At 47.4% G+C, this 57472-nt stretch carries 67 protein-coding genes and 1 pseudogene (1 of these 68 only partly in view); 63 read left to right on the top strand and 5 right to left on the bottom strand.

The window, feature by feature from the left end:
* The 5 genes in view from thyX to ACR65H_RS12255 are tightly spaced (at most 45 nt apart) and all read left to right on the top strand, a layout consistent with a single transcriptional unit that may run on beyond the window.
* A protein-coding gene (gene thyX, locus ACR65H_RS12275) for an FAD-dependent thymidylate synthase (RefSeq protein ID WP_440500579.1) crosses the window boundary here: on the top strand, positions 1 to 602 show its 3' portion. Its footprint begins 118 nt before the window's first position; only the last 602 of its 720 coding nucleotides appear in the window; its start codon lies beyond the left edge, outside the window; its stop codon occupies positions 600 to 602.
* Positions 599 to 1240, top strand: coding sequence for a 3D domain-containing protein (locus tag ACR65H_RS12270; protein WP_440500578.1), 642 nt, complete (start codon positions 599 to 601; stop codon positions 1238 to 1240). The genes thyX and ACR65H_RS12270 overlap by 4 nt, the downstream gene beginning before the upstream one ends.
* A gap of 22 nt (positions 1241 to 1262) precedes the next feature.
* On the top strand, positions 1263 to 1634 hold the full coding sequence (locus tag ACR65H_RS12265) for a hypothetical protein (RefSeq protein WP_440500577.1): 372 nt from the start codon (positions 1263 to 1265) through the stop codon (positions 1632 to 1634).
* Positions 1631 to 2188, top strand: a complete 558-nt coding sequence (locus tag ACR65H_RS12260; protein ID WP_440500576.1) for an AAA family ATPase — start codon at positions 1631 to 1633, stop codon at positions 2186 to 2188. The genes ACR65H_RS12265 and ACR65H_RS12260 overlap by 4 nt, the downstream gene beginning before the upstream one ends.
* Positions 2189 to 2233: 45 nt before the next feature.
* Complete coding sequence (locus ACR65H_RS12255) at positions 2234 to 3181, top strand: DNA cytosine methyltransferase (protein ID WP_440500703.1); 948 nt, start codon at positions 2234 to 2236, stop codon at positions 3179 to 3181.
* On the opposite strand, the gene ACR65H_RS12250 is transcribed toward ACR65H_RS12255, so the two are convergent.
* Positions 3178 to 3618 carry a hypothetical protein gene (locus ACR65H_RS12250; protein WP_440500575.1) on the bottom strand — a complete coding sequence of 147 codons (441 nt, stop codon included), beginning with the start codon at positions 3616 to 3618 and terminating at the stop codon, positions 3178 to 3180. The genes ACR65H_RS12255 and ACR65H_RS12250 overlap by 4 nt on opposite strands.
* Positions 3619 to 3716: 98 nt before the next feature.
* Here ACR65H_RS12250 and ACR65H_RS12245 point away from each other — a divergent pair, with 98 nt between their 5' ends.
* Positions 3717 to 4559 (top strand): N-6 DNA methylase, encoded by an 843-nt coding sequence (locus ACR65H_RS12245; RefSeq protein ID WP_440500574.1) that lies wholly within the window; start codon positions 3717 to 3719, stop codon positions 4557 to 4559.
* A 24-nt stretch (positions 4560 to 4583) separates the two neighbouring features.
* Here the strand turns inward: ACR65H_RS12245 and ACR65H_RS12240 are convergent, their stop codons facing one another.
* Positions 4584 to 4787 (bottom strand): hypothetical protein, encoded by a 204-nt coding sequence (locus ACR65H_RS12240; RefSeq protein ID WP_440500573.1) that lies wholly within the window; start codon positions 4785 to 4787, stop codon positions 4584 to 4586.
* Positions 4788 to 4916: 129 nt separating this feature from the next.
* On the opposite strand from ACR65H_RS12240, the gene ACR65H_RS12235 reads away from it, so the two are divergent.
* The 40 genes from ACR65H_RS12235 to ACR65H_RS12040 all read left to right on the top strand — a co-directional run bounded on the left by ACR65H_RS12235 (position 4917) and on the right by ACR65H_RS12040 (position 35670).
* The gene (locus ACR65H_RS12235; RefSeq protein WP_440500572.1) at positions 4917 to 5189 is read left to right on the top strand and encodes a hypothetical protein; all 273 of its coding nucleotides are present in this window, start codon (positions 4917 to 4919) and stop codon (positions 5187 to 5189) included.
* Positions 5179 to 5847: a sigma factor-like helix-turn-helix DNA-binding protein gene (locus ACR65H_RS12230; RefSeq protein ID WP_440500571.1), complete on the top strand. Its 669-nt coding sequence runs from the start codon at positions 5179 to 5181 to the stop codon at positions 5845 to 5847. The genes ACR65H_RS12235 and ACR65H_RS12230 overlap by 11 nt, the downstream gene beginning before the upstream one ends.
* 334 nt (positions 5848 to 6181) lie before the next feature.
* Positions 6182 to 6550, top strand: a complete 369-nt coding sequence (locus ACR65H_RS12225; protein WP_440500570.1) for a hypothetical protein — start codon at positions 6182 to 6184, stop codon at positions 6548 to 6550.
* 74 nt (positions 6551 to 6624) lie between these two features.
* A complete protein-coding gene (locus ACR65H_RS12220; RefSeq protein WP_440500569.1) occupies positions 6625 to 7470 on the top strand; it encodes a hypothetical protein in 846 nt (281 codons plus the stop codon).
* Between the two features lie 430 nt (positions 7471 to 7900).
* A complete protein-coding gene (locus tag ACR65H_RS12215; RefSeq protein ID WP_440500568.1) occupies positions 7901 to 8143 on the top strand; it encodes a hypothetical protein in 243 nt (80 codons plus the stop codon).
* 954 nt (positions 8144 to 9097) lie between these two features.
* Positions 9098 to 10675: a phage terminase large subunit gene (gene terL, locus ACR65H_RS12210; RefSeq protein ID WP_440500566.1), complete on the top strand. Its 1578-nt coding sequence runs from the start codon at positions 9098 to 9100 to the stop codon at positions 10673 to 10675.
* Positions 10676 to 10692: 17 nt separating this feature from the next.
* Complete coding sequence (locus ACR65H_RS12205; RefSeq protein ID WP_440500565.1) at positions 10693 to 11127, top strand: phBC6A51 family helix-turn-helix protein; 435 nt, start codon at positions 10693 to 10695, stop codon at positions 11125 to 11127.
* Positions 11124 to 12668, top strand: a complete 1545-nt coding sequence (locus ACR65H_RS12200) for a phage portal protein (protein ID WP_440500564.1) — start codon at positions 11124 to 11126, stop codon at positions 12666 to 12668. The genes ACR65H_RS12205 and ACR65H_RS12200 overlap by 4 nt, the downstream gene beginning before the upstream one ends.
* On the top strand, positions 12661 to 13521 hold the full coding sequence (locus ACR65H_RS12195) for a phage minor capsid protein (RefSeq protein WP_440500562.1): 861 nt from the start codon (positions 12661 to 12663) through the stop codon (positions 13519 to 13521). Before ACR65H_RS12200 ends, ACR65H_RS12195 begins: the two co-directional genes overlap by 8 nt.
* Positions 13522 to 13628: 107 nt before the next feature.
* Entirely contained in the window at positions 13629 to 14345 is a 717-nt protein-coding gene (locus ACR65H_RS12190; protein WP_440500561.1) for a phage scaffolding protein, read from the top strand.
* Between the two features lie 55 nt (positions 14346 to 14400).
* Complete coding sequence (locus ACR65H_RS12185) at positions 14401 to 15483, top strand: SU10 major capsid protein (RefSeq protein ID WP_440500560.1); 1083 nt, start codon at positions 14401 to 14403, stop codon at positions 15481 to 15483.
* A 1-nt stretch (position 15484) separates the two neighbouring features.
* Complete coding sequence (locus tag ACR65H_RS12180; RefSeq protein WP_440500559.1) at positions 15485 to 15712, top strand: hypothetical protein; 228 nt, start codon at positions 15485 to 15487, stop codon at positions 15710 to 15712.
* A gap of 18 nt (positions 15713 to 15730) precedes the next feature.
* Positions 15731 to 16099, top strand: a complete 369-nt coding sequence (locus ACR65H_RS12175) for a hypothetical protein (protein ID WP_440500557.1) — start codon at positions 15731 to 15733, stop codon at positions 16097 to 16099.
* Positions 16100 to 16102: 3 nt separating this feature from the next.
* Positions 16103 to 16420, top strand: coding sequence for a hypothetical protein (locus ACR65H_RS12170; protein WP_440500555.1), 318 nt, complete (start codon positions 16103 to 16105; stop codon positions 16418 to 16420).
* Between the two features lie 22 nt (positions 16421 to 16442).
* On the top strand, positions 16443 to 16862 hold the full coding sequence (locus tag ACR65H_RS12165) for a hypothetical protein (protein ID WP_440500554.1): 420 nt from the start codon (positions 16443 to 16445) through the stop codon (positions 16860 to 16862).
* A 3-nt stretch (positions 16863 to 16865) separates the two neighbouring features.
* Positions 16866 to 17417 carry a hypothetical protein gene (locus ACR65H_RS12160; RefSeq protein WP_440500552.1) on the top strand — a complete coding sequence of 184 codons (552 nt, stop codon included), beginning with the start codon at positions 16866 to 16868 and terminating at the stop codon, positions 17415 to 17417.
* Positions 17417 to 18487, top strand: a complete 1071-nt coding sequence (locus ACR65H_RS12155) for a phage tail sheath subtilisin-like domain-containing protein (protein ID WP_440500551.1) — start codon at positions 17417 to 17419, stop codon at positions 18485 to 18487. Before ACR65H_RS12160 ends, ACR65H_RS12155 begins: the two co-directional genes overlap by 1 nt.
* Before the next feature lie 32 nt (positions 18488 to 18519).
* Positions 18520 to 18939, top strand: coding sequence for a phage tail tube protein (locus ACR65H_RS12150; RefSeq protein ID WP_440500550.1), 420 nt, complete (start codon positions 18520 to 18522; stop codon positions 18937 to 18939).
* A 63-nt stretch (positions 18940 to 19002) separates the two neighbouring features.
* Entirely contained in the window at positions 19003 to 19401 is a 399-nt protein-coding gene (locus tag ACR65H_RS12145) for a phage tail assembly chaperone (RefSeq protein WP_440500549.1), read from the top strand.
* A gap of 191 nt (positions 19402 to 19592) precedes the next feature.
* Positions 19593 to 21935 (top strand): tape measure protein, encoded by a 2343-nt coding sequence (locus tag ACR65H_RS12140; protein WP_440500548.1) that lies wholly within the window; start codon positions 19593 to 19595, stop codon positions 21933 to 21935.
* Positions 21935 to 22612 carry a LysM peptidoglycan-binding domain-containing protein gene (locus ACR65H_RS12135; protein WP_440500546.1) on the top strand — a complete coding sequence of 226 codons (678 nt, stop codon included), beginning with the start codon at positions 21935 to 21937 and terminating at the stop codon, positions 22610 to 22612. The genes ACR65H_RS12140 and ACR65H_RS12135 overlap by 1 nt, the downstream gene beginning before the upstream one ends.
* Positions 22609 to 23679, top strand: a complete 1071-nt coding sequence (locus tag ACR65H_RS12130; protein ID WP_440500544.1) for an XkdQ/YqbQ family protein — start codon at positions 22609 to 22611, stop codon at positions 23677 to 23679. The genes ACR65H_RS12135 and ACR65H_RS12130 overlap by 4 nt, the downstream gene beginning before the upstream one ends.
* Complete coding sequence (locus tag ACR65H_RS12125) at positions 23676 to 24131, top strand: DUF2577 domain-containing protein (RefSeq protein WP_440500543.1); 456 nt, start codon at positions 23676 to 23678, stop codon at positions 24129 to 24131. Before ACR65H_RS12130 ends, ACR65H_RS12125 begins: the two co-directional genes overlap by 4 nt.
* Complete coding sequence (locus ACR65H_RS12120) at positions 24128 to 24550, top strand: DUF2634 domain-containing protein (protein ID WP_440500541.1); 423 nt, start codon at positions 24128 to 24130, stop codon at positions 24548 to 24550. The genes ACR65H_RS12125 and ACR65H_RS12120 overlap by 4 nt, the downstream gene beginning before the upstream one ends.
* The gene (locus ACR65H_RS12115; protein ID WP_440500540.1) at positions 24550 to 25602 is read left to right on the top strand and encodes a baseplate J/gp47 family protein; all 1053 of its coding nucleotides are present in this window, start codon (positions 24550 to 24552) and stop codon (positions 25600 to 25602) included. The genes ACR65H_RS12120 and ACR65H_RS12115 overlap by 1 nt, the downstream gene beginning before the upstream one ends.
* Positions 25599 to 26363, top strand: coding sequence for a putative phage tail protein (locus ACR65H_RS12110; RefSeq protein WP_440500539.1), 765 nt, complete (start codon positions 25599 to 25601; stop codon positions 26361 to 26363). The genes ACR65H_RS12115 and ACR65H_RS12110 overlap by 4 nt, the downstream gene beginning before the upstream one ends.
* A gap of 3 nt (positions 26364 to 26366) precedes the next feature.
* Complete coding sequence (locus ACR65H_RS12105) at positions 26367 to 26666, top strand: hypothetical protein (RefSeq protein WP_440500538.1); 300 nt, start codon at positions 26367 to 26369, stop codon at positions 26664 to 26666.
* 2 nt (positions 26667 to 26668) lie between these two features.
* Positions 26669 to 29245, top strand: a complete 2577-nt coding sequence (locus tag ACR65H_RS12100; RefSeq protein ID WP_440500537.1) for a sialidase family protein — start codon at positions 26669 to 26671, stop codon at positions 29243 to 29245.
* A 75-nt stretch (positions 29246 to 29320) separates the two neighbouring features.
* Complete coding sequence (locus ACR65H_RS12095) at positions 29321 to 29968, top strand: acyltransferase (RefSeq protein ID WP_440500536.1); 648 nt, start codon at positions 29321 to 29323, stop codon at positions 29966 to 29968.
* 137 nt (positions 29969 to 30105) lie between these two features.
* Positions 30106 to 30864, top strand: a complete 759-nt coding sequence (kdsB, locus tag ACR65H_RS12090; protein WP_440500535.1) for a 3-deoxy-manno-octulosonate cytidylyltransferase — start codon at positions 30106 to 30108, stop codon at positions 30862 to 30864.
* A gap of 27 nt (positions 30865 to 30891) precedes the next feature.
* Positions 30892 to 31128 carry a hypothetical protein gene (locus ACR65H_RS12085; RefSeq protein WP_440500534.1) on the top strand — a complete coding sequence of 79 codons (237 nt, stop codon included), beginning with the start codon at positions 30892 to 30894 and terminating at the stop codon, positions 31126 to 31128.
* Between the two features lie 147 nt (positions 31129 to 31275).
* Complete coding sequence (locus ACR65H_RS12080; protein WP_440500532.1) at positions 31276 to 31839, top strand: hypothetical protein; 564 nt, start codon at positions 31276 to 31278, stop codon at positions 31837 to 31839.
* A gap of 1 nt (position 31840) precedes the next feature.
* Positions 31841 to 33235, top strand: coding sequence for a hypothetical protein (locus tag ACR65H_RS12075; RefSeq protein ID WP_440500531.1), 1395 nt, complete (start codon positions 31841 to 31843; stop codon positions 33233 to 33235).
* Positions 33235 to 33456 (top strand): hypothetical protein, encoded by a 222-nt coding sequence (locus tag ACR65H_RS12070; protein WP_440500529.1) that lies wholly within the window; start codon positions 33235 to 33237, stop codon positions 33454 to 33456. The genes ACR65H_RS12075 and ACR65H_RS12070 overlap by 1 nt, the downstream gene beginning before the upstream one ends.
* Positions 33449 to 33595 carry an XkdX family protein gene (locus tag ACR65H_RS12065; RefSeq protein ID WP_440500527.1) on the top strand — a complete coding sequence of 49 codons (147 nt, stop codon included), beginning with the start codon at positions 33449 to 33451 and terminating at the stop codon, positions 33593 to 33595. Before ACR65H_RS12070 ends, ACR65H_RS12065 begins: the two co-directional genes overlap by 8 nt.
* Positions 33595 to 33891, top strand: coding sequence for a hypothetical protein (locus tag ACR65H_RS12060; protein WP_440500526.1), 297 nt, complete (start codon positions 33595 to 33597; stop codon positions 33889 to 33891). The genes ACR65H_RS12065 and ACR65H_RS12060 overlap by 1 nt, the downstream gene beginning before the upstream one ends.
* 1 nt (position 33892) lies before the next feature.
* The gene (locus tag ACR65H_RS12055) at positions 33893 to 34189 is read left to right on the top strand and encodes a hypothetical protein (protein ID WP_440500524.1); all 297 of its coding nucleotides are present in this window, start codon (positions 33893 to 33895) and stop codon (positions 34187 to 34189) included.
* Positions 34186 to 34401: a hypothetical protein gene (locus tag ACR65H_RS12050; protein WP_440500522.1), complete on the top strand. Its 216-nt coding sequence runs from the start codon at positions 34186 to 34188 to the stop codon at positions 34399 to 34401. Before ACR65H_RS12055 ends, ACR65H_RS12050 begins: the two co-directional genes overlap by 4 nt.
* 2 nt (positions 34402 to 34403) lie before the next feature.
* Positions 34404 to 35198 (top strand): peptidoglycan DD-metalloendopeptidase family protein, encoded by a 795-nt coding sequence (locus tag ACR65H_RS12045; RefSeq protein ID WP_440500521.1) that lies wholly within the window; start codon positions 34404 to 34406, stop codon positions 35196 to 35198.
* A gap of 112 nt (positions 35199 to 35310) precedes the next feature.
* A complete protein-coding gene (locus tag ACR65H_RS12040) occupies positions 35311 to 35670 on the top strand; it encodes a YhjD family protein (RefSeq protein ID WP_440500520.1) in 360 nt (119 codons plus the stop codon).
* On the opposite strand, the gene ACR65H_RS12035 is transcribed toward ACR65H_RS12040, so the two are convergent.
* On the bottom strand, positions 35662 to 36315 hold the full coding sequence (locus ACR65H_RS12035; protein WP_440500519.1) for a hypothetical protein: 654 nt from the start codon (positions 36313 to 36315) through the stop codon (positions 35662 to 35664). The genes ACR65H_RS12040 and ACR65H_RS12035 overlap by 9 nt on opposite strands.
* Positions 36316 to 36513: 198 nt before the next feature.
* On the opposite strand from ACR65H_RS12035, the gene ACR65H_RS12030 reads away from it, so the two are divergent.
* Positions 36514 to 37374 (top strand): ParM/StbA family protein, encoded by an 861-nt coding sequence (locus tag ACR65H_RS12030; protein WP_440500517.1) that lies wholly within the window; start codon positions 36514 to 36516, stop codon positions 37372 to 37374.
* Complete coding sequence (locus tag ACR65H_RS12025; RefSeq protein ID WP_440500516.1) at positions 37371 to 37628, top strand: hypothetical protein; 258 nt, start codon at positions 37371 to 37373, stop codon at positions 37626 to 37628. The genes ACR65H_RS12030 and ACR65H_RS12025 overlap by 4 nt, the downstream gene beginning before the upstream one ends.
* Here the strand turns inward: ACR65H_RS12025 and ACR65H_RS12020 are convergent.
* Positions 37625 to 38659: a tyrosine-type recombinase/integrase gene (locus ACR65H_RS12020; protein ID WP_440500515.1), complete on the bottom strand. Its 1035-nt coding sequence runs from the start codon at positions 38657 to 38659 to the stop codon at positions 37625 to 37627. The two genes, ACR65H_RS12025 and ACR65H_RS12020, sit on opposite strands and share 4 nt — an antisense overlap.
* An 89-nt stretch (positions 38660 to 38748) precedes the next feature.
* Here ACR65H_RS12020 and ACR65H_RS12015 point away from each other — a divergent pair.
* From ACR65H_RS12015 to ACR65H_RS12005, 3 genes and pseudogenes are all read left to right on the top strand, one after another.
* A pseudogene (locus ACR65H_RS12015) lies at positions 38749 to 38958 on the top strand (sporulation initiation factor Spo0A C-terminal domain-containing protein); the annotation flags it as partial.
* A gap of 109 nt (positions 38959 to 39067) precedes the next feature.
* Positions 39068 to 40657, top strand: a complete 1590-nt coding sequence (locus ACR65H_RS12010; RefSeq protein ID WP_440500514.1) for a flagellar assembly protein A — start codon at positions 39068 to 39070, stop codon at positions 40655 to 40657.
* A complete protein-coding gene (locus tag ACR65H_RS12005) occupies positions 40626 to 41354 on the top strand; it encodes a glycerophosphodiester phosphodiesterase (RefSeq protein ID WP_440500513.1) in 729 nt (242 codons plus the stop codon). The genes ACR65H_RS12010 and ACR65H_RS12005 overlap by 32 nt, the downstream gene beginning before the upstream one ends.
* A 51-nt stretch (positions 41355 to 41405) precedes the next feature.
* On the opposite strand, the gene ACR65H_RS12000 is transcribed toward ACR65H_RS12005, so the two are convergent.
* On the bottom strand, positions 41406 to 41636 hold the full coding sequence (locus ACR65H_RS12000) for a DUF2627 domain-containing protein (RefSeq protein ID WP_440500512.1): 231 nt from the start codon (positions 41634 to 41636) through the stop codon (positions 41406 to 41408).
* Positions 41637 to 41762: 126 nt separating this feature from the next.
* Between ACR65H_RS12000 and ACR65H_RS11995 the strand changes: the two genes are divergently transcribed.
* From ACR65H_RS11995 to ACR65H_RS11940, 12 genes are all read left to right on the top strand, one after another.
* A complete protein-coding gene (locus ACR65H_RS11995; protein ID WP_440500511.1) occupies positions 41763 to 43796 on the top strand; it encodes a sigma 54-interacting transcriptional regulator in 2034 nt (677 codons plus the stop codon).
* Positions 43797 to 43811: 15 nt separating this feature from the next.
* On the top strand, positions 43812 to 44720 hold the full coding sequence (gene yqiS, locus ACR65H_RS11990; RefSeq protein ID WP_440500510.1) for a phosphate butyryltransferase: 909 nt from the start codon (positions 43812 to 43814) through the stop codon (positions 44718 to 44720).
* Between the two features lie 30 nt (positions 44721 to 44750).
* Positions 44751 to 45848 (top strand): branched-chain amino acid dehydrogenase, encoded by a 1098-nt coding sequence (gene bcd / locus ACR65H_RS11985; RefSeq protein ID WP_440500509.1) that lies wholly within the window; start codon positions 44751 to 44753, stop codon positions 45846 to 45848.
* Between the two features lie 49 nt (positions 45849 to 45897).
* Entirely contained in the window at positions 45898 to 46986 is a 1089-nt protein-coding gene (gene buk / locus ACR65H_RS11980) for a butyrate kinase (RefSeq protein WP_440500508.1), read from the top strand.
* Between the two features lie 30 nt (positions 46987 to 47016).
* Positions 47017 to 48444 carry a dihydrolipoyl dehydrogenase gene (gene lpdA, locus ACR65H_RS11975; RefSeq protein WP_440500507.1) on the top strand — a complete coding sequence of 476 codons (1428 nt, stop codon included), beginning with the start codon at positions 47017 to 47019 and terminating at the stop codon, positions 48442 to 48444.
* 78 nt (positions 48445 to 48522) lie between these two features.
* Entirely contained in the window at positions 48523 to 49530 is a 1008-nt protein-coding gene (locus ACR65H_RS11970) for a thiamine pyrophosphate-dependent dehydrogenase E1 component subunit alpha (RefSeq protein ID WP_440500506.1), read from the top strand.
* Positions 49530 to 50513, top strand: a complete 984-nt coding sequence (locus tag ACR65H_RS11965; RefSeq protein ID WP_440500505.1) for an alpha-ketoacid dehydrogenase subunit beta — start codon at positions 49530 to 49532, stop codon at positions 50511 to 50513. The genes ACR65H_RS11970 and ACR65H_RS11965 overlap by 1 nt, the downstream gene beginning before the upstream one ends.
* A gap of 21 nt (positions 50514 to 50534) precedes the next feature.
* Entirely contained in the window at positions 50535 to 51845 is a 1311-nt protein-coding gene (locus ACR65H_RS11960) for a dihydrolipoamide acetyltransferase family protein (RefSeq protein WP_440500504.1), read from the top strand.
* A gap of 190 nt (positions 51846 to 52035) precedes the next feature.
* Complete coding sequence (locus ACR65H_RS11955; protein WP_440500503.1) at positions 52036 to 53709, top strand: methylmalonyl-CoA mutase family protein; 1674 nt, start codon at positions 52036 to 52038, stop codon at positions 53707 to 53709.
* The gene (scpA, locus tag ACR65H_RS11950) at positions 53706 to 55859 is read left to right on the top strand and encodes a methylmalonyl-CoA mutase (RefSeq protein WP_440500502.1); all 2154 of its coding nucleotides are present in this window, start codon (positions 53706 to 53708) and stop codon (positions 55857 to 55859) included. Before ACR65H_RS11955 ends, scpA begins: the two co-directional genes overlap by 4 nt.
* Positions 55860 to 55891: 32 nt before the next feature.
* Positions 55892 to 56941: a methylmalonyl Co-A mutase-associated GTPase MeaB gene (gene meaB, locus ACR65H_RS11945; RefSeq protein ID WP_440500701.1), complete on the top strand. Its 1050-nt coding sequence runs from the start codon at positions 55892 to 55894 to the stop codon at positions 56939 to 56941.
* A 115-nt stretch (positions 56942 to 57056) separates the two neighbouring features.
* Positions 57057 to 57467: a BrxA/BrxB family bacilliredoxin gene (locus ACR65H_RS11940; RefSeq protein WP_440500501.1), complete on the top strand. Its 411-nt coding sequence runs from the start codon at positions 57057 to 57059 to the stop codon at positions 57465 to 57467.
* The last annotated feature ends 5 nt before the right edge of the window (positions 57468 to 57472 follow it).

Raw genomic sequence — 57472 nt, 5'->3', positions numbered from 1 at the left:
GCGAACTCACGGACAGGGATCAGCGTTTAATCGCCTTCCTTGCGCGTGAGGGACATACGTCACCATTCCGACACGCAACGCTACAATTCGAATTATATGCGCCATTAATGATAGCGCGCCAACACTGGAAATATATTGTAGGTTCATCTATTGCGGAAGCTACTGGCGATAATATGGACGCGTGGAACGAAAGCTCGCGTAGATATGTTACGGAAGAACCGACGTTTTATATTCCGCAAATTGACGAATGGCGAAGTGCGCCGGAAAGTTCGAAGCAAGGTAGCGGTGAAGCGGTAGATCGCGTAACAGGTTACGAAATGTTGGAGGCGCTAATCGAACACGTTGACGAAAGTATTCGGCTGTACGAACGGGCTATGAGACGCGGAGTTTGCGCAGAACAAGCGCGTTTGTTCCTGCCAGCTTACGGAATGTACGTGCGCTACTACTGGACTGCATCGCTACAATCCGTCGCACACTTTATCGCGCAACGACTCGCAGATGACGCGCAGGTCGAAATCCAAGCGTACGCAAAAGCAACACTCGAATTAGCGCGCGAACATTTTCCGGTAAGTATCGACGCATTGATCGGAGACACGCAATGAAGTGCATTAAAGCGGCAATAGTCGCAGGACTGCTCGCATTCATGACGTTCTACTACGCGGCAGTTCGCCCGGAACCTGCGGAGACTGACGACGTAGAGCCGCCGGAGGAAGCGGCTGACGCGGAGCAGCCCAAACCGCCCGTCTACGACGACAGCGACGAAATAGCAACGTTAGACGAGCGTAGGCGGGCGTATGAAGCGCAACAGTTAGCGGAGAGGGGAGCGGTGCTAATTGCGGAGAAGAAGCGTAGAGCCGAACGGACAGCCAGCGCAAATAAGCCGAAGCAGCAGCCGGCATCACGCGGCAGTAGCTACGTAGGGCAGGCGCAAACATTTCAGGCGACGGCATATACGGCATATTGCGCCGGCTGTTCGGGCATTACGCGGACGGGTCACGACCTGCGCAAGTCGATATACGAGGATGGCCGGCGTGTAATTGCGACTGACCCGCGGGTGATACCGCTTGGCTCGATCGTGCGCGTTACCCTTGCGGATGGCACTACGTTTGAAGCGGTAGCCAGCGACACGGGCGGCGCAATAAAGGGCGCGATTATCGACATTGCGCATGAAACGAAGGCAGAGGCGTTGGGGTTCGGTAGGCAGACGGTGGAGGTACGGATGATACGAAGGGGCAAATAAAACACGAAAGTGGGGCGTTAAGATGGCGTTAAAACAAATGCCGAAGGTTGGCGACAATGTGCGGTTTTTGGGCGGAGATTTTCATGAAGATATGTCAATCGGTAATGTATACGTTATTAACGAAGTTGATTACGAAGGTGACGCGCTTTTCGAAGACGACGCAGGCGAGACATCGTATATCTGCGAGGAAACACTGCCTCTCTTCGAGTTAGTCCGCGATGTCGAGGAAGATTCACCTTCCGTAACCGACCTTATCGCGAATCTTGCGCGCAGGGTGAGCGAGCTAGAGGCGTGCCTAGTCGTTGAGCAGGCGCATCGAGCGGATTTAACGCGACAGAACGCGGAGCAGGCGTATGAAATTAACGAGTTGTATAAGGCGGTGGCGCGCTTATGAGTGAGATTCTACGCATATGTCTGACTGGCCCGATGCGCAGCGGTAAAGATACGGTCGCGCGCCACTTGAATCTGCGCCATGACTTCGAATTTCCCGTAGCGTTCGGCGACGCGCTTAAGTTAATTGCGCATAAGACGTTTCCTGATGTGCCACGAGAGCCGAAGCCGCGCGCGTTGTATCAGTTTATGAACGTCATGCGCGACTACGATCCTGACGTATGGATAAAGCACGTTTCGCGTACGGTTAGCCTGCTCGAAGACAGTAAAACAACGCGCGGCATCGTCATAACCGACGCACGGCAGGCGAATGAAATCGAGTGGGCGCGCGCGAATGGTTTTACGATTGTCCGCGTTACTACGCCGATGGACGTAAGAATCGTACGGGCGCAGGCGGTAGGCGACGTATTTGACTACGAAGACTTGACGCATCCGACCGAGTTAGAAGTTGCGGGCTTTGACGTGGATGCGGAGCTTTCGAATGTCGGCGACTTGGACGCGTTAAAGGCGAATGTTGATGCGTTAGTTGCGAAGTTGAAAGGGGATGATGCCAAATGAATAACTCACCTTTAAAGGTTCTAGAGTTGTTCGGATAGCGGCGGCATAGGTGCACCGCGTAAAGCGTTAGAAAACCTCGGCATTAACATAAAGAGCGTCGATTACGTCGAAATACTGCCATATGCGGTAACGGCGTACAATCAGATTTTCGACAACGGCTACAAGCCGCAAGATATTCGCGACTGGAATATGAACGTTGACCTACTCGTACACGGAAGTCCCTGCCAAGACTGGTCAAATAACGGCCTTAACGACGTCAGTACGGGCCGGTCCATCCTTTACGAGCGCACACTCGAAATTATCGAACATGAGCTGAATCCGAGGCCGCGCGTCGTTATTTGGGAGAACGTCACAGGCCTCGTAAGCAAGCGCCATATCGATCACTTCAATCACTACCTTACGACGATGGAGCGGCTAGGCTACCGCAATACGTTTAAGATACTCAACGCAAAGGATTACGGCATGGCACAGTCGCGTGAGCGCATATTCACGGTCAGCACGCTAGATGACGCAGCATTCGAGTTTCCGGAGCCGCGCCCACTGACGAAGCCGCTCGCGCATTATATCGACCGCACTGTAGACCCGGCGGCCTTTCCGCTAACCGATAACGAACTGTCGCTATTCTTCGAAGCTGACGGCCAGCTATACATCAAGGCGAACACCAAGCGCGGCTTCCAAGAAGTTTACGACGGCGACAGTATCAACGTAGAACGCCCGAACAGCAAGACGCGGCGCGGACGTGTGCAAAGTGGAATGGTGCCTACATTGACGACTAGTCCGAACGTGGCCGTTTACTATGACGACATATTGCGCAAAATCACTCCGCGGGAATGTTGGCGATTGTTAGGCTTCACCGACGACGACTACGACCGCGTTGCCGCAACGGACATTCCGCAATCTGCGCTATATAAACTGCCGGGCAATAGCATCGTAGTCAGCGTATTAGAGGCGATATTCGACGCATTGATAGCGCAAGGTTTCATACGAGCTTAACGCCCGTGGGATTCGATAAGCTCGCCGTCAATCGGCGCGTCCTTCGACAGTCGGAAAATGTACACGCCATCAACGGACGTGCCTCGATCAAATACGTAGGTGTACGGCGCCTTATCGATGTCGATTTTGAAATCGCTGACGAACTTGCGCGCAGACGCATAGTGACGCTTGTCCAGCACGTAGCTGAAATTCGCAGGCACGGCGTCCATGTTCTTCGTAAGTATGGCGATTGAGCGCGTAACTGCGTTATAGCCGATTGCTACGCGGCTGTACGCGCGCAGGCCGAACATTTTGCGCAAGGACGCGTTGAAGTAGAAGCGGCGCTGGCTGTCGAGCGTGATAAACGGTACGCCATCGGACGGCACGAACGTAAAGCCGGCGAGAGCTTCGTCGATTGCTGCGGGTGTGAGTACGTTGGTTAGTGCGTTATTTGGCACGATATTACCTCCGTTTTGGATAGTTTGACGTAATTATAGCGAAGTATGTACGCATTTACAAGGAATTAAACGCGCGATTAGCGAAAAGGGGCGATAAATTGACGGAAGAACGAATTTACCTCGAAATAAGCGAATGGAATGCGCTACTCGGTATCGATGACAGCTACAAAGCGCCTGATGCGTTGTGGGCGATATTGCGCGACAGAGAACGACGCGAAGAACTATTCCGCAAAGCACTCGAATTACACCGTTACAACGTAGACTACGACTGGTTCCACCGCTATTTTCAGGATGAACACGCGGATCGTGCGCAAAAGAAGCAGGACTTCACGCCGAATAGCGTTGCTACGTTGCTGTCCGAGCTTGTCAGCGGCGGGCGCAAGGTAGGCGACACCTATTACGAACCGTGCGCGGGCACCGGCGGCATTATTATACGTCAGTGGCACGCAGATAGAATTCGACATACACCGTTCGATTACCTGCCGTCTATGTACTTATACCAAGCGGAAGAACTGTCCGACCGCGCGTTGCCGTTCCTCTTGTTTAACCTCGCAATACGCGGCATGAACGCGTCTGTCGTACAAGTTGACGTATTGTCGCGAAAAGGCGCAAAGGGCGCGTGGCTCGTTCAGAATACTAACGACGATCATTTGCAATTTAGCACGATACACCTGTTTCCGTACGACGATGCAACAGCTGATTACTTTAGCGTAGAGTGGACGGCATTTGACGCAGGACGCTACGAGCCGTTCGACCCGGTTGGTGACTTTCCGGCGCATTTAGGCGGCAATGAGTTCTTAGACGCGGTACGACATGAGGTTGCGGAAACAATCGTCACATGCGATAAGTGTGCCGCGGTGCTGCCGGATGGGGTTGCGTTCGACTACAGCCCGGAATATGGCGATGTTTGCGAGGGATGCGCGGAGGAAGTCGCGGAATAGAAAAAGACGCCGGTTAGGGCGTCCTTATGCGCAGAATCGCAACATTTCTTGGATTGCGTACTCTACATTTGCGTAATTGTGGAAGTCGTGTTCTGCGCTATATTCCGCAAGGAACATTTCCTCGGCGTGCTCCGCGGTGCATTCGAATGTTTCTGCGTACATTTCTACGTAGATCGTACGTAACTCCTGCGGTGTAAAAGCGTTTAGGTCGTATTTGTTAGCTGCCATGTTAATCCGCTCCCTTGTTAACGTTTTGTTTAACTGTTAACTCAAGTATACCGAGGGGGTTTGAGAAAGTCAAGCGATAAATTGACGTAAGTTTGACGCAATAAAATAAACCAGAAGAAGGCGATAACAATGCAGTATGAATTTTTAGAGGAGTTTACGTATTATCACGAGGGAGTGCGGTATAAGAAGGCACGCGTTACCGCTAAAATCGGTCGTTTAGTTTATCTTGATAAACCACTTAGCGGGGAGCACGTTTATTTAGTAGAAGAGTACCTAGAGGACGAGGACTGTAACTTAATTGCGTGTATATCAGTGGATGACGATTATATTTCTTTAGACGACGTAGAGCATTCTGTTTTAATTCCAATTGATGCGGAAGGAGGAATGCATATTGAAGCGTAGTTATCTCGAACAATTTAAAGAGGATGTACGCAAGGCATATACGCTTGTTAGGGCCGGGGAACTTCCGATGGGTCGGCGCATAAAAATGCTGAAACGCGTGTCCGATAGGTATGTTTTGGCGCAGGCAGCGGATTACCATGCAGCTAAGGCAGTGGGGAAGAACCCTCCGATTCCCTTGCGCGACAGTGATACATTAAACACGTGTGGTCTTATGTTGATTCACGAATATATGTCGAATAAGGACGCGGATAAAGTCACGAACGACGAGTATCCAATATTGAGCGACAGGCAATTAGAGCGCCGAATGGAGAAACAGCGGGCGCACAGTGATTTGCAATATGGAGATTTACGGTTCCTCGGTAAAAGGCGCTTATCCGGAGGGTGTGACGACAGTGGATCAAATCCGTATTCAGTATCTAAGCGTGTTATAGATCGGCACGATCCGATGATTGCGAGGATTGATGACTACAACGATCTATACGACGCGCTAGATAACGCAGGATTGACGGATAGGCAGCGACAGGCGCTTGACCTCGTATTCTTCGATAATATGACGCAAGAGGAGGCTAGGGCTGTCATGGGCGTGAATAAAGCGACCATTAGCGAGCATGTTTCTGTCGCATTGACGAAATTACTCGAATATATGACGAAAGATTGATGAGCATACCCGAACTTTCATGCGTTTAGCTGGCTATAGGAGTGAGAAGGACATTACGAAATTTAACGTCCAAGCATAACGGACGCAAAACGCTATAATGCCGTCCGATAGACGTAAAACTAGCGCATGGCTTTCCGACTATACTCTTATCGGGTGCGTGGACTGATCTTGCGATGTGCTTATAGCTAGTCGCTAACAAAGGCTTCGCTCGCTGTGCCGGTAAGCTTACGCAGTAACTAAACAGCGTTCAATAGGCGTCCTTCGGGGCGTCTTTTTAGTTTGCGTCAAGTCGGCGGACTGTAAACGACAAAATGACGAAAGAGGATGACGGACGATGAACGAAAGAATTAACGGATTACTTGCGTATTTAGATCGATTAATAACGTTGGAGGATACGACTTACAACTGTCACCGCGAGATTACGGAATGTATTCAAGCCGCGCGCTATGAACTCGGCTTAGTGCCGCTGAAAGAGAGCGGTATTACGCTCCAAAAAGGCGATGAAATGACCGTTATATTTACGGATAGAAGCGAATCACTGCTCGTAATAGGGCCAGCGAAAGTTACCGTCGATGAAGTGGTGGGCGCAAAGTTGTCGGAGGAGCCACGTAAGTTTACCGCGAGAATACGCTCGCATAAGACAGACGAAGTTATTGCGGAATTGCCCGGTGAATTGTGTGTCGAAGGCGGTGTCCAACGCTGACTAACGCTATACAATGGCGCGACCTGAACACGAAGGTTAAACGCGGCTTACTCGCTACAGTCGGCAATCTGACGGTGACTGACGGCACTATAACGGATAAAGCGGGTAACGACGTTAGCGACCGTTTCGACATCGTGCCGCGGCTAACAGCGCCACAAGCACGCAAACTTGACGCAATCGACGGCTTAAGCACGCATCAAACGGATAACGGTGGCTTCGTGTTCGCTTTCTTCCGTCAGTCGCGTATGATCGAGGAACGCTTCCCGTCGTTGCTCAAGCCGGACTTAGCGCGCCTTATGTACGTCGGCTCGTATATTGCGTGGGAGAGCGGTCAGTTGCGCTACGACAACGGCGTGCCTATCGACAAGGACGGCTTGCACGCGCTCGTAGACATGTCGCGCAAACGGTTCAACGAGTTCTATGCGCGCTTACTGGCGGAGGACATCGTGCAGGAAACGGCAGACGGCGCAATACACGTCAACCCTTCCGTGTTCTATCGCGGCGGCATTAAGACGTATCAATACGCGCTGGATGACGTGCAATATACGCGCATGTTCCGCAAGACTGTACGCGAGCTTTACGCAGCCTACAGCGGCAGAAGCCTCGGCCAGTTGGCGCTAGTGTACGAAATCATGCCGTTCGTCAACTTTCAGACGAATATCGTCGCATATAACGCAGATGAATCGCAGGAAGCGCTAGTACGGCCGATGTCGCTCGACAAGCTTGCGTTATTGCTCGGCTATGGTAGCGCGCAGAAGTTGAAGACGGCGCTTAATCGCGTCAAGGTGAACGGCAAGCCCGTATTCGGCTTCTTTGAGAATCCGCATGACCGGCGCAAATACCGGATCGTCGTTAATCCTCGCGTAATATATGCGGGCGATGGCGAGGGGCTGCGCGCGTTGGAGGCGCTATTTAGTTGACGGAAATTCCTAATTGAGAACGCATTGAGAAAAATACCATCCCTTGACGTCCCTATAATCGCGAATTACCATCCCTTGACGTCCCTTTCGAAAAGTGGCGTAAACGGCGTAGCGGCGCGGTTTGTGGGCGTTTTGGGTGCGTTTGGGATATCTTAGTCAGACAAACTACGGGTAAGACCGTTTGGCGCAATAATAGATAAGTGATTAAGAGCGAAGGTCAAAACATAGCTCCGGCTAAAGCCGTCGCGGCGTGTGTTTAATTATTGGTTGCGTGATCTTTTAAAAGACGGCGCAACAGTAATAGAACATAGATAGTCGGAGGGCTTGCCCGACGACAACGGTCTTAATGTTTTAATCTTTTATGTCAACGCGCAAGCCGCGGACTATCTACGGCATTACTACGGACATATAACGGAGGTGTAACGGACATATGGCGAGGTTATTCGATTACAGCGGAAAGCAGAACGTAGAGTTCGTCAAGCAGGGCGATAAGTTTGCACTAGTATTTGACGAAGTACCTGCGTTGGTATTCGTCAGTTATGACGGTAACGGCAGTACGGACCAGACGTTTGCGCACGGTGTTTTCATGGACGATATTAAGGCGGTAGAAATACGGAGTGAAGTCGCCGCAATGACGGAGTTAATTACGACGAAATATGTAGCGGTGGAATAGCGGATGGATGCGTTAACTAGGGCGCATAAAGAACGGTCGAGGTACCGGTATTATATAAGAAGAAACTCTGTTTATTTGCGCAAATGCCCTTTATAACGCTTTATATTGCGGAGGCTAAACGTCGGGGAAAGGCCTCGGAAGCGGGCGACCTTCGCGAACTCACGGGGTCACTACGAATTGCACCTATTGCGCACACAACGGACACTATACGGACTATTCCGTCATGTATAAACGGGTGTATACACGTAGTTACTTTGCGGGAAATAAACGTTGCCATAAAACGGTAAAAGGCGTTGGTATGCGGTTAGTGGGCGTATGTATAAACGGTGTATATTGCGTTTAGTTACGTAAGTAGATAAACGTTGATATGACGCTACTTAGGACGTTGTGTTAGTTTACATAACGTAGATTCGAGGAAGCTGTACGTGTATCTTTATAAATGCGTCAATTGAACAAACAATTAACGCAATTAAGCGAAGTTGTGCAGCCTGACGTGAATATTCCGAATACTCAACGCCCCCAAGCGGGTGCCCTATATACCGCATAACTGTTGCGCAAACCTAGCGCACAATTTTTCGAACTCGACCCGTAAAAAATTCCGTACAATTTTCGTAACTCATGGCGTCAGGACGTAGACATAGCGTTTTAACCGTCCTAGAAGCACCTACAATCGTTTCTAACGCAAGACAGGTATAAACACGCCACAAGACGTTAAAAAGGCGTAGAACAAGCGCAAACACAACTGAAAGGAGGGCGCTCACAATAGCGTACATTAACGAAGAATGGCTCGGTAGGGAAGCGCGCCAAGAACGCATCGACGTAATGAGCGAACGATTGCGCAAACTGGCGGCAGCGATCAAGGCCGGCAAAGCTACGGACTATCATATCGAATTATTCAAGCGCGACAAGGCGGAGCTAGAAAAGCTAAAACGCGTACACCGCGCAGAGGACGACATGCTGTACTTTTTCTACGAATATTTCTCGGAAGCAAGGAATCCCGGAAATCCCGACAACCTAGTGCCGACTACTGCTGTAGACATTGCGGACGCGCCCGACTTTCACGCTAAGTTATCGCGCATCTTGGACTCGGTATCTAACCGAAATCGAACGGCACGTATCGCATGGGCTGCGTCGCGGGGTCACGCAAAGTCCGCGTACTTATCAAACGCCTTTCCAGTGCGCGAAATAGCGTACCGTAAACGGAAGATGATACTGATTATCTCGGAAACGAACGCCGGCTCGAAGAAGTTTATCAAGTGGGTTGCGGGACAGCTAAAGTATAACGTTAAGTTGCGCGAGGACTTCGGTATTTTGCTACACGAACAGAAGACGCGCAACGAAAAGGATTCCGAAGAAGCGTTCTTGACGACGACGGGCATCAAGATGGAAGCTACGTCGCTCGGTACGCAGATTCGCGGATTCCGTAATGGTAATCAGCGGCCCGACTTAATTATACTGGACGACTTGGAATCGCTCGATTCGAACAATACGCCCGAATTGCGGCAGAAGGCGAAAGACTGGCTAAACGCAGACTTAATGCCGGCGGGCGATCCTGAAAATACTGCGTTCATTTTTATGGGGACGTTAGTGCATTTCGACAGTCTTTTAAACTACGTATTGCGCGAACGGCGTGACTTCGTAAAGAACGAGTTCCCTGCGATAATCAAGCCGCCGGAACGAGCCGACCTTTGGGCGGAGTTCGAGCGCATATATAAAGAATACGAACCGACGGACGACGAGCTTGACGCAATGCTCGACGACGATACGGCTACAACCGAAACGCCCAACGCAAAAGCGGCGATGGCATTCTATTACGCAAATAAAGCGGAAATGGACAAGGGCGCGGAAGTCCTATGGCCGGGGCGTTTCCCGCTGCCTGCGCTCATGCTCGAAAAGGTCAACCTCGGCACTAAGTCGTTTAATACGGAATTTATGAATAATCCGATTGACGAGGAATCGCAAATATTCGTGCCGGAGCGTTTTTACTATTACGAGCCGGGCAAGACGTTTTCACATCGCGACTACTATATTGGTATGGGAATGGACTTCGCGATGGGTAAGCAACGCGGCGACTACTCGGCGTTAATAACCGTCGCGCGCCACAAGGCGACCGGCAAGAATTACGTAGTAGATGCGTATATTGAGCGCGCGCATCCCGACGTATTCCTAAAGGAAATAGTAGAACGCGTTAAAAAGTATCAACCGGACATGCTCGGCGCGGAGGCACAAATGGCCCAAGAGTTCTTCGTTGATACGTTAAAGGCGGAGTTAGAATATATCGGATTCCCTGCGCATAGTCGCGTTAAGAAGATACAACAACGACAACGAAAAGAATTACGGATTGAAGCGATGTTACCGGACATAGAAAACGGAAACATCGTTTTTTGTCGTGGAGAACATGCGACGTTAATCGAACATTTTGAGCGGTACGGTTCGCGCTGGCATGACGACGGGCCGGACGCTTTGCAAATGGCGCTCGCGGTAATCAAGCGACCACGTGCGGTCATAACAACGAAGCCGTCGTATTTATAGGAAAGGAGAGGACGCAAATGTCACGTAGAATGCGGGAATTAGAAGCGAAACTAGACGCACGACAACGCAAAGCGGCGTATCTGCTCGTCGAGAATGAATTGCGTGAGACAGGCGAGCGTAGAACCTACGAAGATATATCGAAGGAAATCGGGGTAACTACGCAAGCGCTATGGGAGTGGCGGACAAAGAATCGCAATTTTATCGAATACAAGAACGAAATCGCTGACGATTTTTTAGCGGACAAGCGCGATCAGGTCTACGCGCAGCTTATGAAACTGATTATGGCGTCGCAGCCGTCCGTAAAGGCAATCGATTTATTTATGCGCAGGCACGGGTTACTAACCGACCGTCAAATTACGCAACAAGAGAACGCGGGCGAGGGACGCAGTACCGACGACTTGGCGAAGGAACTTGCGGAGCTTGACGAATTATTGGACGGTGACGGCGAATGACGCTATTTACGGTAGGCGGGCAGTACCCACCGCAAGCCGACATTGAACGGCTCGCCAAGTACGAACGAATGCGGAAGCTATTCGAAGGCAAGCAGCTCGAAGTATATGAGCGCGCTACGGAAGTTTTAAAGGACTCGCCGCATGAGCCGCAGTTACGCAAGTTATATATTGCGGTCAACCTCGCGGACATTCTTGCGACAAAGCCTGCGGACTTGCTCGTAGGCGACGCGCCGAACTACGAATCGGGCAAGGACGACGCCAGCCCCGAACAAAAGGCGCTCAATAGCTACGTAGAAGAAAACGACTTGAATCAGCTCATACACGAAAGCGCGACGGCTAACGGCTATCGCGGCGACGCATGGCTAAAAGTGCGCTACGGCTACCGGCAGGACTATTCCGAAGTTAAAAACATACTTAGTCCCGAAGCCTACGACGAATTTATTAGCGGTAAGAATATGGAGCCGATTATCGAACATGTTGACGCATGTTGCGTATTTCCGGAAACATCACGCGGCAATGTTAAACGCTTCAAAGCGATCAATATTGCGCGTGTCGAATGGGTAGCCATGCGGAAGGAAGACGTACCGTATCTGAATGTCGAGCGCCACATACCGGGCTACATCATTTACAAGCGTTATAAACTCGTTCCAACCGAAGTCATCACAACGTACGGCGCGCACATTCAGACGTTTAGGATCACGGAGGAAGTCGCAACTGGACGCGAAAACAACGTTGTACCGACAGGCTTGCCGCACATGCCGGTCTTTCATATTCCGTACAAGTCGGTAGACGACGCGTGGGAAGGCAGCGGCGGAATGGAGAAGCTAGAATCCACGTTTGCGGCGATTAACGACCGACTCGTGCAAATCGACTTTATCTTATGGAAGCACGCAGACCCGACGGCGTACGGACCGGACCTCGAAGGCAATACGTCCAATACCGTCCAATTCGGCGGCAAGTATATACCGGTGACGCAAGACGACGTAACGCCGGGCTATATGACGTGGAACGCGCAACTTGACGCGGCATTTAAGGAACTCGACTTGCTTATTGCGTCGGTGTTCGTTATCTCGGAAACGCCGCAATGGTTATTCGGAACGGTCATGGCCGGCGATAACAAGGGCGGAACAGGCACGTCACATACTGATAGTGGCGCAATTAAGGCGCGCTTTATGCCGATTCTATCGAAGGTCAAGCGCATAAGAAACCACTACGACCGCGCAATACGTGACGCACTTTATACGTGCTATTTATTCGACAAGGAACAAGGCGACTATCGCGGCCAGCTCGAATATCCGGTCATCGAATGGCAAGACGGTATTCCAAAGAACGAGAAGGAAGAAGCAGAAATTGCGTCGTTGCGAACTGGCGGAAAACCTACGCTCGATCAGCAGACCGCGATTAAGCGGCTTGACGGTATGGATGACGGAAAGGCGAACGAAATCCTGCGACGCATTGGCGAGGACGACGAGCGTGTTAATAGTTTCGTAGACGCTTCGATATTCAACGCGGAGCCGGCAGTAGGCGATGACGATGCGTGAGGCACCACACCCGGACTACTCCTACGATGTACAGCGGCTCACACGCGAATATGAAAAGGCACTACGCAACATACAAGCGGAGCTTAATACGCTATTCCTAACGGACTTCGAGCGTGCGCAAATCGTAGCGGTCGAGGAAAACATTAAGGCGATACTGCGCGACTTGAACCGCTATGGCAGCGATTGGGCGCGACAAACAATTACGCAGTCCGCGCGGGAAGGCGTCGCCAGTACGATTTATTCGCTAGGACTTGCGGATACATTCGAAGAAGCGCTAAAGATTGCTCGCTTTAGTTCGCTGAATAAACCGCTAGTCGAGGCGATCATTACCGACACACAAGCGGACTTACTCGCGGTAACGCAGAACGTTAGCAGGAAAACGCGTTCAGCCGTAAGGCAGGCGACAGCCGACGTATTGCGCGCGAAGACTTCTGCGGGCATTAACGGCACACAATCGCTACAGCAGGCGCTTACGAAGGAACTACGTAAGCAACTCGGAAGTGCGGCGGATACTGCAATAGTTTCGGCAAATGGCGCGCGCTGGCGGCTTAAACCGTACGTAGAGATGCTCGTTCGCACAAAAACGATGCAGGCGCACAAAGAAGCGTCAATAAACGAAGCGCTCGACAGGGACGTGCAATACGGCGTAATCAGTCGGCATGGCGCGACGGACGCTTGTCGGAATTGGGAAGGACGTATAGTTGCGTACACACCGGACGCGCCCGGCGGATTCCCATATATCGGCGACCTACCACGTAATGAAATATTCCACCCAAACTGCCGACATTTAATAACGCCGGTACGCAGGCCGGATCGCTTACCTGCGGATATACGAGAAGTAAACGGAATCTAACGCTCTTAGGGGCGTTTTTATTATGCGCAAAAATTGACCGAACGTACACGTCGTAAAACTGCTACGGATAAAACAGCCGACGGGCTATAAGCGGATAGGAGGACGAAATGACGAATCATAACGAATATAAACTACCACTAACGCTAGACTTACAGTTCTTTGCGGAAGAAGGCGCAGACGATAAAGACGTGCAAGACGGCGCGGATAATGGCGACAACGGAGCGGACAAGCCGAAAGTCGTTACCATGACGCAAGAAGAATTTGACGCGATTATCGTGCGCGAAAAAGGGCGCGTCAAAGGAAAGTACGCCGATTACGATGAGCTAAAGCAGAAACTCGCGGAATTTGAAGCGCAGAAAGCGGAAGCAGAACGCGCACAAATGTCGGAAATCGAACGCTTGCAAGCCGACTTGAAAGCGAAGGAAGAAGCGGAGCAGACACTCGCAAAACAACTCGAAGAAATGCGCGAGCAAACGAAGCAAGCGGCAATCCATAACGCATTTATTGCGCAGGCAAAGGCGGCAGGCGTCACCTATACGGACGCGGCACTAAAATTAGCGGACTTGACTGCGGCACAGATCGGCGAGGACGGCAAAGTTAGCGGGGTAGACGAAATCGTTACGAAGCTCGTCGAAGATAATCCGTTCCTAATCGCGAAGAAACAACCGACAGAAATCGGCGAACCGACGAACGGCGGTAAAGGCGCGGCGGACGAAAAGACGAAGGAACAACTGCTCGAAGAAGCGACGGAGAAGGCACGTAAGAGCGGTCGGCTAGAGGATCGCGCGGCAGTAGCGCAATTAAAGCGCGAATTAGGACTATAAGCGGCGGCTTAAAAAACGCAAAAAAACGACAAACAAACGAAAAGGGGATTTTTAAATGTCTAAAATTTTATCGGGTCAACTTATTGGAAAACGTGAATCAGTAGCGGATGAACTATTACTTCTTAATCCACACCAAACGCCATTACTTGCTATGCTCGGCTTTTCAACGCCAGTAACGCAAGTTGAGCATAACTGGTTCGAGGACGAAATGTTTGCGGACGAATCTACGGCTACAGAGGCGGCACTAGCAGACGCCACTACAGTAAAGGTTGCTGACGGCGAGCCATTCCGCGTAGGACACGTAGTTAAAGTGAATGACGAGCTTATGAAAGTTACGGGCGTTAACGGAACTGACTTGACGGTAGTACGCGGATATGCAGGAACTACACCGGCAGCTATCGACGCTGGCGCAACTGTTGAAGTTCAATTCGTAGAAGGCGCAGAAGGATCGGACGCGCGCGAAGGACGTTACAAGCCACGCGTAAGAAAATCTAACATTACGCAAATCTTCGACGAGACTATCGAAATTTCCGGTACTGCTCAAGCGGTCAACAACTATTCAATCGACGATCTTTACGAGTACGAAAAGCAGAAGAAACAAGTCGAGCTTGCGTTGCAACTCGAAAAAGCGGCTATCAACGGAATCAAATACGAAAACGGTAACGTACGTCAAATGGGCGGTATCCGTAGCCTAATCCAATCTAACGTATTTGACGCTGGTGGCGATTTGACTGCGGACAAGATTTCTGACGCAGTACAAGCGATCTATACTAAAGGCGGCTTCAAGTCCGGCGGTAACTACGAAATTATCGTATCACCGACGTTAAAACGTAAAGTATCTGCGTTCGATAAGTCAATCGTTCGCTTGAATCAAGGCGAAGAAAAACGCGGAACTGTCGTTAACTACTTGACAACTGACTTCGGCGAGTTCCCGGTATCTATCAACGATAACCTTCGCGCGGACGAGCTATTTATCGTAGACAAAAACCGAGTGAAAATCAAGCCGTTGCAAGGACGCGAGTTTGCGCACGAATACCTCGGCAAGAAAGGCGACTACTTGCAAGGAATGATCGTCGGCGAATATACGGTTGAATTCTTCCAAGAGAGCGCGCACGCACGGATCAAAGGAGCGAAGTAATATGGCGAAATTTAAAACGCGTTATAGCGAGCTAGGCTTTTATGTCGACGGCTCGCTTTGCCGTTTTAAAGGCGGAATTTACGTAACCGAAGACAAGGCGGAAATTACGGTACTCGAAACGCTCGCGGACGTTGAGCGCGTAGACGTGCCGGTTAAAACCGAACCAAAGACGCAAGCCAAAGCGGAAGCCAAGCCGTCCACGAAAGCGAAGGCGCCCGCTAAAAAATAATAGCGGAGGTGTCTACGAATGGACTGGAATTTAACGGAAGCATCCGAATATATACGGCTTAACACGCTCGACAACGAGGACTTTACCGACGCGGACGACGAGCGCAAGACAGCGATCCTAAACGTCGCACAGCGGACACTGACACGAAAATACAGCGGATACACGATACCGAATGAAGCCGTCTACCTTTTCGCGCCAGTACTTGCCGCGGCGTTTAACGATACGAATAAGTTGCAACAGCAAGGCGTCGCGTCGTTCAGTGTGCGCGGTATGTCGTTCACATTCAAGGATTGGGCGAAGAAAGACATCGACGCGCTCATACCGGCGGAAGTAGCGGACTTAATCGGCGCGCCTAGCGGTCGGCAAGTGAAATGGACGGTGTTATGACGTATGGCACTAATACCGTTAAAACAACGCGCACTCGTCCATAAGCCGGCTGAACGCGACCCGTGGGGCGAAACGAAAAAGTTACCTCCTATTGCGTACAAATGTCGCGCGGACGAAATCACGGAAATCGTCAAGAACGTCGCAGGCGCGGAAGTTGTAAGCGGAGTACAGATTATGTTCGATAAATTACCGAATATCCGATATGACGACGAAATCGAATATACGAACGAATTAGGCGTGACGGTCAAGCGGAAGCCGGTAAAAATCGAACCGATACGGATGCTCAACGGAAAGCCGACGATGACGGTGGTGTACTTATGAAATACGCAAAGGAGGCGTCTTTGTGTCGCTTGAATTTTCGTTAGATATGTCGAAGTTCCTGCGCGCAATCGAAAAGGCGCCGGAAGCCGTCGGACGTGGCGCAACTAACGCAATGGACGAAATCAAAGACGATTGGGTGCGGGGTGCGCGAGACATTGCGCCATTAGACAGCGGTAACTTGCGCAAACAGATACACGGCGAAGTAGCAAAGCCCGGCGCGAACGGTTACGTCGAAATCAAGGCGAACGCATTTCAAGATACGGGCGGCAAGCGGTTCAACTACGCGTACTATATTCACGAACAAGACGCAGGCGGACGACAATTGCGCACGCCCGGCACGGAGAAGAAATTCCTCGACAAGTCGCTGGACGCGCGCAAGGAAGAATATCAGAAGTGGCTCGAAGAAGACGTTATGGACGAGCTAAAGAAAGCGGGGTGGTAGCGGTTGGCGGAAATCACGGACGAAATAATGGCGTTACGCAACTTTGTCGCGGACATCGGCTTTGCGTATATTAACCTCGCGCATTTACCGGCGGAATACGTAGCGGGCGAATTAGCCATTCGTTTTATGGGCGATACAGCGGCGAGCGAAACCGGCTATCACTTCCGACTTGATCGCGACTATCAATTTGTCTACTTCGATACGTCGGAGCGCGCCTGCCTTGCAAAAGCGAGCGCAATACAGCGGCGTATGCGAAGCGCACATAAAATCAACGTTGGCAATGCGACAGAATCGGGCTATTTGACGCTCGGTTCTTTTTCGTTGTCGCAACCGTTTAAGGCGGAAGGTGCGGAAGTCTACGGCATTATCGGCATGTTGCAGGCAACGGCGCGAGAGGCGCGGAAGTTCGAAGCTGTGCCGAAGATGGGCGGAATCACGATCGATGTAAAGCCGAGACCTCCGGGCAGTAGTTCGGACAACAGCGCGGATCAACCTGCGCAGGAATATCCGGAAAAGCAATACGAAATAAAAGAAGGAAATGGAGCGTGTAATTAATGGCTAATGGCGGACAATGGGACCCGATTTCATTACCGATTAGACCGGGGTTATACCTTAACTTCGTCGAGCAAGCACTCGCACAAATTGCGGGCGGACCTCGCGGAGTAGTCGGTATGCCGATTTTTAACTATACAGGCGGCGTACTAGAAGCCGGCAAGTTTTACGTAGTAGCAAACGAGAAAGAAGCGCAGGAACAGGTCGGCGCAGCAAACGCGGCACCTATCACGCGCGCACTAAGCGGAGGCGCGGCGGAAGTACTTATTTACGCAGTACCGGCAGGCTCGCCGGACGTAGACTACGCAGCATTGCGCGACGCATTCGAAGCGCGTCCGTTCAACGTATTCGTCTATCCGGGCGAAGTTGACGCGGCAGAACAAGACGCATCTTTGGCGTGGGTACAGCGCAATCGCAAAGAAGGCAAGCATTTTACGATTGTCTACGGCGGCACGGCGGCGGAAGACCGAGACCCGACGGCAGGTAACGCGCGCTCAATCCGTTTAGCGGACGAGTACGCAGTCAACTTGATTACGGGCGTCGTACTCGGTGACGGTACGGAATTAGCGTCGGCGGAATACGCGGCAGTTATTGCGGGACTTATCGCAGGCACACCGATTAATAAATCGATCACATACGCGGCGCTACCTGTTGCTGACGTTACGAAGCGTCTACGCAATAGCGAAATCAACGAAGCGTTAACGTCAGGCTCGCTAGTCCTCGTACATGACGGACGCAACGTTAAAGTCGAGCAAGGCATTACGACGGACAGCGACGCGACTAAGCGCGGCAAGATTCGTATTACACGCGCAAGACAAGCGGTTGCGACGGACATTCCTGCGACGGCGAAAGACCGCTATATCGGCAAAATCGACAATAATCCGGCTGGACAAGTCACGCTAATTGCGGCGATTAAGGCGTATCTCGAAACGCTTGAAACTAACAACGTTCTTATGGCGCCGGAAGTTACGCTCGATCCGCAACGTGAATCCGTAGGCGACTGCGTATTCTTGGCGGTTAGCTACGTCGAGGTCGACAGTATGGAACGTATTTTCTTAACTATTAACGTCTAATTGGACGCATAAATAACGAAAGGATGACGCAAATGTTAGATGCTACAAGAACGCTTATGGGAACGTTCGGAAAGTTACATCACGAAGGTGAATGGCTTACGAACGTGACAGGTATTGAGTTGAACGCTGACATTAACTACGAAGAAGTGCCTCGCGCTGGAACTCGCGTTCTCGGACATAAAGCGGGGACGATAGTAATGGAAGGTACGATACAGAGTTATAAGGTGACACCGAAATTCGTCGATGCTATTTCACAAATCCTTGACGACAAAAAAGGTGCATTTGTTACCGAGCTTATGGCTGAAATGGATGACCCCGAGAATCCTGATATGAAGGGTTTTTACAGGGTTAAAGGCGTCCAGTTTAAAAACATTCCGATCCTAAGTTTCGAACACGGTTCGATTGTAGAAGAAGAGTTGCAGTTTGTGTTTACGGGATACGAGCGCATGTAATAACGGCGGGGCTTCGGCTCCGTCTTTTTAATACGAAAATTAACCGAAAGAGGTCGATTATAGATGGCGGAAATCAGCGCATTAGACGCATTGCTAGGCGCGTCAGTTGATGTTGAAGAGAAAGTATATATTAAACGGTTAAAAACAAATTTCACGGTCAAAGCGCTTACAGGCGACAAACTAAACGAACTACGCGAACAATGTACGTACACGGAAGGCAAAGGCGCAAATCGCCGGACTTTCACCAACGAAGACGAACTCGGTAAATTACTAATTGCGGAGGCTTGTATCGAGCCGGACTTTAGTGACGCGAAGTTACTTGCAAAATATGGCGCGAAAGATGCGGCAGATTGCGTACAGAAAGCATTGCTCGCGGGCGAAGTTACGACGTTATCGCACGCTGTACTGGACGTGTCCGGCTTTGATAACGCGGCGGAAGACGTAGAAACAGCAAAAAACTAATAAAGGCCGGCGGTGAAGCGGCGATGTTAGACCGGATATTCCAGCTACATCACATACCTCCGGACGAAGTATATGCGAAAGAATGGCGTTATCGCGCGTTTATGTACGCTTCGGAAGAATTAGCGATGGAGCGAGAGCGGGCGGAAGCGCGTAAACGGAATTAGAAATAACAAGGAAAGGAGGCGGCACGATTGGATTTAGTCGCAAGGCTTAGTTTAAAGGACGACTTCTCGGCGCGAATGAAGAAGGTTACGAGCGTACTTACACGGACGAAGCAAGCTACAGACACATACCGCGACTCGCTCGGACGGTTGCGCGATTCTAACGGACGATTCATAAAGGAAAACGAAACACTTTTTACGCGAATGAAAAACTCGTTCAAAGGCGCGAGAAAATCACTTAGTGACGTTAGTGGTGGGTTTTTTGACGTAGGCAGAAGTTCGTCTTCGGCGCGGTCTAGCGTTAACAGCTTCAAGACTTCGCTTATGAGTATTGCGTCGGCTATCGGACTTACAGCGGCGATTGCGGGCGGTTTTAATATGATTAAATCGTCGGTGCGCTCGGCGATGGCGCGTATTGATGTTATGGAGTCCTTTGAGCGCGTGCTTACGGAGCTTACCGGCTCGGTCGAGAAGACGAAGGAAGCGCTAGACAAGACGCGCGAAGCCGTAACCGGAACAGCCTACGGACTTGATGTAGCGGCGAAATCAGTGCAGAACTTCGTAACGCGCGGCATGGAAATCGGCAAGGCGACGGAGACGATGGCTGCGTGGGGCGACGCGGTAGCATTTTACGGTAACGGCTCGAACGAACAGCTCGAAACGGTCATGGACGCGCTTGCGAAAATGTACTCGTCGGGCAAGGTCGCAATGGATCAGATGAACCGGCTATACGACGCAGGTATTGACGGTGTAGGAATGTATGCAAAAGCGGTCGGACGCGACGTAAACGTAGTTCAGAAAGAGCTATCGAAAGGTAAGATTCCGGCGTCGCAATTTATCGACGTAGTTACGAAAGCGATGATGGAAGGTACGAACGGCGTCACTAAAATCGCGGGAGCTGCGAAAGAAGCCGGAGCATCGTGGGGCGCATCCTTCGATAACATGCGGGCAGCAGTAACGCGCGGTGTCACGGACATTATTCAGACTATCGACAAGATGCTCGTAGACAACGGCTTGCCGGACATGCGAGCAATGATCGCGGAGTTCGGGCGGACATTTGAGCGTAATCTTAAAAAGGCGGCTACCTTTATCGCGCCGTTAGTTACGCAATTGAAGCGCATATATAACGCAATCAAGCCGATAATGCCCGCACTCAAAGAGCTTGCCATTGCGGTAGGTATTGCGGTAGCGGCGGTCGCGGGCTTCTTCGCAGTTGTCAGCGCATTTAAGGCGATAGGCGCGGCGATTATGTTTCTTACGTCGCCAATCGGACTGGCTATCGGTGCTATTACGGGATTAGTCCTCATATTCCGCAACCTCTACAAGACTAGCGAACCGTTCCGCGCGTTTATCGACAAAATCGTCGGTGGCGTCAAAGGACTGTTTAAAATTATGTCCGGCGACAAGGCGGGCGGTCTAGGCGCAATGCTAGAAGCGGGCATGAATACGGAAGCGATTCGCAAAGTATTCGCATTCGCTGACGGCATTAAGAACGGATTTTCTACCGTTAAAAACTTCGTTATGTCGTTCGTAGACAATATAAAGCCGCGAGTGGCCGAGTTCGTTACGTACCTTGCGCAGAAGTGGCAGGACCTGCAGCCCGGCATTGCGACGTTACTAAGCGCGTTTTCTACGGCAAAGGAAACAGCTGTTAATATTTTTACTACGTTGTGGAGCGCATTGCAGCCGGTATTTGGCGCATTAGGCATCGCATTCCGAATTATTGCAGACGTAGCAGTAGCCGTATTCAATAACTTGATTGCGCCTGCCGTTAAATTCGTATGGGGCGCTTTTCAGACGCTGTGGAAAGTGGTCGGACCGATTCTAAAGTTGGTCGGCGAAGCTATCGGCATTGCGTTCGAAGTGTTGAGTATCGTATGGGAAAACATCGTAAAACCGTTTGCATCGTTCATGAAAGATCAGTTTGTCAGCGCATTAGACGCAGTGACGCCAGTGCTCGACGCAATTAGTGGCGCTTTTGAGTGGCTCGGCGAAAAGGTCGAAACTGTTGCCGGATGGTTCAGTGGATTCCGCGACATGCTTTCGAACTTTAAAGTGCCGTCATGGTTATCGCGCTTAGGCGGAGGCGGTACAGTCAAGTTCGAATCTAACGAAGGTGACGGTGGCGGTAAAGGCGGTAAGTCGAAGTACCACGGGATCGATTACGTGCCATACGACGGCTATCAGATTTCGGCGCATAAAGGGGAAGCCGTAATTACGGCGGCCGAAAACAAGGAACGCAAAAAGGGCGGACTGACCGGCGGAATTAGCATTTCCGGCAATACGTTCCATGTGCGGCAGGAATCGGACATTGACGCAATAGCCGAGGCATTGTACGTAAAAATTAACGGGGCAGCGGAGGCGGGTGCGTAATGGCAATCGAATTTTGGCTATCGTTTAACAGTGGCGCGGAAAAGTTGCGCCTACCCGTCAACCCTCCGTCACTTAGCGTAAAGTCACCGTTCGGCAACACGGACATCAATATTACGCAATTCGGCGAGTACACCGTAATAGGCGAGCGTGGCGCGGCGGAACTTTCGTTCAATTCGTTTTTCCCGCGCGAATATAACGCGTCATACTGCGAGTACGCAGACTTTCCGTTACCTGCGGAATGCGTACGTATTCTTGAACGATGGCGCGACGAACGTAAGCCTTTACGCTTTGTCGTGACTGGAACGGACGTAAACTTTGCGGTAACGATCCGAGACTTTAGCTACGAAGTTCAGCGCGCGGGCAGTCCGGGTGACATTTACTATACGCTATCGCTAAAGGAATATCGCTTCTTAGACGTACAGCCGACGGTAGTAGACGTAAGTGCTACGCTAAATGCGCCAGTAGCCAAGAAGCCAGCGGCGAAGAAACGTCCGCCCGTCGTCAATAAGGCGAAGTCTAAAACGCCCGTGACGAAAACAAAGGTCAAGCAAGGCGACACGCTGCCGAAAATAGCCGGTAAGGACTGGCCGAAAGTATACGAGGCGAATAAGAAGGCAATCGGCAATAACCCGAACATCTTGCGACACGGCACGGAAATAACGAGGACGACGATATGAAGCTGCGCGTTCTCTATTTTCATAACGGAGTCATGCGCGACCTTGCCGGCGGTTTGCAAAGCGTAGAAATTGGCGGCGACACTGCGCAAGCATTCCGCACTTGCTCGATTGCGTTAAATAATACGCGCGACGGACGGCGCTACGCAATTCCGTTTAAAAATGGCGGTGAGCTACGCGTCCATTACGGAGATATCGAGTTCTTTCGCGGAGTTATATTCGAGTCATCAATCGACGCAAAAGGCGCGCAGTCACTAAAGGCGCATGACGCGAATGTTTATCTGACGAAGAATAACGACACCGTGCGCTTTGTCGGCAAGACAGCTACGCAGATAATCGCGACATTATGTGGCAAGTACGGCATACCTACGGGATCACTCGCAACTACGCGACATGTAATACCGAAGTTTATCGTGCGGGGCAAGACGCTTTACGAAATCGCAGTATTGGCGCTCACGGAAACGCAGAAGGCGACGGGCAAGCGCTATAGATTGCGCAACGTTGCGGGCAAGCTCGAACTCGTCGAAGTCACTGCGTCGGTGAAGCATTTAACGCTCGAAAATGGGCGCAACATTATCGACGCGTCGTATTCGGAATCCATCGAAGAAGTACGTACACGCGTCAAGCTAACGGGCGGTGACGAAAACAAGCCAGTAACGGTCGAAGTTAGTTCGCCTAGCGCGTCGAAATATGGAATCATGCAGCATTACGAACATAACAGCGACGTAAAGTCGGTCAAGCAATTAAAGCCGCTCGCCGACGCATTACTTGCGGAGCTTTCCAAGCCGAAACAGGAATTTAACGTAACAGTCATAGGAGATATAGACGTAGTAAGCGCCACGTCGGTTTTAGTTAACGAAACTATGACAGGCATTAAGGGCGCTTTTTATGTTGCGGCGGATTCACACAAGTTTGAAGCGAACGGCCTACACACGATGTCCTTGCGTTTAACACGCGAATTAGAACTCGAACGGATTGAGTACGAAGCGCCGGAAGAACCGAAGCCGAAGAAGGCGAAGAAGAAAACGGCGAAACAAAAAGCGAAGGAAGAGGAGGCGGCTAAGAAATGACGGAGAAAATCGGACGGGAAGGTAACGTTTATTCGAAACTGGTACAAACAATACGCGATGTCGGCTATTCCAAGCCGGTGAATATCGAAATCGCAACGGTCGTCGACGCGCCTCCTAATCTGCGCATTAAACTCGATCAGGACGGCTTAATACTTGAAAAGGACGACTTAATTGTTGCGGAGCATCTTACGCGCCATGAGCGCATCGTTTCGGTCAATTACGAATACCCGAAGACGTGGTTACTGGCAGACATAGGCGATATGCCGAAGGACGCGGATTCCTCACGCAACTACATCGGAAGCGCGCAGGCAATCCCGTACGAAAAATACGAAATGCTAAACGCCAAAATGACGTTTGAGGACGTACTAAAGCCGGGCGAGCGCGTCATTTTGGCGTGCTTGGACGAAGATATGGTCTACGTCGTATTGGATAGGGCGGTGTGGTACGTATGAGCTTACTACCGGATAATCAAACGGAATTACTCGATGCTTATTTGCGCGCAGAACAGGACGCACAGCCGGAGCCTACGCTGACGTACCGGCTGAACTTCGGTAATGGGCGCATCGGAGGAATGGTCGACGGCAAGGACGCAATTAAGCAATTCATCGTCAAGGCGATACGCACCAACCGGTCGCACTTCCGTATTTACACGGACGACTACGGATGCGAAATCGAATCGCTTATCGGTAATGACGTCACGGAGTCGTTTATCCAAGCGGAAATTCCCCGCATGGTGCGCGAGGCTTTGATTTACGATGATCGAATAAACGACGTATCCAACGTAACGGCAACGCGACTTGGCGACGCCGTTTTTATTACGGCTACTGTCGATAGTATTTACGGAGAAGTCACGCAGGAGGTGACGATATAATGGCGGAATTATATGAACCGCGCACAATAGACGAAATACACGCGGAAATGCTCAATAGTGTCCGCGACGACGTAGACAAGCGGGAAGGTTCGGTCGTACACGATATGACTGCGCCGACTGCGGAGCAAATCGAGCTACTAGACTACGAGATACAGGCGGCATATTTAAACGGATTCGCAGACACGGCGGACTTACTATACTTGATCCGGCGCGCTGCGGAAATGGGCGTCGACTGGAAGGACGCAGTACCGGCGCGCGGCAACGTAACTATCAACGGAAGCGAAGGCGTAGTAGTGCCGGCTGGCTTCCGTGTTTATACGGATAGCGGCGTATACTTTGCGACTACGGCAGACGCAACATTAACGGCAGGCACGGCAACAGTCGGAGTCATCGCAGAGGCAGGCGGAGAAGCCGGCAATATCGGTATAGCGGAAATTACGCAATATGTGCCGTCGGTTGCGGGCATTACGTCAGTAACGAACGACGCGCCTTTCACAGGCGGCATTGACGCGGAAACGGCGGAAGCACTACTTGCGCGCTACCTGCTGAAAGTCCGCAAGCCGATCACGTCGGGCAACGTCTACCACTACGAAAAATGGGCGACGGACGTTGAAGGCGTAGCAACTGCGAAGGTATTTCCGTTACACAACGGGCCGGGGACGGTCAAGGTCGTAGTTATTGCGGAGGATGGGCGCGCGCCAATACCGGAAGTTATTACGCGAGTTGCGGAAAATATCGAAACCGAGCGTCCAATCGGCGCAACAGTAACCGTCGTGCCAGTGACGGAAATAGCCGTTAATGTGAGCGCAAAACTGACGCTTGCAGGCGACTTGGAAGCGGCTGACGTACTAGACGCAGTTAAGGCGTCAATCGGCGCTTACTTGCTTGCGGCGGCTCATACGGGCGTTGTCCGTTATGCGCGCGTAGGGGAGGCGCTACTCGAAGCGGACGGCGTGCTTGACTACGAGAATTTAACGGTGAATGGCGGCACATCAAACGTAACAATTGCGGAGGATGCCGTAGCTGTCGTCGGTGAGGTGACGATTGTATGAGCGCGGAATTTACTAAACGCGACCTACTAGACACCTTACCGCGCTATTACGATGACAGTCCGGAAGTTGACGCAATTATGGAGGCGAACGCGGGGCAAGTTGCGAATACACGTAAGTCTGCGCGCGAAGTCACAGATCAATTTTACGTAAGGACTGCGACAAAGGACGGTCTTTCCGCGTGGGAGCGCGTGCTTGACTTGCCACCGCGTCCGAACTCGTCGCTGGCGTTTCGGCGCAATCGCATACTTGCGCGACTGAACGGTACTGCTCCGGCAACGGTCTCGTATTTGACGGACGTAGTAAATGCGCATGTTGCGGACAAGTCTGCGCGCATTATCGAAGTAAACGGCGAGTATCGGTTCGAGGCGGAAGTTGATGTCAGGCAAATGTCCGATATTACTCCGATTTATAACGACATTAACGACGTGAAGCCTGCGCATTTGGCGTTCGGAGTTACGGGGCTAATATCCGAGAATCTTAGATTGCGCGGTAAGCAGTACGCGTTCGGCGTGACATACCTAATTTGCAACATGTTCAATACGTCCGGAAATACTGCGTTACTATCAAGTGGCGTTGCTATGGGCGGTAAATCTAACGCCAATGCGGTTAGGTATCCGCGAGCAGGTGCGACAGTTGCTTCTAATAACACTAACGCGGCGAGTTCAGCGATGTTTAGCGGCGAGATTATGCCGAATGCCTCGGATAACAGCGTGATATATCCGAGGGCAGGCGCAACAATTACAGGAGAGGGGCTTGCGTAAATAATGACGATAATACAGCCGGTTTTGACCGATACGATATTAAACCTAATGGACGATATACTAGCTCGCGGGAAAGTAAAGATTGACGGCGTGTATAAGGATTACGAAATCTTTAAGTCCGTTCAAGACGGTAATACATTGCGAAAATATATCTACCTACAATCGGAAGAAGGTTTGGTGCAAGAGGCGCAACTGCTTAGTACGGGCGGCGACATTCTTGCTACTAAGCCTTTTTCTATTAGTAAACAAGACGACGGTTTAATCCTCGCGTTTGAATTTAGCTTAACGATACAGGAGGGATAATTTTGACGAAATATACGCCGATTGATTGGAAAGACGAAATCGTAGACGCGAACGGAAATGTCGTGCAAAAGGGAACGCCATTATCTGCGGAGAATTTAAGGAGAATAGACGATGGGATCGTTGCAGTTGCTACGCAGTTGGCGGATACTGCTCCACAATTAAAGAACGCACCTTACATCTATCAAGCTATGGGAATGGCTTTCGATTCGAATGATCCTACTTTGGTCGATCATGATACACACGCTTCATGGCCTTACTCAAATGTTCATTGGGATGCAAAAATAAATAAAGTAGTTGTGTTTTATACAATCAAACCAACGCATGCTTTAACAAATGTACGGCTGATGATGCGACATATGGATGTAAATTACAACTTTACTGAACCAAAAGTAATTGCTGATGGCAGAAAAGAAAATCTAGCTTTGCGTTCGCAGGGTAGTTGTATTTTACCTAATGGAGATTACTGTGTATTTGTATCACGCATGGACAATACAACACAAGTTCAACTAGGTTGTGATATGTACATTAGTTCGGATAGTGGAAAAACATGGACAATTAGAGAGATCGGTCTTTATGGAAACCCGATAAAAGGTCAATGGGGGGATATCAATGGTGCAATCGTAACGAAGACGGGACGAATTATCACATATTTATGTGAATATCAAACGACAATCGCCCGTTTTCTCTATAGCGATGATAATGGTGTTAATTGGTATTGGTCAGAATGGGAAGGCGGCAGTACGTACTACAACTATAGTGAGCCTGCCTTTCTGCAACTAAGCAATGGTACGATTATCTGTTATTTAAGACCGAATAGCGGTGGACAACCGTTGGATGCAATACCGGAAAAAGCTATCTTTACAAAATCAACAGACGGTGGACTAACGTGGTCAAAACCAATCCAATCTAAATCAATCACTGATTTCACTCAAGGGAACGGACAATTATTATTAGATAAAGAAGCAGGTCGTGTGGAATTCCTGTATTACTCACGTCATAAAAAGTTAGACGATATGTCTAGTATTTATCAAAGTATTGCTTCTGAATCTGATGCGGAAAATGATAATTTCGGTGAACCAAACCGTATCATCAGATTTAACCGCACAGATTCTTACGATGGAAAAATCGGAGATGGCGGCTATGTAGGTGCGTGTTACTTGCCTGATAAAAGAGTGGTCGGTTTTTATTACACTGGGGATAAAGTAAAAGCCAACATTTGTTACTTTGTTGGTAAAAAAGGTACTAAAGAAAATATTGATTACACGATCGAAGAAAGATACGGCACAGTCACTAAATTTTCTAAAGAAAATGATGTAAATAAGAAATTAGAGGCGGTAGACATATTCAAAGAAAATTTACTGCCTTTAGATTCTGCATCGTGGGATCAGGGAGCGTTGTGGGGTGTTGTTGGTGGGAAGGAAAACCCTCAACCCTTACCGAACAGAATAAGGCTCAAAGGCGGCTTGAGTATAAAAGGAAATACCTCTTACTCCTTAACTAATCTAAATACAGCGTACAGAGTATCAATAAGACAATATGATAAAGACGGATTCATCATTGCAATTACCGGTTGGGTAGATACTTTAACATTCAAAACCGAACCCAATGCGGTAAGACTCGGTTTTCTGATATCTAAATCAAACGATTCAGATTTAACGCCCGCCGACATAACTAACGCCAATATTATATTTTCTTCTATTGATATTGAAGAAAAAATAAAGTCTATTAAATTAGATATTAATAATCTATACGCATCGAAAGAAAATATCGTCCCTCTAAACCAAAGGTGGGAGCAAGGGTCGTTCGGCGGCGGCGGTGTAGGTCAAACGGAAACTTTAGTTGATGCCGCAAACAGAATAAGAACTGGCGGTTTTATACAAGTAATAGGTAGCACAAATTACGAGTTAACTTTTACTAATCCGTCATACCAAGTAGGCTTGAGACAGTATGATAAAAACAATGTTTTGGTGTCCGATAGCGGGTGGCAGAGCACTAATTATCAATTTGTGACAAATAAAAATGCTGTTAGAATTAAATTAGTTGTTAGAAAGGCTGATAATTCTAATCTTGTTCCTTCTGAATCAAGTTCATTTAACCTATCTATTAAAGGAGCAACTCCTTATAGTTTAAAACCTACTTTTATCTTTGACGAGGGTAGAGAGAAGAAATGGATTACAGGTGGATGGGTAGAAGGAACAGCGGTAGGGGCTGGGACGGCGACTAAAAATACGGATAGTCTTCAAGCTTCCTTCAATCTCGGTGATGGTGTAGCCGGGAAACAAGGTTTTATTACTGCGAGTCCAATCGACATTACTAATATAAGTGAAATATATGCTACTGCTGTAATCTCCAATATAACGGGTTCTGCAAAGGCAAATATTACGATATACAACAAAAGTAATCCGACAAGTTCATCTGATGGTCGTTTGGCGTATATAGAGTATGGAAATGTCGGGATTAATAATATGGTTATCGACGTAAGTGCTTTATCAGGAAATGTTTATATTGCGGTTGGAGGGGGCAAGCCTTTGAGTGGGTCGGGGCAAGTTGATGTTAAGTTTTATGAAATTTGGTATTAACGGAATTTAAGAGTTCGAGAAACTCTTATGATACAATTAAACTATCATTTTTTTGTCGAAAAGGAGAGCTTCATAATGATTGGGAGATTGTATCATAAGGCGAAACAATTAAAATTTAAAAGTGCTTATTTACCTAAATCCTTGTATTATTCACTTAGGTATCGTATGAGTGGGTTCCCTATTTATACTCACTGGAAAAGCAATTTTGTGGCTGATCGTAGTTCAATTATTAAAATAAAAAACCATTTGATTATTGGGCATTTGTATGGACTTTTATGTCGTCAACCTGCGTATGTAGAAGTGAAAAGTGGAGCAACGTTAGAAATAGATGGAAAAGCAGAGCTTGGGAAAGGCACTGTAATCATTGTAAACAATAATGCAAATCTATATATTGGAGATAACACATATATTGCTGGTGACAGTAAAATATATGCTGTTAAAGAAATTCGGATTGGATCAGATTGTGCATTATCGTGGGGATTAACAATAATAGATTCGGATTTTCATACGTTGCTCCCTGATCAGAAGGAAAAAGTGAACTCAATATCTATTGGTAATCACGTTTGGATAGGCTGTAATGTTACAGTTTTAAAGGGTGTGACTATTGGAGATAATTCTGTAGTTGCTGCTAATTCTGTTGTGAATAAAGATGTGCCACCTAATACATTAGTAGGTGGTAGTCCAGCCGAAGTAATAAAAACGGATGTAGATTGGGAGCTATAGTACGGACTGGGTAGCTTTAATAACAGTGAAATTCTAAGAGATGTAGGCTGAATAAAGAAATATCTTTATAATATCTTCCTATTGCAAGTTTTATGGTACTATTAAAATAGTTTCAATCTTGTGATAGGAGGATTTATATGGATATCGTTTGTATAATTCCGGCGCGTTATAACTCTTCGCGTTTTAAAGGAAAACCCTTAGCTGATATATGCGGCAAACCAATGATATGGTGGGTTTATAATCAAGCGAAAAAAGTAAAAGAATTTAGTGAAGTATATGTTGCGACTGATAATGACGAAATTGAAAAAGTTTGTCAGGAACTTGGTATTAATACTGTTATGACTTCTAACAATCATCCGACAAGCACACAAAGAGTAAATGAAGTTTCCAAGAAAATTCAAGCTGATTTATATGTGGTTATTAATGGGGACGAGCCGCTGATACAACCAGATACGATCAAAGCTATTATTCCTGAAACATTTGAAAACAATCGTCTATATGTTGCTAATTTAATGACAAAAATCAAATCACAAGAAGAGGTGGAGGATAATACAAATATAAAGGTTGTAACTGATCATGAAGATTATGCGTTGTATTTTTCAAGAAATCCTATACCATTTAGAAAAAACGGGATTGAAATTGAAATTGACTATTACAAGCATTTAGGTGTTCTTGTTTACAATGCAGAGGCACTTGAGTTTTTCGCTAATACCCCAAAGGGGAACAACGAATTAGTCGAAGATGTCAATGAATTAAGGTTTGTGGAGCATGGGCAAAAGATTAAGATGATCGAAGTTGAATCAGATACTTTATCTGTTGATGTGCCCAATGATTTAGAAGTAGTGAAAAACATTATAGAAGAAAGAATTAAAGCAGGAATGGCACATTCAATGTAAAAAAGTGAACGAAAGGAGAAGAGTGTAATGATTAAATCTAAGGACTTAATAGTAAAACTTGCAATAAAAAATCTTCAACTTGAAGCAAGAGAAAAGGCATTGTTGAATATCCTTGCTGAAAAAGAAATTATTGACCTTGAAAGTTACTACCAGACTGTAGAAAGCAGCTATCTTAACGGTGAATCAATAAAGGAACCGTATAAGGAACTACTAGAACTAAGTGAAGAAGAATTCCAAGCGATAGACCTCTTAAATAAATCTTAAAAAGCATCCTGCTTGGGTGCTTTTTCTTATTGCACTATAGACACAGTAGGAACAAACTGTGTAGTAACGAAAAACAACAACGCACATACAAGGACGCCCTAACCGGCGTTCTTTTTTGCGTACAAATTTAACGAAAGGGTGGTTGTTTTGCAAATTAAACCGTACACGAAAACGGAATGGCGCGACCACATTATCGATATTATTTCGGGCAATGTCGTCCAAGAAGGCACTCGGTTCACGGCACAGCGCGCCAATAATATCGAAGACGGAATTTTCAACATGTACTTGCTACTCGAATATTACCGCGATCAACTCCAAAAGCAACAGGTGCAAATCGATATGTTCGGACGTGCACCCGCAAATAACGGTACATTCTTCGACACACTCGACGGAGGAAATTCGAAGCAATTGACGCGCCTAACAAGCGAAGCGGTGGCGCAAGCGGCGGTAACTGCTGGCGCAACAACGATTAAGGTCGACACTGTACCGTTCTCAGTCGGAGAAAATGTTACGATTTTCGACGATGTATCGCAGGAAACGGTTAAAGTGATTGCAATTGCGAGCGAGCAGTTGACGGTTAGCGCGCTGACTAACGCTTATAAGAAGGGCGCAAGAATAAGTCGGTCAAATTCCGTAGCAGATACGGCTAGGCAACGTCTATTGTTCGGCGCGTGGGGCAATTATAACGTCGCCATAACGGAGGTGGTGTGAGATGGCGAAGTATCGCTACAGTAAATACACAATCAAAACAACGCCGCTATGGTCGGCGGTGAAAAACGAAAACGTAATAAGGAGTTTTAGTCAACTTGGTAATTATACCGTTTATTCCTCGGATAGTATCAGAACCGATGGCAGGTATACATTGTTAACCCCTGTAACGAGGCATGGCGAACAATTAGGCGGTTATCGCACAGAGTTAGTCAACACGTCAACAGAAACATCATTTGTTATTTTGAATAACGGACAGATAGAAGGGAATCAAGTTATATATTACGATTCTCAAAAACGCATCAAAACTCTACTAAGTGAATCTAAATCAGCCGGAACTTTAGTAGGAACCGTTACCGCAGAAGACGGCACTTACCCCGCGAACGGGGAGCATGACGACGGTTACTGGTACGTTCGCGGTTCACAAGTCAATAACGTACCCACAGTTACCTTATATACCGCAGACAGCCGTACCATACTAGAAAATGAGGCAATAAACATCTCGGGAACCGTAGTGGATGCAGACGCAGGTAACGTCGTAACCGTACGTTACAGGATTAACGATGGCACAGTCCGCGCATTAACTTCTAATATTTCTACCGGCGCAGTGGTCTCGTTCAGTAAAGTTTTAAAGTATAATTCGGGATCGTTATTTGACGGCTCCACAACCGTAGTCGCGTCACTCGCCGAAAACGTCTCACACACCTTGCGCGTATGGGCGGAGGACGATCAAGGCGGTAAGTCCACGGAACAAGTTAGGACGTTTAAAGTAATTGCTAACCGTCCGCCGGATATTACGTTCAAGCCTTTCGCGCAACCTAGCGATTTACTTAATACGGACAAAGTAACGGTTAGCGGGTCGGTAAGTGATCCGGACGGCAACCTTGTTCGAGTTCGCTATCGAATCGCTGACGGCGCATATACGGAAATATATAACGGACCTACTGGCGGGTCTTTTTCATTTGACATCGGACTAGCGCTACTCGCGGAGGGTCCGAACGCATTAACAGTACAAGCTATCGACAGCTTCGGCGCAACAACGACGAAGACGTTAAACGTAACGAAGTCTGCGCCGACAGTACCGCTCAAATCGTCCGTCACGCGCTATAAACTTACGCCACCGAACGGAAGCGCAAAAGGCGTTCTGCTATGGGTCGAGCGCGACGCAGACGGCATCGAATTAAGCGCGGAAATCAGCATGACGGCGCCAGGCGAGGCGGAAAGTTTCACGCCCATGACGAAGACTGTTACGGCATATGTAACGGACGGCATCGAAGAGGACGAGTTTACGTACGACGCGGCAGAAGCAAAGGAGAACATCGTTATCCAACTGACACAGACGCGCACAGACACGGCAAAAGACGTAGGAATCACGTTAATTTCGGGGGTGTTGTCGTAATGACAATCATGCGGAGAAGGCGGCTGCCGGACGGTAGTTTCGGCGAGCTGGAAAAGGTATTTGTCGGAGAAACAGACGCGGAAAAGATTGCACGACTAGAGGCGGAAAACGCATCGCTCGCCCTCGCCAATATCGAAAAAGATATACGGCTGGAAACGGTCGAAGAGTTACAGGCGGAAATGTTACTTATTTTACTAGACGGAGGTGCGACGAATGAATAACGTATGGTATAACGCAGCAAAGGCGTACTATCCTCGCTTTTACACGAAGGATGACGTTAAGAAATTCGTAGTTGCGAACAAGATTACCCCGGAACAATACGAAGAAATCACCGGCGATAAATACGAGGTGGCCGCATAATGGAAATTACAATCGGTTTAATCAGCGCACTTGTCGGCATGGCCCTCGGCTACGTCGGCTTTTTGCGCACACGTGACAAGGACGTTAAAGCGAGCGCAGCCGAGTCCGCAATCGTTACGACCAAGCTCGACAGCATCGGGCAGGACGTGCGCTCTATACGCGTCGATCTAAAGGTGAACGAACAGACAATCGCAGGCGTATCGGAGCGTATCATACGCGTCGAGGAAGGCGTAAAGCAGGCGCAGGAAGGCGTAAAGGCCGTCAATGAGCGCGTGGATAAGTTAGGGGGCGTATGATATGCGCCTACAAATCGTAAGGCAACCGCGCAAGCCGAAGAAGCCGACGGAGTTCTCGAAAAAGCTACTCTACGTAATATTCGGCGTGACGGGCGTAATCATCGCGTTCACGCTTGCAATTATATGGCGGACGGGCGACACTAGTCCGCTCGCTTATTTAATTCCGTCAGTATTCGCAGAGGTTGCGACGGCAACGGGCTTTTATTACTGGAAGGCGCGCAAGGAGAATGAAATTAAATTACGGAGCGTGTACGGCGATGATGCCGTTAGCGCTACGGAAGGGGACGATATACTATGACGAACTTTAAACGCAAACTGGCGTCAAGAAAGTTTTGGGCGATGGTCGCAGGTTTTGTAGGCTCGCTATTAGTCGCGTTTAATGTCGGCGAAAATGACATCGCGCAAGTGGCGGCCATTATTACGAGCTTCGGCGCAATTGCCGTCTATATTTTGCAGGAAGGTGCAATCGATAAGGCGGCGGTCGACAACGAAGAAAAGGCGGAGGATTAACGATGTTCATTCGTCCAAGCGCCGGCCGTCTGACATCACCATTCGGTATGCGCACACATCCGGTAACGGGCAAGCCTACGACAATGCATTGGGGCGTAGACTTCGGACGCGACGCCGGTACACGCATAGTTGCGGCGGCTGACGGCAAAGTAACCTACGCAAAATCGACGAATGGCTACGGCAATACCGTAATGATCGAGCATGTTATCGCCGGCAAGCTGTATACGACGGTCTATGCGCATCTTGCGTCGTTCAATGTACGCGTTGGTCAATACGTTAAAGCAGGTGCAACTATCGCGGTGATGGGGACGACTGGCGTCAGTACTGGCGTTCACTTGCACTTCGAAGTTCATACTGGCGCGTGGAATAATCGCTTTACTAACGCAGTTGATCCGATGCTTTATATCGTTGACCCTGCGGTAAAAGCGTTACAAGCGTTATTAGTTGCGGCGGGCTACGCAGTTAAAGTCGACGGCATTGCGGGGCCAGCGACGGCGGAGGCGATTAAAGCGTTCCAACGCGCCGTAGGACTTGCGGTAGACGGCGTGGCGGGCGCTAAGACTTTGGCTGCGCTAAAGCGCGCTAAACAGGCGCAAGGCAACGCAGGAACGACGCAAAAGGAGGCGGACTACTTGGCGGAGAAACTACCGGCAACACAACAGGCGGACATGCGCAAGTTACTACAGCGCGCATTCGACGAGAAAGTATTCAGCGTGAATCACACGGCGAAAGTAAGCACAATGACGCGCGGCGAAGCGCTGGACCTACTGATTAGTTACAACGCGCGAAAGAAATAAACAAGGCGACCTACTCCGTTTAATTACGGGGCGGGTCGCCTTTTTGCGTTTGACTAGGCACTTGCACTACGAATACGCGTTCGCTATAATTGTCTGAAAGGAGGTCGCTTCTATGCCGTTCATTTCCGATGAATCTCTACAACATTTCGAGAACGCGATATACTTGCCGATGCTACTTACGATACTTGCGCGTGATCGAGAAGCCGTCGAACGTAGCGCACTCAAATTCCAAGCGCCTTATTTGCGTCTGATTGACGCCGCAATAGACGCAGTACAGCGCGACAATAAAGTGACTGCCGACTATATGCGTGCAAACAAGTTACGGCTGGAACGCGGCAAAGTTGGCGATACGTTTACGAAATACATATTTTATCACGGCGGCTATACGGACGAGCGCAGCTATTTGAATGCTAGGCTGAAAAACCGTTCGGAGGAGTTACTCGAAATCTACTTATCGCGCGGATCAATCTAGGTTCCAGCGGTACGTTTCCGTATCGACGCATTCCGGCGTAATAGGCTTCGAGAATAGTTTAGGACGCTTCTTCGGGCCTTCGATAAATGCGACGAACTTATCGTTCCACGTCTCCTTGTACGGATTCTGATGATTGACATATTTCATTAGTTTCTTCATTTCAGCAATCGTGATTTCATCGAAGTGCATTCTATTATTCTGAAATCGGATAAGGCGTTGAAGTACGCCAACATGCTTAATCGTTTTTTCGAGCACTAATCCTACGGCGCGGGAGTCCGAAATGCCAAGCATATCCGCATACATATCTACGTCATGGTAGCCGTCTTGCGTAAAGCGGATGCTAATGCGTTCTGTAGGTCCTACTAGCGGCACGTCTTTCAAGGACGGATTGTCGGCATGGCTTCGGTAGACCGAGTTCTCGAATCTTAAATCGTCCTTCTGAAAATACCTCGCAAACCACTCTACAATCTCACGCTCACTTGTACCGTAGTTAAACAATAAGTCGCATGTTTTTGATATAGGTTGATCGATTATATATGATAGTCTTTCAATTTGTTCTTTTAATGTTCTGGATATAGTAGGCTGTACGTGCACTTTATCATCAATCGACGACTTGCGTTCAGCTTTTTTCTTTTTCCAAAACAACTATCGCCCTCATTTCGCTATATTTGCCCGTATCTGTGGCAGAAAACGGACTTATTTTAGCTTATGGCGTTAATCCGACGAATATTCAACGCAAACTCAACGTAGTATGTTTTACGAGCGTTAAACTGACGTAAAACGGACGCAGCCTAAAATCGTCGTTTTGTTATACGCTCGTATAACGAAAAGGAGGCGCATTTCATGTCAAAGTTGATTCTCGGAATCGATCCGGGGAATTATCGCGGCAAGACGGCGGGGCCTTACGGTGTGGATTCGTATAGGACGGCAATTTGCGATTGGTTCGAGCGCAACATCGAGGAAGATTTCGGCGAAGACGATATGGAGTTCGCGTATGAGGGACGCAAAGGTTACGCAGGCACGCTCGCAAGCTACGAGGACCAATTCGGCGGCGGCGCTATGTACGGCGACAGCAAGGCGCATGATGATACGTTGATACGCGTACTGCTCGCAATCTATCGCTACACACAAAAATACTGCCCCGGCTACGAGCGTTTTGACATCGTAGTGGGGCAGCCGATTATTTCGCACAAGAAGTCGGAGAAGACGAAGCTGGAATTACTATTGCGCGGCACTCACGTTATTACGGTCAACGGGCGCCAGTTTACGTACATTATTGATCGCGTCGGCGTCGCGGCGGAAGGCTCGGGCGCATTCATGGCGGCACCGCGCGAAGGGGTGTTTCGCATCATAGACGTAGGCAGCGGCACGGTCAACTGTGCAACGATAAGCGACCACCGACACATCAACACGGCGTCGGCTACGTTCAATTACGGCGTCGAAACCACGGGCGGGCGCGCTAATATCGACGCTATTGCGCGGGCAGTCGTACGCTCAACTACGCAGCTTAAATGGCGGCAGGCGGACAATGTACTAGTTTGCGGCGGTATCGCGTCTGACTTACTGCCGTTGCTTACGGAGCATTATACGGAAGTTACGCCGTTAATACCGCAGCTTAACGCGCACAACGGTATGCAGATTCACCTACCGACATTTGCGAATGCGGTCGGTTTCTACGAAATCGCAAGGTTGACGTATGGATGAATGCGAAAGAAAATAGGTCGATTAAAGGCGTCTCATTTTCGCACGACAACGACTACGAAGCCGAGCTATACGCGTTTGCGACCGATCCTGCACGCGGCAAGTTCAGTCACTACGTTAAGCGTCTGATTGACCGCGACCGCGCAAGCTTGGCGCAACCTGCCTTAAATACGACGCCAGCGCCTGTCGTAGCCGACGCTATAACCGCGCAGCCAGCCACAAGGGTCGGCAAGACTATCGCAAAGTCGTTCCTTTAGCGGAACTTGACGTTACCTCGCGGCTTATTGCGCTTGCCCGTTAGCGATTCGATAGGCGACGCCTTGTCGTGCACTTCCTGTAGGTCGGCGCTGGCATATCGTACGTACTTTTGCGTCATCGAAATGTCCGTATGTCCGAGTATTTTCATTAGCGCAAAAGGGTCGCCACCGTTACGCAGGAACTTGATTGCGAAATAATGTCGGAAGGTATGCGGACTTACGCGTGCTTTTATCGGCACAAGCGACCGGCGCGCGTATTTCTTTAGGTTCTTCGCAAAGTTGTCGCCGATAAGCTGATCGCCGTATTGCGTTAGAAAAACGAACTCCTCACTGTTCGGGTCGTCGATGCCGATGTAATCGAATAGCTCGCGCAATAAATCCGCAGTCGTCCGGCTGATTGGTACGATGCGCGCCTTGCGATTCTTCGTAATTTCCGCGCGCAAGATGATTTGGCGGTAGACTAAATCGAAGTCATTGCGCACTAGCGCCGTCATTTCTCCGACACGCATGCCGGTGTCCGCAATCAGCGCCATCAACGTATAGTCGCGCAGTCCCGTGTAGGTACGACGACGTGGCGCGGCAAGTAGCGACTCTATTTCAGCGTCCGTGAATATTTCGAATGTGTCGACGTCCTCCGTCTGCAAGCCGACCTGTTGCGCAGGGCTGGCGTTGATTAGGCGCTTCTTGACGGCCCAATTGTAGAATACGCGCAAGACGCGCAAGGCGTTGTTTACAGTGCGCGCCGACACGCCTACGACGTCGGAATGGTTCGTAGGATGGTCGTCCCACTTCGTCTTCTCAAACGTCAGCCAGCGTACATAGGCACGCACGCAATCGTCTTCTGCGCCAGTATAGCCGTTGTCTGCGCAATACTTTCCGAAGTGGCAGAGTGTCTGCCGGTAAGTCTTGATCGTCTTCTCGCTGCGCTTTTGCAGGCGCTTGTCGTCGATGAATAGTTCGACTGTTTGTTCGTAATTGAATTTCCGTTGGAGTTCGAGGTTTTCCTTCCGTTTAAATTCGAATTTCCTCATAAGTTAGCACGTCTCCTACTGCGATAAATTTACGTCTGTTTGTCCGCTGAATTGTCAAGTGATTGCCGAAAGTTTGTCAGAATGAATTGCCGGATATTGCAGAGAAATATAAAACAACCCCATCTCGTGTCGAGCGTGCAATTCGGCATGCAATTGAAGTTGCGTGGAACCGGGGGAATTACGACGTCATTTCAAAAACATTCGGCTATACAGTCCATCATTTGAAAAGCAAGCCTACCAATAGTGAATTCATTGCAATGATTGCAGATAAAATACGTTTAGAGCATGTAGCAAGTTAATTGGTATCATTGAATAATTTCCTTTTCCGACACCGCGATTTCAGCGGTGTTTCTTTTTTAACAATGCATTGTGGAAATATTGTTTTAACTTTATAATGGAAAGGATGAGTTGAATAGTAAATGGGGTGTTGAATTGTTAGTTCAAAATGATTTTTTTAATTTATATGTAACGGGTGAAGATGTATTAATCGACTTGAATAAAACCGGATTTCCTTTAAAATCATTTGACATGATTATCAATCAAAACCCAAGAGTCAAAATCAGCTCTTTTCCTGCGTTGAGAAAAGCTTTGACGGAAGTTGGGAATGGACATAAAATTGGACATTATTTACCTCTTATCGACGTTATCGTATCACCTGACAAGATGAAAGCAGAAGTCATCATTAATATGACAATAACTGAATTTCAATCTGAGAAGCACCAACTGCTTCACCTTATAAAAAAAACATTGGAGGACAACGGCATCGTCTTTGGTAAGATAGACTTGAGAGAAGATGATCTTTTTCCAGGGGTTGCCATCCTGGCTGCAGTCGGGCGGGAGCCAGAGAAAGGCGCAGATGCCCAAATTACATATATAGAGAAACCGGAAAAGAGGCCGGTCATACGTGAAGACGGCCTGGCGGATTACTACGAAATGAATTTTGTTACTCATGTTGAAGAAGGTGACTGGTTAGGCGAAAAAATACCGCCTGCAGATGGGAAACCTGGAAAGGACATATTTGGAGACGCGGTTGATGCGATACGAGGCAGTGACGAGAAGCTTCGGTATGACCGGAAATCCGTTGTTGAAGTTGAGGAGCAGGAGAAAGTCGTTCTTCGTGCCCTTTTCGGCGGTGCGCTTGAATTCGTAGACGATTACGTGAGCGTTGGAAGACATTTGATTATCAATGGGGATGTCGGCCATGAAACGGGATCGATTACGTTTGATGGCGCTGTCACCGTATATGGTACGGTGATGGCAGGATTCTCTGTAAATGCAACAGGAGATATTTCCATTGAAGGGAACGAAGGCGTGACGAATGCCAAGGAGATCTGTTCTTCGGAAGGAGATCTGTATATTAAAGGCGGCGTTTTCGGAGGAGATATATCCCTCATTGAAGCAAGTGGAGATATTTTCATCAAACACGCAAATAATTGCAAGATCTTTGCGAAAAACATAAATGTCGGCTTATATATATTGGGTTCTGATGTAGTTGGTGAAACTGTTACCGTTGATAAAAACAGAGGGAAAATAATCGGAGGCCGAATTGAAGCTCTTTTCAAGATTGAATGCGGATTTGCGGGCAATGCCCATGAAAGAACAACCCATTTGTACGCAAAAGGGATTGATAAAGATTTAATTTATCAAGAGATTCAACAAATGGCTTTGGAACTGAAAGAGCTGCAAAAAACGTCTCAGCATCTCGAAACCCAATTAACAGTAATTGGTAGCCAGCAATCTAAACAACTAGAAGGAGAGCAAGCGGACGCATACACAAAACTGAAAATGACACTAAAAGCAAGCAGGGATAAAATGTTTGACCTTGATCGGGAAATACAGACTGGACTCTATAAAATAAAAACAGCAGTACCGCCGCGAATTGAAGTTGCGAAGGAAGCTTATCCAGGGGTCATCATCCAAATCGGCCAAAAATCTAGCTTGCTCAATAAAACGACAAGAGGTGTATTTGAAGTTGTCGATAACGTCCTTAATGTGTAAGCCAATCGTATTTGCTCATAGAGGTGCGTCCGGAATCTGTTTTGAAAATACGATGAGTGCATTTAAAGAGGCAGTAAGGCAAAAGGCGGACGGCATAGAACTTGATGTTCAGTTGACAGCGGATGGTGTTCCTGTAGTTCTTCACGATGTTGATCTATATAGGATTGCAGGAATACGAAAAAGGGTTTCATCCATTCACTCAAGTGAGCTAGCTGGCGTGAAAGTTGGCGGGAAATTGTTCAGGCGCTTCATGGGGCATCGTATACCATCATTAAGGGAAGCTGTTACATTCTGCGAATTGAACCGCTTAGCCTTAAACATCGAGTTAAAGGAGACGGTTTCGGAAAGGCCAGAAAATTTGAGGGCGATCATCGATATGGCCATTATGTTGGATAACGTCCATATATCATCATTCGATTCCGAAATACTTAAAAATGTAAAAGCTATGGAGCCTACTATCGAAACAGCTTTGCTCGTCAAAAGAAAAACGACAGAATGGAACCGATTGGAGAACTACTATTATGTGGACGGGTTCAATTTTCATAAACGACTATTGAAGGAACCATATAGCAGCGCTCTAATTGCAAGCGGAAAAAAATTACGAGTCTATGGCATGACCGGCAAGGAAGCAATCGCTGCCCAACCACCTTCCTACATCAGCGGCTGGATCACAGACTACCCTGGCAGGTTTAAATGAAAAAGACATCGGCGAAAATTAGCCGATGTCTTTTTAATTTTACTAGAACTATTACTTGAAACGCTCTTGAACTCGTCCCTTCCGGCGATCGCGACGTAGGAGGAAACCTGCAAAAAATGCAAGACCTGCGCCGAACATGAGAAAGCCGACCGTAAATTGGAGCCAGATGAAAGGAAACGGGCTGAATTGGATTCCGAATAGAGAATCACGCATAAGCTTAATGCCACCAGCGGTGATAAGTATTGGAATCAACAGAACGATAAAAGCCGCCATACGTGCCATAATATCAATCTCCTTACTAAAATTAATTTTACCCGCTCAACAATTATTGTCAAGGACAGTACAATCGTGTATGATGAATATAGATTTGCAAAAGATTGCATGGTGCTAAAAGGAGATTGAATATCCTTGCAAAATGTACTCATTATTGGAGCAGGATCCGGAGGCACGAAAATACTGAGCCTGCTGTTAAACTCAAATTTCATGAATGTGTCGGCAATTGTCGATATTGATGAACAGGCACCAGGACTTGTAATCGCCAAGAAACTAGGAATCTCGCACGGCTCCGATTGGAAGCGGTTCTTGACAGATGAAGTCCATATCGTTTTTGATGTAACAGGGGATAAAGCAGTTTTTGATGAATTGATGAAAAGCATTCAAATGCATACGTTATTGATTCCTGGTTCAGTGGCGAATCTACTCGTAGGCCTCTTGAATGAAAATGATCAAATCATCCGGAAAATTCAAACGGAAATGGATAGGCAACAACTCATTTTTAATTCAATTGATGAAGGCATGATTGGGATTGATCGTGAGGGTAATATTGATTTTATTAATGAAAGCGCTTGCACGATGTTGGAAGTTTCTGATTTTGATGCAATCGGCAAATCAATTTTTGAAATCATACCAGATAGCAAATTGGTCAGAGTCCTTGCATCAGGGATGCCCGAAGTGAATGACGAGTTGATTTTGCCGAACGGAGTAAAAATTGTAAGCTCCCGTTATCCGCTCATTTCCGCAGATGGGAAAACATTCGGCGCGTTTGCGGTATTCAAGGATGTGTCGGAAGTTGTCAAACTTGCGGAAGAAATTACCGATTTGAAATCAGTTAAGACGATGTTAGAAGCGATCATCCATTCAAGTGATGACGCAATATCAGTTGTAGATGAAAAGGGAAATGGCATACTTGTCAATCCTGCGTACACCCGCATAACTGGCCTATCTGAAGATGAAGTGATCGGGAAACCGGCTACAGTCGATATTAATGAGGGCGAAAGTATCCATATGAAAGTATTGAAGACGAAACAGCCAGTCCGAGGAGTCAATATGCGGATCGGGGAAGACAACCGGGATGTCATCGTAAATGTCGCTCCTATCGTTGTCAATCAGCAAGTGAAGGGCAGTATTGGCGTTATCCATGACATTACAGAAATGCGCAGTCTAATGAAAGAGCTTGACTGGGCAAGGCAAACAATTAGGAAATTGGAGTCGACTTGTACATTTGATGATATACATGGAAGCTCATCGGATATCAGTCTTGCAATTGATCAGGCGAAGATTGCTTCGAAATCAGATGTTCCTGTAATTTTACGCGGAGAAGCGGGGTCAGGGAAAGAATTGTTCGCAAACGCAATCCATAGCGGAAGTAATAGGAAGTCAAGCAAGTTCATCCGATTGAATTGCAGTGCAATCGACCCGGCTGTAATGGAAAAGGAAATATTCGGGGACGCGGGTATGCAGGATACGAGTTCATTGATAAGGACCGGATTGTTGGAAGAGGTTGGAAGTGGAACTCTCTTTTTGGATGAAGTGACTGATTTGCCTTTATCCGTACAATCTCGGCTTCTCGATTATTTGCAACATGCAATGGCTCGGATGGACGGTCAACACTCTTTAACAACAGCACGAATTATAGTTGCAACTTCTAAAAATTTAGAGAAGGCAATCCATGATGGTACATTCAATATGGATTTATATTATATGCTGAATCGTCTATCAATCCAAATCCCATCACTACGAACGAGGAAAACAGATATCCCCGAAGTGGCCATTCACCTTTTGAAAAAGCTGAATCAGGAATTTGGCATGAATGTAGAAAGAATTTCAAGCGAAGCGATGGAGCGTCTTCAGAGTTATGAATGGCCTGGGAATGTGCGCGAACTTGAAAATGTGTTAAGCCGTGCAATGATTTATATGAAGCATGGATCCGCGGCAATCGGAGAAGAAGACATTCGAAGATCTCTTTTCACGAATGAAGTGAAGGCTGTCGAAGATGTTTTACCTGAAATAAGTACTTTAGCGGCAGTCATGGATGATTACGAACGTACCGTTTTGAAAAAAGCTTTGGATGAACACGACGGCAACAAATCATTGACCGCGAACCGACTTGGCATTTCACTTCGCTCCTTATACTACAAACTGGAAAAATACAAACTGATTTAAAGGGGTGCTTCTGAAATGTCAACACTGGATGCCTTAGTAGAGAGAACAACTTCTTCCAGTACAAGGGTCGTCTCTGTTGCGTGTGCTGCGGATACGGAAGTGCTGGAAGCTGTTGAAATGGCAATTATGAAAGGAATCGCATCTTTTCTTCTTTTTGACGATGAAGAACGTTTACATCAGACAATTAGAGATCGTTTCCCCGAATTGGATGGACATCCTAACATCACGATCATCCATGCTATTAGCAAGGAAGAGGCGGCAGAGAAATCTGTACGTGCCGTCTCTAGCGGGGAAGCACAAGTGCTGATGAAAGGCAACTTGCCGACAGCAGTCGTATTGAAAGCCGTGTTGAACGGAGATTACGGCTTAAGGTCGGGAAAAGTTCTATCCCATGTGGCGGCATTCGAAGTAGACGGGTACGAACGATTGCTTTTCGTCACGGACGCAGGCATGAATATCTCCCCTAATTTGGAGGAAAAAGCTCAAATCATTAGGAACTCTGTGGCGACCGCAAGAGCATGCGGAGTGCACCTGCCAATTGTTGCTCCACTTGCAGCAATCGAGACGGTCAATCCGGTAATGACGCCGACAACTGATGCTGCATCACTCGTTGTCATGAATCAAAGGGGACAAATAAAGGATTGCATCATTGACGGGCCGCTCGCCTTGGATAATGCGGTATCGATTGAATCTGCTAGGCATAAAGGGATAATGAGCGAAACGGCAGGACGTGCTGATATTCTCGTCGTGCCATCAATTGAGGCAGGAAATATATTATATAAATCACTTATGTATTTCGCAAAAGCAAAAGTCGGCGGAATCATTCAAGGCGCCAGAGCGCCAATCGTGTTAACATCAAGATCGGATAGTGCTGAAACAAAGCTTTATTCATTAGCATTAGCTATACTGTCATCTAAAAAATAATTACGGAAAATCCGAAGGAGGAACTGCATTATGGAAATTTTTAAATATATGGAAACTCACGATTATGAACAATTGGTCATCTGCCAAGATAAGACGTCAGGATTAAAGGCAATCATCGCAATCCACGATACAACTCTTGGACCTGCACTCGGCGGTACACGTATGTGGACGTATGCAAGTGAAGAAGAAGCAATTGAAGATGCACTTCGACTAGCAAAAGGCATGACATATAAAAACGCAGCCGCGGGACTAAACTTAGGCGGAGGCAAGACCGTCATTATCGGAAATCCTAAAACAGATAAAAATGATGAAATGTTCCGTGCGTTCGGTCGTTTCATCGAAGGATTGAACGGAAGATATATTACCGCAGAAGACGTTGGTACAACTGAAGAGGATATGGATCTGATCCATTTAGAAACTGATTATGTAACAGGTGTTTCCGCAGAGTTCGGTTCTTCTGGAAACCCTTCTCCTGTAACAGCTTTCGGTGTTTATAAAGGGATGAAAGCAGCAGCTAAAGAAGCTTTTGGAAGTGACTCCCTTGAAGGCAAGACGGTAGCTGTACAAGGCGTCGGAAACGTTGCTTACACTCTTTGTGAATACTTGCATGAAGAAGGCGCAAAGCTGATCGTAACTGACATCAATAAAGAAGCGGTCCAACGTGCAGTTGATGCATTCGGCGCAACGGCTGTCGGTACGGATGAAATTTATTCCCAAGATGCTGATATCTTTGCACCTTGCGCACTAGGTGCCATCATTAATGACGAAACGATTCCACAATTAAAGGCTAAAGTGATTGCTGGCTCAGCAAATAACCAATTGAAAAACCCGGAACACGGGGATATTATTCACGAAATGGGCATCGTTTACGCACCAGATTACGTTATCAATTCAGGTGGAGTTATCAATGTGGCGGATGAGCTTGCAGGTTATAATCGGGAACGCGCATTAAAACGGGTTGCGGGCATTTACGATACGATTGAAAAGATTTTTGCAATTTCTAAACGTGATAGCATCCCTTCGTATGTTGCTGCGGATCGGCTTGCAGAGGAACGGATCGCTCGTGTAGCAAAATCACGAGGCCAGTTCCTTCAAAATGAAAAAAGCGTCCTATCGAAAAGAAAATAAAACAGCCTTTTAAAATCAATACTTTAGAAAGTACCGACCGATAGGAGGGATGGCGGTGCAAAAGAAGAGCTTCCGGATCCTTGTCATTAATCCAGGATCCACATCTACGAAAATCGGTGTGTACGATAATGAACAACTCATTTTTGAGAACACATTGAGACATCAAGCGGAAAAGCTTGCACAGTTTATTTCTGTCATCGATCAATACAATTTTCGAAAAGATGCCATCCTTTCTTCGTTGGAAATTGGCGGCATTCAATTAACAGACCTGGATGCCGTCTGTGGAAGAGGCGGATTGCTCCGACCGATTTCAGGCGGTACATATATGGTCAACGAAGCAATGCTCAGAGACTTGAAAAACGGATTTTCAGGTCAACACGCATCCAATCTAGGCGGCATCCTTGCAAATGAAATAGCAGCTGAAGTAAATATCCCTGCATTCATCGTCGATCCGGTAGTTGTCGACGAAATGCAGCCGATTGCCCGTATTTCAGGTTTTGAGCCAATTAGTAGAAAATCTATTTTTCATGCGCTGAACCAAAAGGCTGTAGCGAGAAGATATGCGAAACAGGTTGGCAAAAATTATGATGAGCTTCGATTGATCGTCACACATATGGGTGGCGGCATAACAGTTGGCGCACACTGTTACGGCAAAGTGATAGATGTCAACAATGGCTTGCATGGCGATGGACCGTTCAGCCCTGAACGGGCAGGAACAGTTCCTATCGGCGAATTGGTCGATCTATGTTATTCAGGAACTTATTTTAGAAAAGAAATTATGGCGAAACTTGTCGGTCAAGGCGGTCTCGTCGGGTATTTAGGGACGAACGATGCTGTTGCCGTCGAAAAGAGAATAGCAGCGGGAGACGAGAAAGCGGCGTTATTATATGAAGCGATGGCTTATCAAGTCGCAAAAGAAATTGGAAGCGCTGCAACTGTTCTTGAAGGCAAAGTTGACGCAATTCTTTTGACCGGCGGCCTTGCATACGGCAAGGAATACGTAGAAATGATCGCTAACCGCGTCGGATGGATTTCCGAGGTAATCACCTATCCGGGAGAAGATGAATTGCAAGCTCTTGCAGAAGGTGCTCTACGGGTCATGAACGGTGAAGAGCAAGCAAAAAACTATCCTGCTTGATGGATAGCTAAATGGAGGCCTTGATTACTAATGGCAAACGAATATGATGTAGTGATATTAGGCGGAGGCACCGGTGGATATGTTGCCGCAATTCGAGCTGCACAATTAGGACTTAAAACGGCGCTTGTGGAAAAAGATGCGCTCGGCGGAACATGCTTACATAAAGGGTGTATACCGAGCAAAGCATTATTGAAAAGTGCAGAAGTCTTTCAAATGGCAAAGAACGAAGCTGCCCACTTTGGTGTCGATACGAAAGAGACCTCATTGAATTTCGCACGAGTGCAGGCAAGGAAAGACGAAATTGTTCAACAGCTGCATAAAGGTGTCATCGGACTTATGAAGAAAGGCAAAATTGACGTGTATGAAGGTTACGGCCGCATGTTAGGGCCATCGATCTTTTCCCCGATGCCTGGAACGATTTCTGTTGAAATGAACAGCGGAGAAGAAAATGAAATGCTCGTTCTGAAAAACCTCATAATCGCAACCGGTTCCAGACCCCGCACTTTACCGGGATTGGAAATAGATGAACGACAAGTTCTGTCATCGGATGGTGCTCTTAAAATGATGGAACTTCCGAAATCAATGCTCATAGTTGGCGGCGGAGTCATAGGAATCGAGTGGGCTTCAATGTTGAATGATTTTGGTGTGGATGTCACGGTAATCGAATACGCAGATCGAATCATCCCGACGGAAGACGGGGATATTTCAAAGGAAATGAAAAAACTGTTGACGAAAAAGGGAATAACTTTCGTAACAGGAGCAAAAGTTGCAGCAGACACTCTAACAAAAACTGAAGGGTCTGTAACGATTTCTGCAGAAGTTTCTGGGGAAATGCAGGAATTTACAGCTGAGAAAATGCTCGTTTCAGTAGGAAGACAAGCGAATGTTGAAGGAATCGGCATTGAAAATACTGAAATTCAAATTGAAAAAGGTTTTATTAAGACGAAGCCGACTTTCCAAACGAAGGAAAGCCATATTTACGCAATCGGAGATGTGATTGGTGGTCTTCAGTTAGCCCATGTAGCTTCTCATGAAGGCATTTCTGCCGTTGAGCATATTGCAGGACACACGACTGAACCTATCAATTATACGAATATTTCCAGATGTATTTATTCAAGTCCTGAAGCGGCGAGCGTCGGTCTTACCGAAGCGCAAGCTAAAGAAAAAGGCTTTGACGTTAAAGTTGGCAAGTTTCCATTCGCTGCAATTGGCAAAGCGCTTGTAAATGGAAATGCCGACGGTTTTGTGAAAATTATCGCCGATAAAAAATCAGATGATATATTAGGCGTTCATATGATAGGCGGGCATGTGACAGACTTGATTTCAGAAGCTGGCTTGGCAATGGTTCTAGATGCAACCCCGTGGGAAGTGGCTTCAACCATCCATCCACATCCGTCATTATCTGAAGTGATCGGAGAGGCATCCCTTGCAGTGGATGGCATAGCAGTTCATATGTAATACAAATTGCCGGGAACGGCTTTCTGTTATAATTCAAACACCGATCATTTGAATTGGATTAAGAAGGGGGTTTCTTACGTGGCTAAAACACGTCATGAAGAATTGGGATTGACGAATGAGGACGTATTGGAAATTTATGAAACGATGGTTATGGCTAGACGATTAGATGAGCGTATGTGGCTTTTGAATCGTGCAGGTAAAATTCCGTTTGTCATTTCATGTCAAGGTCAGGAAGCGGCTCAAGCGGGAGCTGCATATGCACTCGATAAAGAAAAGGATTGGATTGCACCATATTACCGTGATATGGGCGTTGTTCTTCACTTCGGCATGACACCGAAAGAATTGATGCTTTCGGCTTTCGCTAAAGCAGAAGATCCGAACTCGGGCGGTCGTCAAATGCCTGGTCACTTCGGTCAGCGGAAAAATCGCATTTTGACGGGGTCTTCACCTGTCACGACACAACTTCCGCACGCAGTAGGAGTAGCGCTTGCAGCGAAAATGAAAAAAGAGGATTTCATTACATTCGTCACTTTAGGAGAAGGTTCATCCAACCAAGGTGATTTCCATGAAGGTATGAACTTTGCAGGTGTCCATAAATTGCCGACAGTCATCATGGTTGAAAACAATAAATATGCAATTTCAGTTCCTGTTGAAAAACAACTTGCTTGTGAAAATGTTTCGGACCGTGCCATCGGATATGGTATGCCTGGTGTGACTGTCGACGGAACAGATCCTTTAGAAGTGTACCGTGTTGTTAAAGAAGCGGCAGATCGCGCGCGCAACGGCGAAGGACCGAGCCTCGTAGAAACTGTATGTTATCGATTGACGGCGCACTCTTCAGATGATGATCATCGACTATATCGGGATGCAGAAGAGCTTGAGAATGAGCGGAAACTTGATCCGATCCCTAAGTTTGCATCTTATTTACGAGAAACAGGCGTCATCGATGAAGCATACGAAAAAGAGCTAGAAGAACGCATTATGGCAATCGTCAATGAAGCGACAGACTATGCGGAAAAAGCACCTTATGCAGAACCGGAGTATGCGCTTCGACATGTTTATAAAGAAGAAGGGGGGAACGAATAATGGCCGTCATTTCGTATATTGATGCTATTACCCTTGCCATGAAAGAAGAGATGGAAAGGGACGAAAATGTATTCGTTCTTGGAGAAGACGTTGGAAGGAAAGGCGGCGTTTTTAAAGCGACGACCGGCCTCTACGATCAATTCGGTGAATACCGTGCGCTCGATACACCGCTAGCGGAATCAGCAATTGCTGGCGTAGGGATTGGTGCTGCAATGTATGGTATGCGTCCAATCGCAGAAATGCAATTCGCGGATTTCATTATGCCTGCGGTAAACCAAATCGTGTCCGAAGCGGCGAAGATCCGTTATCGATCCAATAACGATTGGTCTTGTCCAATCGTAATCCGCGCTCCGTTCGGCGGTGGGATTCACGGCGCTTTATATCATTCCCAATCGGTTGAGTCGATGTTCGCAAGTACACCAGGCTTGAAAATCGTCATCCCTTCAACTCCTTATGATGCGAAAGGTTTGCTGAAAGCGGCGATAAGAGATGATGATCCGGTACTCTTTTTTGAACATAAACGAGCTTACCGTTTAATCAAAGGCGAAGTTCCTGAAGAAGAATACGTACTTCCAATCGGAAAAGCTGATGTGAAGCGTGAAGGGGAAGATATAACAATCATCACATACGGATTATGTGTCCACTTCGCTTTGCAGGCTGCCGAAAGAATGGCGGAAGATGGAATCTCAGCGCATATTCTCGACTTGCGAACTGTCTACCCATTGGATAAAGAAGCAATCATTGAAGCCGCTTCTAAAACAGGAAAAGTATTGCTTGTCACTGAAGATAACTTGGAAGGCAGTATTATGAGTGAAGTATCCGCTATTATTGCCGAAAACTGCCTATTCGATTTAGATGCACCGATTAAACGTCTTGCAGGGCCTAATATTCCGGCAATGCCATATGCGCCGACAATGGAGAAGTTTTTCATGGTCAATCCGGATAAAGTTGAAAAAGCAGCACGAGAGCTCGCAGAATTTTAATCGGAAAGGAGGTAATATGTTATGACAATCGAAAAAATTGAAATGCCCAAGCTCGGAGAAAGTGTTACAGAAGGCACTATTGAAAAGTGGTTAGTAAAGCCTGGAGATGTTGTGAATAAATACGATCCATTGGCTGAAGTGAACACAGACAAAGTAACTGCTGAAATACCTTCCTCCTTCACTGGAACAATTAAGGAAATCATCGTCCAAGAAGGAGAGACTGTAGAAGTTGGAATCGTCGTTTGCACAATCGAAACAGAAGGCGGTTCAGAAGCTCCGGTTGAAGCAGTCCCTGCAAAAGAAGAACCGGCAAACGAAATGCCAGCAGCGGGCTCCCAAAAACCAGCTGCACCGATCAAACGTGAAGCAGGGGCAGGGCGTTTTTCACCAGCGGTCATGAGATTGGCACAAGAGAACAATATTGATCTTTCACTTGTCCAAGGCTCTGGAAAAGAGGGACGTATCACACGGAAAGATATCCAAAGTATTATTGATAGTGGAGAAATTCCGACCGACAAATCGGTGCAAATCGAACAGACACCGAAAGAGGTGGAACAACAACCGGCGGCAACTGTACAAAGTGTATCCTCGACTAAGCCTGCAGAACCAACTTTAGTTCCAACTGCTGCTGGTGATATCGAAATACCGGTCACGGGCGTACGGCGTGCAATTGCGACGAATATGCTTCGCTCCAAGCACGAGGCTCCGCATGCGTGGACGATGATTGAAGTGGATGTAACGAATCTTGTTCAGTACCGCGATTCATTGAAGAATGATTTCAAGCAGAAGGAAGGATTCAATTTAACCTATTTCGCCTTCTTCGTGAAAGCAGTTTCCCAAGCATTGAAAGAATTTCCGATGATGAATTCCATGTGGGCAGGAGATAAGATCATCCAAAAGAAAGACATTAACATCTCCATCGCAGTAGCGACAGAAGATGCTTTATTTGTACCGGTCATTAAACATGCTGATGAAAAAACGATTAAAGGAATCGGTCGCGATATTAATGACCTCGCGTCGAAAGTCCGTTCCGGCAAATTGAAGTCAGATGAAATGCAAGGTGGTACATTCACTGTAAATAACACAGGTTCATTCGGGTCGGTCCAATCGATGGGTATTATCAATTACCCACAAGCGGCAATTTTGCAAGTCGAATCGATTGTGAAACGTCCTGTCGTTATGAATGGCGGAATGATTGCGGTACGCGATATGGTTAATCTCTGTCTGTCGCTCGATCACCGCGTGCTTGATGGATTAGTCGCTGGCCGTTTCCTAGCACGCGTCAAAGAAATCCTTGAAAGCATTTCAGCAGATAACACTTCTGTCTATTAATTACGAGCAAAGCCGTCTCTCTGTGAGAGGCGGCTTTTTCTCTATACTTTTCAAGCAATCAATCTTTATCCTGTTTGAGCTTTCAAAGAAATAGCTAGTCAGGTAAACTATAAGTAGTTGATGATTAATTTGACGCAAATTACATATTTACAGAAAGATACTATCAAGCTCAGCGAAAGGGGTAACCTTAGTGACTGTTGATAAGATGAAAAAGACGACCTTTGAAAAAGCAGGTTTCGAGCAATGGAAAGAACTCGCTATTACTTCTTTAAAAGGAAAGCCATATGCGAAATTGACGACAGCGACATTAGAAGGCATTGAGCTCCAGCCGCTCTATTTTGAAAAAACAGAGCTCAACAGCTCATCTGCAGTCCAATCGATGAAGCGTAGTGCCGGTTGGATCATTGCACAGCAAACAATCGCTGCAAGCAGTGCTGAATTCTTGGGACAATTGGAGGATTCGCTTGAAAAAGGGAATGAAGCAATTGTTTATGATGGCGGGCATCCGTTTGACTGGAATGATGATCAGCTCTTGCACTTATCATCATTCTTAGCTAAATACCCAGTATTTCTTTTCAACGTTCGTAATGATGACCCGATTTTAAGGGCATTTGATTTTGTCCATCATGAACTGAGGGAAGCGGTTACCGGTATCATCCAGGTGAGCGATTGGACTATTCCAGTCGGTTATAAAGGTATTCGAACAACAGGGGCAGATGTATGGAATGCTCATCATGAAGGTGCGGATGCAGTGACTGAGCTTGCCATCGTATTGGCAGAAGCTTCTCGTATTTCAACTAGCTATGAAAGTTTTCAAACATTTGCGGACAATTTCTTCGTCCGTTTTCCGATTGACACCCATTTCTTCATGGAAATCGCTAAACTAAGAGCTTTTCGAGTGTTATGGCAGGCGTTTGCCAAAGCTTATAATGTCGATGTATCACCGTTTGTACCAGTGTTGGCAGTAACGTCATTACGCTCTTTTTCAAAGCTAGATCCATACGTTAACATGCTGCGTGCAGGAAATGAGACATTCGCCGCAATTCTAGGCGGAGCCGACATTATCCAAGCGCATCCTCACAATATATTGACTGGCCCGAATGCAAGTTCAATTCGGTATAGCAGAAATATGCAACTCGTTTTAAAGGAAGAGACATATGTAGAAAAAGTTCTTGATCCCGCCGGCGGCTCATATTTCATTGAAAAACTGACAGAAGAACTTGTGGAAAAGTCTTGGAATTTATTTATTGATATTGAACGTACTGGGGGTATTGAAAATTTCCTTAAAAGTGGCCGCTTAAACGAACAGTTTTCAAAGCTGCAATTAGAAACGGCGACCGGGAAAAAGGCTCTCATAGGCACGAATGTATATGCTGAAATTGGACCGACAAACTTTGATGATTGGAATGGCCTTCAATCTAAATCGCGTCTGGCCGAACCATTTGAGAAACTGCGTCTTTCATTTAGTGAAAATCAACCAAAAACTGCAATACTCGTATTTGGTAAATTGAAAGATTTCAAGCCACGGGCTGATTTTGTAACAGGATTCTTAGCCTCAGGTGGAATTAGAAGCAATTGGAGCCCGATCTTTGAAAGTGCCGATGAAGCTGTTGAATGGTTACATAATGAAAAACCGGATTATGCAATTGTTTGCGGTACTGAAGAAATGATAGAAAATATTATGGAACCTCTACTTGAAAAGCTGCCGACAGGCATTTTGCTTGATGCTGCAGGAAAGATCAATGAAGAAACATTGAATGACTGGCAGCAAAAAGGTCTTAACGGAATGATCTACAACGGTCAGAATAAAATTAAGAAATTGCAAAAAGTGTTTGTTACGTGGCAGGGAGGTCTTCAGAAATGAATAAACCCAATTTCAACAAAGTTGATATAAGTAAAATAAACATCTCTGTAAATTTGACTGGAAATGAAACGCCTTTCCTTACGAATGAAGGCATATCCATTAAATCAATGTACAAGATTGATGATATAGAAAGCATTGATCATTTGGAAGACATGCCAGGCATTGCTCCAAACACAAGGGGGCCATACCCAACGATGTATGTCGCTCGACCGTGGACTGTTCGCCAATATGCCGGCTTTTCAACTGCTGAAGAAAGTAATGCTTTCTATAGAAGAAACTTGGCGATGGGGCAAAAAGGATTATCAGTCGCTTTCGATTTGGCGACACACCGAGGATATGATTCAGATCATCCTCGCGTGACAGGTGATGTAGGTAAAGCCGGAGTGGCAATTGATTCTGTCGAGGATATGAAAATCCTTTTTGACGGCATCCCGCTTGACCAAATGTCCGTCTCGATGACGATGAATGGAGCTGTGCTGCCAGTAATGGCGTTTTACATCGTGGCGGCAGAAGAACAAGGTGTAACCCCTGAGAAGCTGGCAGGTACGATTCAAAATGACATATTAAAAGAGTATATGGTGAGAAACACTTACATCTTTCCACCTGAAATGTCGATGCGGATTATCGCTGACATTTTTGAATATACATCCAAAAATATGCCAAAGTTCAACTCAATCTCCATTTCCGGCTATCATATGCAAGAAGCAGGAGCGACCGCGGATATCGAGCTTGCTTATACATTGGCAGACGGGCTCGAGTACGTGCGCACCGGATTGAAAGCTGGCATTGACATCGATTCATTTGCACCGCGTCTTTCTTTCTTTTGGGCAATCGGCATGAACTATTTCATGGAAATTGCGAAAATGCGGGCGGCACGTAAAATTTGGGCACAAATGATGCAGACTTTCAATCCATCCAATCCTAAATCCCTTGCATTGCGTACGCATTCTCAAACGTCAGGTTGGAGTTTGACGGAACAGGATCCTTTTAACAATGTTACACGTACATTGGTGGAAGCGAATGCAGCCGCAATGGGTCATACCCAATCATTGCATACAAATGCGCTAGACGAAGCGATTGCGTTGCCAACTGATTTTTCAGCACGAATTGCAAGGAACACTCAATTGTTCCTTCAGGAAGAAACGAATATGACGAAGACGATCGATCCGTGGGGCGGCTCCTATTATGTCGAAAGGTTGACTGCTGACCTGATGGAAAAAGCATGGGATCTAATTGAAGAGATTGAGGTGCTTGGAGGAATGGCAAAAGCAATTGAAACCGGCTTGCCTAAAATGAAGATCGAAGAAGCCGCTGCCAAACGTCAAGCAAAAATCGATTCTCGGACGGAAACGATTGTCGGTGTGAATAAATACCGGCTTGAACAGGAAGAGCCTATCGATATATTGGAAATCGATAATACAGTCGTACGTCAAAAACAGATTGACCGTATCCGACAAATGAAAGAAAAACGAGATGAAGTGGAAGTCAAGAAAGCCTTAGAAGCTATAACCGAGGCTGCTCGCAGTGGAAACGGGAATCTCTTGGCGTTATCGGTAAATGCGGCTCGAGCTCGGGCGACAATTGGAGAAATATCCGATGCAATTGAAAAAGTATCCGGAAGACATAAAGCGGTCATACGTTCTGTAAGTGGCGTCTACAGTTCGAATTTCTCAAATGCGGAAGAAATCGATGAAGTGAAAGAGATGACGGATGAGTTTTTGGAAAATGAAGGTCGCCGCCCTCGTATTCTCATAGCAAAAATGGGACAGGACGGTCATGATCGCGGAGCGAAAGTCATTGCCTCATCATTTGCGGACTTAGGATTTGATGTAGATATCGGACCTTTATTCCAGACCCCTGAGGAAACTGCTTTGCAGGCAGCGGAAAACGACGTCCATGTCATCGGAGTGAGTTCACTTGCTGCTGGACATAAAACTTTAGTGCCAGCATTGCGGGATGAACTTTTGAAAATCGGAAGGGAGGACATTTTAATCGTCGTTGGAGGCGTAATTCCAGCCCAGGATTATGAATTCCTAAGAGAAAACGGTGCGACAGCCATTTTCGGACCAGGTACAGTCATACCTGTCGCTGCCCAGAAAGTGATCGAAAACATTTACCGTGCTCTCGGTTACGAGGAAGTGACGGAGTGAGCAAGAAAGAACATTTGCGAGATGACAGTGCAATGCACGTAATGGATGGCATTGAGTCAAGGCATGACGGAATTGTTGGCTCAAAACGCAAACGATTTATTAAAAAAGAAAAGAAAATCGAAATCGATTTATTATATGATGAAATACGCAAAGGCTCGAGGCTGCATCTATCCAAAGCGATCACCTTATTGGAAAGTCGGGCGGAACATGACCAGAAGGCAGGGCAGGGGTTGTTACGAAAACTGCTGCCGAATACAGGAGAAAGCATCCGTATCGGCATTACCGGGGTGCCTGGAGCGGGAAAGAGCACATTCATCGAAACGTTCGGTCTTCTATTGGCAGAGGCTGGCCATAAAGTGGCCGTCCTTGCCATTGATCCGAGTTCAACGGTGACTGGTGGGAGTATATTAGGCGATAAAACTAGAATGGAGGCGCTCGCAAAGCATCCGAACGCTTTCATTCGCCCCTCACCATCTTCCGGAACCCTAGGTGGCGTCCATAAAAAGACACGCGAAACAATGCTGCTTTGCGAAGCTGCGGGATATGACATCATTCTCATTGAAACAGTCGGTGTTGGTCAAAGTGAAACTGTTGTAAGGGGAATGGTCGATTTCTTCATGTTGCTCGTATTGACTGGTGCAGGTGATGAGCTGCAAGGCATGAAAAAAGGGATTATGGAATTGGCGGATTGCATGATTGTCCATAAGGCGGATGGGGAGAATTTAAAACTGGCCAAAAAGACGGTTAGGGAATACCGCCAAATCCTTCATTTCCTTCAACCTGCGACTCCTGGGTGGTCGACGACTGCATTGCCTGTCTCTTCACTGGAACGAACAGGTTTTGAAACTGTGTGGGAAACGATAGAAACGTTTTACGAAAAAATGGAAGCAAGCGGCGTTTGGCATGAACGAAGACAGTCTCAGACAAAAGATTGGTTTCATTCTATGATCAGGGATCGGTTGATCGATAGTTTCTTTTCACAGCAAGGGAAAAAAGAGCTTGTTGCCGATCTGGAAAAACAATTGCTGACAGGCGAAATGACAGTTGCAAGTGCTGTGGACGCCATACTTCCAATGGATTGACAACATACATTGCAAGGTAAACTAAGCACTCTCTGTAAGCTCGAAATTCACTTTTTTGCAAGTCTAACAGCCAACTGATATGATGAAAATATATTTTGAAAGGGGCCAATTTACAATGACAATGGATTTTAATTTTTATATGGAAGATATTACGAAGCAAGCACGCTCCGAAATGGAAGCAAGCGGCTACGAACAACTAACAACACCTGAAGAAGTGGAAGAGGCATTCAAACGTCCAGGAACAACGCTTGTCATGGTTAACTCTGTTTGTGGCTGCGCAGGTGGGATTGCACGCCCAGCCGCTGCACACGCGGTCCATTATGATAAACGACCTGATCATCTCGTCACTGTGTTTGCAGGGCAAGATAAGGAAGCAACTGCATATGCACGTATGATTTTCGGTGAAGACCATCTACCTTCATCTCCATCCTTCGCATTACTAAAGGACGGTAAAATAGAAAACGTGAAATTGAACTTGGCGGAGGCGACGAACGGATTGCGAAACAGCATGAAAAAGGTAAACTGACAGCC

Source organism: Sporosarcina sp. SAFN-015, from assembly GCF_059415085.1.
This window is presented reverse-complemented; position numbering and strand designations above follow the sequence as displayed.

Coding starts and splice junctions, on each gene's coding strand:
- ACR65H_RS12270 (WP_440500578.1), top strand. CDS start 599: ATGAAGTGCATTAAAGCGGCAATAGTCGCAGGACTGCTCGCATTCATG.
- ACR65H_RS12265 (WP_440500577.1), top strand. CDS start 1,263: ATGGCGTTAAAACAAATGCCGAAGGTTGGCGACAATGTGCGGTTTTTG.
- ACR65H_RS12260 (WP_440500576.1), top strand. CDS start 1,631: ATGAGTGAGATTCTACGCATATGTCTGACTGGCCCGATGCGCAGCGGT.
- ACR65H_RS12240 (WP_440500573.1), bottom strand. CDS start 4,787: ATGGCAGCTAACAAATACGACCTAAACGCTTTTACACCGCAGGAGTTA.
- ACR65H_RS12235 (WP_440500572.1), top strand. CDS start 4,917: ATGCAGTATGAATTTTTAGAGGAGTTTACGTATTATCACGAGGGAGTG.
- ACR65H_RS12225 (WP_440500570.1), top strand. CDS start 6,182: ATGAACGAAAGAATTAACGGATTACTTGCGTATTTAGATCGATTAATA.
- ACR65H_RS12215 (WP_440500568.1), top strand. CDS start 7,901: ATGGCGAGGTTATTCGATTACAGCGGAAAGCAGAACGTAGAGTTCGTC.
- terL (WP_440500566.1), top strand. CDS start 9,098: ATGCTGTACTTTTTCTACGAATATTTCTCGGAAGCAAGGAATCCCGGA.
- ACR65H_RS12205 (WP_440500565.1), top strand. CDS start 10,693: ATGTCACGTAGAATGCGGGAATTAGAAGCGAAACTAGACGCACGACAA.
- ACR65H_RS12200 (WP_440500564.1), top strand. CDS start 11,124: ATGACGCTATTTACGGTAGGCGGGCAGTACCCACCGCAAGCCGACATT.
- ACR65H_RS12195 (WP_440500562.1), top strand. CDS start 12,661: ATGCGTGAGGCACCACACCCGGACTACTCCTACGATGTACAGCGGCTC.
- ACR65H_RS12190 (WP_440500561.1), top strand. CDS start 13,629: ATGACGAATCATAACGAATATAAACTACCACTAACGCTAGACTTACAG.
- ACR65H_RS12185 (WP_440500560.1), top strand. CDS start 14,401: ATGTCTAAAATTTTATCGGGTCAACTTATTGGAAAACGTGAATCAGTA.
- ACR65H_RS12180 (WP_440500559.1), top strand. CDS start 15,485: ATGGCGAAATTTAAAACGCGTTATAGCGAGCTAGGCTTTTATGTCGAC.
- ACR65H_RS12175 (WP_440500557.1), top strand. CDS start 15,731: ATGGACTGGAATTTAACGGAAGCATCCGAATATATACGGCTTAACACG.
- ACR65H_RS12170 (WP_440500555.1), top strand. CDS start 16,103: ATGGCACTAATACCGTTAAAACAACGCGCACTCGTCCATAAGCCGGCT.
- ACR65H_RS12155 (WP_440500551.1), top strand. CDS start 17,417: ATGGCTAATGGCGGACAATGGGACCCGATTTCATTACCGATTAGACCG.
- ACR65H_RS12150 (WP_440500550.1), top strand. CDS start 18,520: ATGTTAGATGCTACAAGAACGCTTATGGGAACGTTCGGAAAGTTACAT.
- ACR65H_RS12145 (WP_440500549.1), top strand. CDS start 19,003: ATGGCGGAAATCAGCGCATTAGACGCATTGCTAGGCGCGTCAGTTGAT.
- ACR65H_RS12135 (WP_440500546.1), top strand. CDS start 21,935: ATGGCAATCGAATTTTGGCTATCGTTTAACAGTGGCGCGGAAAAGTTG.
- ACR65H_RS12130 (WP_440500544.1), top strand. CDS start 22,609: ATGAAGCTGCGCGTTCTCTATTTTCATAACGGAGTCATGCGCGACCTT.
- ACR65H_RS12125 (WP_440500543.1), top strand. CDS start 23,676: ATGACGGAGAAAATCGGACGGGAAGGTAACGTTTATTCGAAACTGGTA.
- ACR65H_RS12120 (WP_440500541.1), top strand. CDS start 24,128: ATGAGCTTACTACCGGATAATCAAACGGAATTACTCGATGCTTATTTG.
- ACR65H_RS12115 (WP_440500540.1), top strand. CDS start 24,550: ATGGCGGAATTATATGAACCGCGCACAATAGACGAAATACACGCGGAA.
- ACR65H_RS12110 (WP_440500539.1), top strand. CDS start 25,599: ATGAGCGCGGAATTTACTAAACGCGACCTACTAGACACCTTACCGCGC.
- ACR65H_RS12105 (WP_440500538.1), top strand. CDS start 26,367: ATGACGATAATACAGCCGGTTTTGACCGATACGATATTAAACCTAATG.
- ACR65H_RS12095 (WP_440500536.1), top strand. CDS start 29,321: ATGATTGGGAGATTGTATCATAAGGCGAAACAATTAAAATTTAAAAGT.
- kdsB (WP_440500535.1), top strand. CDS start 30,106: ATGGATATCGTTTGTATAATTCCGGCGCGTTATAACTCTTCGCGTTTT.
- ACR65H_RS12085 (WP_440500534.1), top strand. CDS start 30,892: ATGATTAAATCTAAGGACTTAATAGTAAAACTTGCAATAAAAAATCTT.
- ACR65H_RS12075 (WP_440500531.1), top strand. CDS start 31,841: ATGGCGAAGTATCGCTACAGTAAATACACAATCAAAACAACGCCGCTA.
- ACR65H_RS12070 (WP_440500529.1), top strand. CDS start 33,235: ATGACAATCATGCGGAGAAGGCGGCTGCCGGACGGTAGTTTCGGCGAG.
- ACR65H_RS12065 (WP_440500527.1), top strand. CDS start 33,449: ATGAATAACGTATGGTATAACGCAGCAAAGGCGTACTATCCTCGCTTT.
- ACR65H_RS12060 (WP_440500526.1), top strand. CDS start 33,595: ATGGAAATTACAATCGGTTTAATCAGCGCACTTGTCGGCATGGCCCTC.
- ACR65H_RS12055 (WP_440500524.1), top strand. CDS start 33,893: ATGCGCCTACAAATCGTAAGGCAACCGCGCAAGCCGAAGAAGCCGACG.
- ACR65H_RS12050 (WP_440500522.1), top strand. CDS start 34,186: ATGACGAACTTTAAACGCAAACTGGCGTCAAGAAAGTTTTGGGCGATG.
- ACR65H_RS12045 (WP_440500521.1), top strand. CDS start 34,404: ATGTTCATTCGTCCAAGCGCCGGCCGTCTGACATCACCATTCGGTATG.
- ACR65H_RS12040 (WP_440500520.1), top strand. CDS start 35,311: ATGCCGTTCATTTCCGATGAATCTCTACAACATTTCGAGAACGCGATA.
- ACR65H_RS12030 (WP_440500517.1), top strand. CDS start 36,514: ATGTCAAAGTTGATTCTCGGAATCGATCCGGGGAATTATCGCGGCAAG.
- ACR65H_RS12025 (WP_440500516.1), top strand. CDS start 37,371: ATGAATGCGAAAGAAAATAGGTCGATTAAAGGCGTCTCATTTTCGCAC.
- ACR65H_RS12020 (WP_440500515.1), bottom strand. CDS start 38,659: ATGAGGAAATTCGAATTTAAACGGAAGGAAAACCTCGAACTCCAACGG.
- ACR65H_RS12000 (WP_440500512.1), bottom strand. CDS start 41,636: ATGGCACGTATGGCGGCTTTTATCGTTCTGTTGATTCCAATACTTATC.
- yqiS (WP_440500510.1), top strand. CDS start 43,812: ATGTCAACACTGGATGCCTTAGTAGAGAGAACAACTTCTTCCAGTACA.
- bcd (WP_440500509.1), top strand. CDS start 44,751: ATGGAAATTTTTAAATATATGGAAACTCACGATTATGAACAATTGGTC.
- buk (WP_440500508.1), top strand. CDS start 45,898: ATGGCGGTGCAAAAGAAGAGCTTCCGGATCCTTGTCATTAATCCAGGA.
- lpdA (WP_440500507.1), top strand. CDS start 47,017: ATGGCAAACGAATATGATGTAGTGATATTAGGCGGAGGCACCGGTGGA.
- ACR65H_RS11965 (WP_440500505.1), top strand. CDS start 49,530: ATGGCCGTCATTTCGTATATTGATGCTATTACCCTTGCCATGAAAGAA.
- ACR65H_RS11960 (WP_440500504.1), top strand. CDS start 50,535: ATGACAATCGAAAAAATTGAAATGCCCAAGCTCGGAGAAAGTGTTACA.
- scpA (WP_440500502.1), top strand. CDS start 53,706: ATGAATAAACCCAATTTCAACAAAGTTGATATAAGTAAAATAAACATC.
- meaB (WP_440500701.1), top strand. CDS start 55,892: ATGCACGTAATGGATGGCATTGAGTCAAGGCATGACGGAATTGTTGGC.
- ACR65H_RS11940 (WP_440500501.1), top strand. CDS start 57,057: ATGACAATGGATTTTAATTTTTATATGGAAGATATTACGAAGCAAGCA.